Source organism: Bacillus sp. FDAARGOS_527 (assembly GCF_003812125.1).
In the GTDB taxonomy this organism is placed as follows: domain Bacteria; phylum Bacillota; class Bacilli; order Bacillales; family Bacillaceae_G; genus Bacillus_A; species Bacillus_A paranthracis.
The window spans coordinates 1-53042 of sequence record NZ_CP033790.1; the positions used below are offsets into that span (position 1 = coordinate 1).

Below are 53042 nucleotides of genomic sequence, written 5' to 3' on the forward strand. Positions count from 1 at the left end.
TAAAAAACATTGGATGCGTGCGGATGTCTTAGGATGTAATAATCAAATATGGATTAATGATAACAGCGGAGCGGTTTATCACAGTAAACGAGACAGCAAACGATGGATGTGGAGAAATAATATTATCAATGCAAATAGCGTGGATGACGCTGAAAATATTATGAGATTACTTGAGTTATGCCCCACAAATCAGAAAAGAATGTTTTTATGTTTGATGAAGAAGTAACTCTTCCTTAACTAAACAGCACACCCAATTGTACGGTCGAAGTTGGGAAGAGTTACAGGGGTAACAGGCAATATACATGTTATGAATCAAATACGAGATATAGAATTAAAAGCCCTAAACTGGGCTTTTTTCTTTGCAGGAATTCCCTAACCATCATGGAATATTGTCACTAGGAGGTGTTGTGACGTTATGACGGACGAAATTGTTTATTCTGCTAGTGAAGTGTATAAAAGGCTAGGAATAAGTGATAGCACCCTTAGAAAGTACATGGAAGTATTGTCGCGAGAAGGATTCGCAGTGAAGAAGAATAATCGTGGCAGACGCCAGTACACAGACAGTGACATTATGGTGATTGAGAAGCTAATTGAGCTTAGTAAGCATGACGGTATGACGCTAGAGAAGGCAGCGAAGATGATTGCGCAGCAAATAGAAAAGGTTAATCCGGATCTAATTAAAGAGGAATCTGAGGAAACGGACTTAGTGCCATTCCATATTAAACAGCAATTACAGGAACAGTACAGCGTTATGGCGCAAGAAATGAATCAGAGTATGTTAGCGATGGAGAAACGATTAAGTGAGCAGGCGAAGCAAAGTAACGAGGAAATCAAGGCGAGTGTAGAAGCGCATAATGAACGAGTGGAAAAACGATTGGAAGCACGGGATGAGACGCTTATGAAGACGCTACGTGAGATGCAGGAAACGAAGAGATTGATGCAGGAGTTTCGGGATGAGGTTGCTGCTGCGAAAGAGAAGAAAAAGCCTTGGTGGAAGTTCTGGTGAGAATCTAATTCCTTAAAATAGTAAAGCCCTACACAAAGTAGGGCCTATTTTCTTGCAGAAATAATTTTATAAACTCATACCTATTCTCGACTTTTCTTTACTTCAAGTACTTGTTTTACAGCATTTCTTACTAGATTTTGTTTTGGTGCAGGTAATGAGGCAACTTTTTCTTCGATTAACATATTAATAACTTCATAAATTTTCATATCTTCAATTGTAGCGAGTGTTGAAATTGCCGTATGTGTTTCTAATGAGACACGGAAAGATTTCGGCAACTCTTTCGTAGTAAGTTTTCTCTTAGGCTTTTCAAAGAGCTTGCCCTCTTCTGAGTAAGTTCTGTCTTGCTTTTCCTTTTCCATGTCAGTATGATCGCTTTGAATAGTTGAATCTGAACTTTCGGTAATAGGCGTCAAAGTCACTACAAAAGAATTACTCTTATTTTCCACAGGTACCACTCCTATTTAGTATTTGTAAATAATAGCGATTTTCAAAAAAGATACATGTATCTTTAGATACAAAGATAAAAAGATACATGAAGAAAAGCTATGAGGACGGGATTTCCTCATAACTACTTGTTATTAGAAGTTATATTTTTAAGTATACGTTGCTCGCGCTCGGTTAAATTATTAGCGATGTAAAACTCTAAAATTTCATCAATAAATTCGTAATTCTTCATACTCTTCATCGTACAAATAGTTTTAATTTTGCTAAATGACTCAGGAGTTACTTTTATGTTTTTTCTATCTTGTGCTGTCAAAACCTTCTTTTGGGGTGTAGTGTTGTTATTTGTACTCTGAACATTTCGCTCTGTATTAGCAGATTGCGTTATCTTCGGTTCTTGCGGTGTTTCCCTTTTGATTAAAGCCACTTATGTCAATCCCCTTCCCTAACTTAGTAAGTTTATTTTCTACGAAATACTTTTGTGTATATCTATATCCCGGTTCAATATCTCCCTCAGTTTCGAAAAGGTGAATTCTTTCTTCTAACTCACAGAAAATATCGCAGAATAAAGCTAGCATTCTCTTATCATGATGATCTTCAAATTGTAACCCGATTCGTGGATACCATTCTAAACGTGCATGGTTGTTAATAATCGTAGTAAACACATTTTCTTCACCAAAAGTAGCGATTGTACTTTTAACGATTTCCTTGTGTAAAGCACGCTTTTGTTGGAGTAATACAGGAAGTACTCCAGCAACTTGCATTTTTACGAGTGAACCAAAGTCATCAACTAATGTTTGGATGTATTCAAAGATTAAACGTTGGCTTCCTTCGTATGAAAATTGTTGAGTTTCTTGAACAACAATAATGTAGTCGCTTGCTACCATCGCATTATCCACTTTTAAATCTGTTGAAGGCGGAATATCGATGAATATGTAGTCGTAGTTATATTTAATTTTTTCTAGCAATCTAGAAAGGTAAAAAGTTCTGTCTTCAACTGTATTGAATGTTTCAATTAAGAAGTCAGCATATTTCCTCATGTCATATCCGCATGGAATCATGTCTAAGTTTTCATGCAGATGTACAATCCCTGATGATAAGTCTCCTTCTTCAAGACACTTCATTAAAGTCTTTTGCATTTCAGTAATGTTAAATGATTTCGCTAAAAATGTTGTACCGTTCCCTTGAAGGTCAGTATCAATAAATAAAACTTTCTTATTAAAGATTAAAGAAGCCACAAGAGATTCCATACACGAATCAGTTGTTTTTCCAACTCCACCTTTTTGTTGGGCGTTGATTATGACGTATCCTTTTTTCACAGGAATCGCTCCTTTTAAATTTGTAATATAATTGTAACAAAGGATAAATGTATCTTTTTATCTTTTTATTTTCGAATTGATAATAACACGTGCTTGTACAAAAAGTAAAAGGATAAATGTATCTTTTTTTATGTTTAATAGATTAACCTTATTTTTCGTGTACATAACTTTTAATAAAAATCCTATAATACCAATGATAATTGATGTATCTTTTTATCTTTCTATCTTTTTATCTTTGTATCTAAAGATACACAAAGGTATACAATGTATCTTTGTATCTAAGGATAAATGTATCTTTTTATCTTTGTATCCTTCGTTTAAGTTAACAAGATGGCATAAACCCACTTATAGAGGTATTTACAAACAAAAAAGCTTGTTGTAACGTAATAAACAACAAGCATCATTCTACAAATCTAAACAGAATTTGATATTTTACATAAATGAAGATCAAGAAGATCGATAAAACAAAATTTAAAACAATTGAATATGAACACAAAACAAAAAGCCACTCCCGTATGCTATTGGCGCCAACCGATAGCGGGAATGACTAGCTCTAGCAAGTGTACCACCACTTGACTAGAAATAAACTGTATTCAACCACAGTGTTAACGTTTAAGTAGTGTACCACCACTAACCTTAAACAACTATGCCTTTTCACGAGGCTTCTTTGATATACCCATTTTATCGATAGTTTGGATAAATATCAACTAGTAAATACTAGTTTTGATTATTTTGTAGTCCAAAAGATATATAACGGGCATCTCTAAACCTAGAAGTCTTGTGAATGTACAGGCTATTTAGGAATTGGAGATGCCTTTTTGTTTTTTGTTCGCGTGGAATTGCCTGAAACCACGTAAATAAAAACTGATAAGCCGTAATTCCGTGCTGCTATCCATATAGGAGGAACGTGTTACGTGCGTGGCTAGCTGTTGGTCGTGCAGGGGGTACAGAGTATGCGCCTACAAAAACAGCACCCCTCATTGGAATCCTGTTCTTCTGGTGAGGGAGGGCGAGAACTTGCCCAGGGACGATTCTCTAAAAGGTTCGGGTGGTTATCGTTAGCATTACGGTGCTAGGGAGTACATTCAGTTTGTCGTGTAGGGACGATATTACAAGGACAAGCCATAGAAAAAGGATGTATGCGGTGAAAATCGCTGAGTGAACAGGGTCTATACATACGGATACCTTATAAGTGACCGCATGGCGAAAACAAGACGCTTATCCATCTATTTTGATTGATTACTTTTTTCGTGATCTTTCAAAGTAGGGGATAAATCTGCCTTCCAGCCGTGTTCCTTAATCGTTCCCACATGATAAAAACCTTCAAAACTTCCAGTCAAGCTTAATTACGAAGAAAAGATGGAAAACATGAGATTGTTTAAGATCTAGGGGAATGACTTACTAAGATAGAGGAATAAATAAAGGATTTACTACTTGCTTGGTTAGAGGATAAGGGGACGTTTGGTAGAATAGGCCTTATTGTAGAATTTGGTTTTACACAACGGATATAGTACGTGAAATTTAATAAGCAATTTATCTGAAGTTTTTTATTGTAATTTGTATACTAAGGGTACAAGCGATACATGAATTGGTTTAAATGAAGAAATTTAAAAGTTTTTTCAGATAATGTAACATATCTATTCAGGTTTTAAGGGGTGTGTATGGTATAATGAAAACATCCCATCGTAGTTGTGTACGATGGGATGTGAAAGGTGGTGAGTATTATGGATACAACAACAATTATTGCGGTTTGCGCAATGGCTAACGTTGTACTAGGCATGATGTCATTGGTAGTGACTGTCCTAGCGGCCCACATAAACTCCAAAAAGTAAAAGTAATATTTTATCCAAAGTCTTTCAGTGTTGGTAGCACTGGAAGGCTTCTTTTTTATCTTTATCTTTATCTTTATCTTATCTAAAGTATATCATGCAATATAACATAACTTCAAGCGCAGGGGTGGTGTGCATTAATGAATAATTTATATTAGTTAAGTTTCATAAAGAAAAGACACTCTAAGGTGCCCTTATAATTTATTTTAATTTTGTATATACTTCAATGAATTCTTTTAAACGATCTGTAGTGTCTAACGCTTCTAATCTTCGTGCCCATCCCCATTCTTTTACTAAAAACGGTTCTCCATGCCATAAAATTTCTACATCACGACGATGACGAGAATCCCAACTATCCGAAGACTTTACATAGTATGCATCACTAGTTACTCGTACAATGGCAAATACATTAAATTTCGTCATTTGGCCAGTTCCGATAACTATAATATCATGCGGGATAACTTTATCATAAAATCGATCAAAGAATGTTTGGATTTGACCCCAACGACGTTTTTTTTCTGCATTTTCATCTAAATCTTTAAATAATTTACTTTTACCAGCACTACTTAATTTTCCATAATCAAGGTTAATTCCGTTTTCATCTAATGCTACAAAAGGTTTCTCGTTATTCATAAAACGTTCCGCCCATTCTTGATAAGTCTTCATTAAATAAACATTCATGATAATACCTCCATTAAGTAATTAGTAAAAATAAAAAAGTTACTTAGTAAACGCCTTTAAATCAATGTTTATAAGTAACTTGGATATTTGAGATTATTATAATAAACATTGATTTAAAAGTAAAGTAAGTATTTATCGACAAATTACTTAATGAACGCATAAAGAAAAGACACCCTAAGGTGCCTTCCTCCGACTTGAGCCACTTTAATTTTAATAATATGTATCTCGCAAATATAATTTTACCATATTTATGTATATCGTTTATTGAGAAAAAAAAAAGCACTCTTTCGAGTGCCTTCAACTATTCTACTTTTAACTTAATCTCTTTACCCATCATACCGCCACGAGCTTTTAATACTAAGCCTTGTGCGTCAGCAGGAACATCAAAAATGATTTTTCCTGTTTGAGTTAGTCCAGGGTTAAGTTGTTTTAAGAAGAAATCAGATTTACCGCCGTTACCTACATCGAAAGCCGTTTGAGCTTGTGTAGAATATTTAAATTCACGATCTTGATTATCAACTAATTTGAAGCTGTTAGCATCGACAGTGATAGCGTCTTTTTGGTTGTTAGTGATAGAGATTTCTACTACTTTAAACACACCTTGCGCTTTTTCACTTAAGTATTGGCCACCTACTGAATCTGTTGATTCAACAGAACCTACAGCGATTTTAACTTTAGAAGATTCACCCTCTTTAGAAAGTTCCTTTTTAGGCTCTTCTTTCTTTGGTTCCTCTTTTTTAGCTTCGTCTTTCTTAGGCTCATCCTTTTTTGTTTCCTGTTTAGCCTCTTGTTTTGGTTCAGTAGAAGCTGTTTTAGTATCTTCTGTATCCTTGCTGCTATTACCATAAGCTCCGAGTACTACGATAACAACGATAACCCAGAACCACCATTTTTTGTAGAACGGTTTTTTCATTTTTTCTTTCCTCCAATTATGTAAAATGTAAGATTTCCGAGCTTATCATAGCAAACAATCCATCATAATATTGTCATATTTTGTCGAACGTAAATAAAAAAAGAGAGCCGAAGCCCTCATTGGTTAATATGGTAAAATTATGTAAAATTTTACCTCTTTATTTTGGAAATGATTTCTTTTATTATGGATTCAAATACAATATCTTTAATTTGAAATATTGAGCGCTGCAACGCTCCGTATTTTGTTTTAGAATCTTCAATAGAGGATTCATATTACCTTGATGTTTAAAGGTGTTTATACGTTAAAATAAGGAGTGTGAGACCTACATAAAATACTTTTTCGCCAAGTATGTATATTCCACTAAGAGGTTTAGTGCTTTCTTTTGTGGTTCTGTGTCTAAATCGGAAATTTGGTCTAAAATAACCTCGACTTGTGGTGGAATTCGATATTCTCTGCCAACTAAGTTGTCCAAACTAATGTTATATAGATCAGCAATTTTGATTAGAGTGGAAATGTCAGGTTCTGATCTTCCCGCTTCCCAATTGGTATATGTAGAACGAACAACATTTAAATAGTGAGCAACATCATTTTGAGTTAATTTATTTTTCTTGCGAAAATATACTAGCCGTTCATTAAGCAATGACTATTCACCGCCCTTTTTTATCTGTGACAATTATAAGCGAACGAGGGAAGTGGATGGTATATATTTGGATAAAACGATTAATTTTGTGACATTAATTCAATTAAATGACTCATTTTGAGTCTGTGTAAAATTAATTAGAACAAAAGTTCGATTTTGTGGTAAAATATGCATGTGAGGTCTTCATACGTTATATGTATAATTGCATATTCTGTTTTTTAATCAATTGATAAACGTTGGTATATAACGGTTTTACAACTTTCTCAATAATTGTCTGATAACTGCATGACTGAAATTTGCCAAAAATGTGATATTATGAAAACAAATATAATAAACGGAACGAAAAAAAGACTCACAGCGTGTGTAAGTAGTGTTCGCACCACTCTTACACCGTTCGCCCGACTCACAAGGGGAACATCTGCCATAAGTCTCTTTTCGGTCACTACACGAGTAACACTTACATTATAACATGCCGATATTATTAAAGCATTACTATGGTATTAAATTCCTGTTTTAAAAGTTGAGAAAAGAGCGAAGCGTCTTTGTTCCAAAAGGGAGGAACAAGAAGTGTGGAAAGTTTTAAATGTTCTTGAAGGAGAGTTATATGTAGCTGGAATTAAGAAAAACAAGTTAGCTGATTATTGGGGAGTGAAGCCTGCTACAGTTACCAAAGTATTTAAAGGAGCTAACGATATTAGTTTCGGATATCTTTCGAAGACGCTTATCTTATTAAAAAAGAGTTTGATTTCACAGGCGAAAGTTGTTAATGACTATATAACGAACACAGACCCTAAACCTGAAAATTTAAGAGAAGCTATGGAAGATTTGGCTATTAGAGGTAAATTCGAATTATTGAAAGCAATTATAGATCAAGAGATTCATTCTGATGTTGCCGAAAATAGAGAATTTGCGGAAGTATACGAAATAATCTATCGAAGATACCAGTTTGGTTTAGATGCTTCAACTTATTTCAGGTTATTAAGACAAAAGAATAAAAACGTTAAAACAATTGAAATGGAAGTTTTGACAGAAATCTTATTATGCCAGGCACAATATCAGTCAGGGAATTACAAAACGCTATACGAGAGACTGAAGTCAGTTAGTGAAAAAATAAATGAAATAACAAATAAATTTATAAAAGAATGTTTGTTATTAAGATATAAAGAAGCAATAGCAGTAACTTCTTTACAAGGTGGCGAAATAGTTGAATCTCGTTCCGTATGTCGAGATATATTGGATGAATTAGAGTGGGATGACTTTTTCTCACTGCCAAAACTAAATGCATACTTGAAAATAGGCGAGTCATTAATATTCGAACCTGATAATTACGACAACGCTAAGTTTTATTTAGAGAAAACATTAGAGTTATTAGGTAATCCTAATTGCAAAGGATTAGAAAAGAAATGGAAACTTGTTCAGCAAACCTTATCTTTCTTGAAAATTCATCATCAAAGAGATTTGAATACCTTGGAGTTTGTACATCCAAGCGAAAAGGCATATTCAATGATACTTGAAGGGGATATTTTAGGCGCTAAAAAGATTTTATTAGACTTAAAGGAGAAAAACGGAGAATGGACGGATATCCAAACCGCATATTATGCTCTTACATGTGAAGGGGAAGAAAGGGAATCTCTACTGAGAAAGTCCTTACTGATGTGCCAAAAGTCTGGTAATATCCATTATTCGCAATTACCAAAAATATACTTGGGTTTAATTTAAAAAAATGGTATAATTATCTTCGAAAGAAGAGGTGGAAATATTGAAAAAAATATTAGCTTTATTGCCAATTTTATTAGTAGCGGGGTTATTCACTTTTTCTGCTGATAACCAACAAACAAATAATAAACAAGAAGCATCTGAGCCTGTTGTTCAACGCATGATGACGGATCCAGGTGGAGGTTGGTAGAAATTACCAGTTAGTTGCTTTTAATTAAATATAAATCTAAAATGACATCGTCTTAATTGGCGGTGTCATTCGTATTTTACGGAGAAATTTCCCTTTTAAGGGAAACGACAAAAAAGTAATTAATTCCAAAAATATACAAAAGAGGATGCAGGGGGAATTAGCGATGACGAAAGAAGAATTAGTGAGAATGGCTGCAAAATTAGGGTTAAAACAGGGGAATCCTAAAGCGGAGGATATTCTAAAGATTGTCCTTGATGAATCATATAAAGAAAAACCAAATACATAAAAAGAAGACTGCCGCATAAGGTAGTCTTCTTTGGTTAGTTATTCTTTTTATTTTGCATATAAGTAACGTACATCTCTAATTGCTCCCAAGCTTTCTTTCGCTCATCCTCTGGAAGACTCTCAATTAAAGACATTATATTCTTTCCTTCTTCAGATACAGCTTTATCTTCTTGTTCATTTAATTCAGGGTCTTCCGATCTCCCTAATAAATAGTCTGTAGTTACTCCGAAATAATCCGCTATCTTTTCTAATGATTCTCGCCCAGGTGATTTTTTACCTTTTTCAAAATAAGAAATAGCCATCTTGGATACACCAATAGCATTACCTAATTGCTCTTGTGTAATCTTACTATTCTTCCTGAGTTCTTTAATCTTTTCCCCGATCAACATTAACGTCCCCTTTATATAAGTGTTTATGATACCTAAAGTATAAAGTAAACATAGTGTTTACCACAAGATAAAATTTATTCGAGTTTTTTTTTAAAAAGCACTTGAAATAAACTTTAGGTTTACTTATAATGAAATCACAGGCAACGAAGGGAGGAAATAACTTGAAGCAGTTAAAACAAAAACGACTAGAAAAAGGGATGTCTTGCCAAGACATTGCCGATAAAGTCGGAATCACTAAAATGCACTACTGGTACATTGAAAATGAAAAAAGAACTTTAAAAATAGACTTAGCAGAGAAAATCGCAATTGCTCTTGAGGAAAATCCGAAAGACCTTTTTTTTAACAATTAAAGTAAACCTAGGATTTACAAAATGAAAGGAGTAAACCAAATGAACGAACTTAAAAAATTCTCACATAACATGTTCGGCAACTTAGAAATTCTTATTAAAGAGGGTAAGGAATACTTCCCGGCAACAGATGTCGCAACTGCATTAGGATACAAAAGGCCACAAGATGCAGTTAGACAACATTGCAAAGAAGATGGGTCGGTAAATCACCGAGTCGCTGATTCTCTTGGACGGATGCAAGAAAAGAAATACATTAACGAACCTAACTTATACCGCTTAATCGTAAAATCGAAACTTCCACAAGCGGAACAATTCGAAAAATGGGTATTCGAAGAAGTGCTTCCTTCTATTAGAAAACACGGAGCATACATGACAGATCAAGTCCTGGAACAAGCGGTAACAAATCCAGACTTCATGATTGGACTTCTTACAAACTTAAAAGAAGAGAAAGCAAAACGAGTTGAAGCGGAACGAACAATCTTACAACAACAGCCACTTGTAACATTCGCTGAAGCGGTGCAAGTATCAACAAACCTAATAACCGTCAAACAGTTAGCAAACTTAATGAGACAAAAAGGAATCGATACAGGTCAAAACAGACTCTTCGAATGGTTCAGAGAAAACGGATACCTTTGCAAGAAGAAAGGCAGTCTTTACAACACGCCAACACAGTATTCAATGGATTTAGAGTTATTTGAATCACAAGAATATGTAAGAACAAATAGCCAAGGCGAGTTTGTAACATCGTTTACCACAAAAGTCACGGGAAAAGGTCAACTTTACTTCATTAATAAGTTTCTTGGAAAGGAGGCGGTTTAAATGATGGAAGAAAGCACATTATCACATTTAATGATTCTGGTAATTGTCATTTTAACCGCAGGATTCATTCATCTGATGGATTGGATAGATAGAAAGTATATGAAGGAGGAAGAGAAATGACAAACAAAGTTGATGTAGCACAATCGTTAATAGAAAGAATCGGGGGATTTAGTATGGAATTTAACATCGCAAACCAAGTTTTAGAAACAACCAATTATGATGTTTTTATTTACAAGAGAGACAACAGAAAAATTAAAGAGAATTTAAAACTAGCAGAAGAAATAAAAGCAATTGGAATTTTAGTTCCGATTATTGTTAATGAGAAATATGAAGTTATTGATGGACAACATCGGTTAGAAATCGCAAGAAAACTTAAAATGAAAGTTCCATTTATTATCCTACAAGGTGCTGGTAAAAAAGAAATTATTTCAATCAATACTACAAGTGCAAAATGGACAATGGAAGACTTCATTAACAGTTTTGCGGAAGAAGGAATTGAGGAATACGAAAAAATGAAAAAGCTACTTAAAAACTACAGTGTAAAAGTTGGAACGCTTTGTTGTTTAGCTTTTAATACAACTAGCATTACACAAGCACAATCAAAAGTTAAGCATGGGCAGTTAGAATTTGTAAATTATGATTTTTTATTATCATTCTTGGAATTTTATGAAGAATTGATTCAAAGAACAACTCTTGAAAATAATGGGTCCCTAGCTAGATCTTTGTATACATTATATCGTTTGAAATCTTTTGATCCAAATAGAATATTTGATAAATCAGGTTTAATTGCTGAGAGATTAAGAGGAGTTTCAAAACACAGTACGACTACGCAAGTTATATTGGAATGTTACAACAAAAGGTTACGTGTCGGTTCAGACAACGAAATAAAATATCATAAAACCGCTAAAGGTGAAATTGAATTTTTTGAAGATATTAAGGAAGAAATCCAAACGCGGACAAATGTATAAAGCGATGGATAAACAGCAACGAGAAGTAGACGAACAAAAGAAACTCGCATGGATCATAAGGGATTTAAGAGCTAGAGGGATACATAACAGCGCAGATAAGGTTGAGGAAATGCATAAGGAGTTTATCACTTTGGCTAAATAGGACAAGCGTTGTGCTTGTCATCATGATCAGGAGCGGACACCTTTCTCCCTCCACCTCGTTTCTGGTCATGATGATGCGTACAGCATCAAGAAAGGGGGGAGGACGATGAATCCGCTAGCTAAAAACTAACATCAAAGCAAAATAAAAACCGCCGATTACCCCTAATCGACGGTTTGATGAAACGACGCAATATTTTCTACCTCTATTATATCAAGTCGTTTCTTCTAAGTAAATAAGGAGGAATGTGGAAATGAAAGATGGAGTAGTTTTAATGTATTGCAAGGATGGAGTGTTATATCCAGTAGCACTAACAAATGAACAAAATGAGATGTTACAAATGTCGTCAATGTTATTTCAACCATTAAAAGTAGTATTCGATAAGCCGCAAGGTCAAGCTATTAATTTAATAAAACAAATAAACTAAGGAGCAAAACCTATGTTAGATAAAAATCAATCGAAAGTCGTCCTTCCTTCATGGGTATGGGAGGGCGTAAGAAATGTAAAAGAAGCGAAATTGAAGGCATCCCAATATATTACTCCAGAACGCTATCCAGGCTACAAAATCATTGAAATTAAAGGCGACATAGCGGTATGCGAAAGAGAGAGTGTATAACATGTGCTGGAAAGAAGATATCAATAAACCGATTCTGCTGAAGGGACCGCATTTAGGAAAGTTATTAAAAAGAGTTAGGGATTTAGAAAAGCGTGGTTATGATCATGTTAGGCCATATCAAACTCGTAGAAGGGTTTGGAAAGATTATGAGTATGACATGAACAAGAATTTCGGAAAAGGAAAATACAGATTATCAGGTTATGAAATTGAAACGGAGTATTCGTTCTTAATGATAAAGAAGGTGGATTAAATGGCAACTTTTAGAGTAAACAAAGATAAAAACTATACAACTATTAATAATACAGGTCTCCGCGATGAACGATTAACTTGGAAAGCGAAAGGAATTTTAGCTTATATCTTATCATTGCCAGATGACTGGGTCTTTTATATGGAGGAAGTTGCTACACATGCAAAAGATAAATTGGATAGTTTGAAATCTGGAATGAAAGAATTAAAGGAACATGGATATATTAAGAGATTTCCTGTTAAAGATGAAAAAGGGAAAATCATTCGATGGGAAACGATTATATATGAAATCCCACAAGTGGAAAATCCACCAGTGGAAAACCCACTAGTGGGAAAACCACAAGTGGACGAGCCACCAGTGGAAAATCCAATGCTACTAAATACTAAAGAACTAAGTACTAATAAACAAAATACTAATTTACAAAGTAGTAGTAATAGCATCTTCGCATTCTATGAAAATAACTTTGGAGTTCTAAATCCGTTCATGGCAGACAACATAGAACAATGGGTTAAAGATACCAGCAAAGAACTTGTTATAGCTGCTATGGAACGTGCATTAAAGCAACAAAAGAAATGGAAGTATGCTGAGGGGATATTAAAACAGTGGGCTAACAATAACATTAAGACTTTAAATGATGTAAAAGCTTTAGAAACTGAATATAAAAACCGAAACAAAGGAGCGAAACATAATGATCCAGTTGCAAGCAACGGAAATGTTTACTACCAAAAAACTGAATTTGACTTCTAATCTGTGTGAAGTATGTCAGGCTAAGGGAATAAAACAAAGAACGATGATATTTCAAGGTGAGGAAGTTTGTCCAAAGTGTTATTTACAAAAAGACCATGACAGATTATTTGAAGAATGCAACCAGTATTACAAAGGTGAAGAGGAACGGAAAAGAAAAGCTTATTTTCATAATCATAGTTTAATTAGTGATCCAACGATTATGCGAGCGGCATTCGAGAATTTCATTCCAGAATGTGCTGAGGAAAGAACTAACAAGGAACAAGCCCAACTACATGCTCAAAATTTTATTAAGAATCTAAAATATACGGTAGTAGCTTCTGGAGACGCTGGAAGAGGGAAAAGTCATTTAATGCATGCCATCGCTGAAGAAGTTAATGAGAATGGCAAACAAACAGTTTTATTTATAAGTGAAAGTGTCCTGTTTAAAAAATTGAAATCCACATTTAGTAAAAAAGATATATCAGAGGATGATTACTTGCAGAAAATAATCGATGCTGATGTAGTAATATTTGATGATTTCGGCTCTACATTAGGAGATTACCGGGATATCAATTTAAAAGCATTAGAGTTTCATAATGCGCAAGGTGAAGGGGATATTACGAGTCTTCAAAGAGCAACTAAATATATGAACGATACGTACATGACCATATTCGATGGCAGACAAGGGAAAGCGAATGGAATTGCCACAAATTTAGTGGGAGCAGCTATTTCATATTGCTACGATCAACGAATTACATCTAGAATACTCGGTTGCAAGGCTGCTATGACATTTAAAAACACACCTGATAAACGTAAGAAACCGTTACCTTTCTAATTTAAAGGGGGATATAAGAATGCTATTTGACGATGTACAAGCTCCATCTAAACCATATTGTGATATATGCGGTGCAGCAATTGATAACATCGATATACACGAGGTACGTATTGAAGAGAAGGAAATGACAGCTTGCTCAATTTGCTATGGCGATCCAACTGTAAGAAGGATTGACTCAAAAACGTTGTTTGACTTAATAAAATCTGTTGGCAAGCGTTACGGGTACCGCAAGAGTATAAGGGAAGTGCAACAACAAATAGAAGTAGATATGAAAAGTATAGAAATAGATGTGCTCGAAAAAATGGAAGGGCATTTGTTACGACAACCAACAGGTAAAAAGATTGAATTTTCAGTCAAAGAATTACTATACATCTTTAATAAACTACGTTTACAAATAGCCGGTCACAATAACATCGCTTTTGCAGTAGCCCAAATATCAGAACGGGGAATTGAAGTCGTAATAAGAAAGGATGACGATTATGTGCGCGTGTAATGGTACTGGAGTAATTCAAAACGGAACTGGAATGGGTATGTATCAATTCGGACCATGCGTTTGCGAAGCGGCAAATCAAACACCTGAAGAAGTGGATAGAAAGCGTCATACCGTTATAGCGAGGCTGATGGAAATCCATCGTATGCAGCAGGAAGAGAAATCAGGGATTGCATCGTGAAAAGCGGTCAACTTTCGTTTGAAGATGTCATAGGAACTTTTGATTACGCAGCTACTAGTACTTCAGAAAAGTTTCTACACAGCAATAACCATAACGCTATAACGCCTACGTATGAAGTTCACTTCTATGATCAGGATGAGAAACAGAAAATTGATTGGTTTGAATCAAAGAGTGAAGAAGCTGCAAATAGCGATGCCAAAGCGAAGCATGGAAGGATTCACATTATAAAAACTGTTGTAAGTGCAAGGACTTTAACGGAGATTATGAATTTAGATTAGGGGGATTGCAATGAAAAAGGGGATTTTAAGTCAATCTGATTATCAACGAGCTGAAGAAAACGGAATAAATAAGAATACTTTAAGAAATCGTGTTTACAACTGCGCTTGGGATGTTGTAGAGGCCGTAACAACCCCACCAGGAAAGAAACGCGCTTCTAAAAAAAGCCAATCTGAAATCTGGCTAGAAATCGCAGTGAAAAACGGAATGAATCCCAACACATTTTATAGCCGAATTAATTTAGGGTTTACTCCAGAAGAAGCAGCCACGAAACCAGTTAAAAAGCCATCTGAATTTATTAAAGAAATGGCTAAGTTAGCTGAAGCAAATGGAATTAACTATCAAACATTTCACTCACGGATACGTAATTATAAGTGGGATATAGAATTGGCAGCTACTGTTCCACCAATAGAAACCGGGAGACGTTGTTGTAACTAATTTAAAGTGAGGAAGGTGAAAGTTTATGGAATATAGTCCCGTTCCTACTTGGGAAGAATATGAAATTGCAAAATGTAACGGAATAAAGAAGTGTACGGTAGATCAGCGGATTAATGTTTATGGTTGGACTGTAAAGGACGCAATTAGTAAGCCTTTATTCGTTAGTTTAAAAAAACTGTATGCAAAACAATGGGAATTGGCACAACAAAATGGTATCTCATATGATACGTTCTTCTCCAGGATTAAACGTTACAACTGGAATCCTGATGATGCGGCAACGACGCCAGTTTTATCGCCAATAGAATGCACGAAAAGAGCACACTCCAAAACAGATATCATAACGCCGTCACAATACCGCATAGCACTAAATAACGGCATTGGAAAACGAACAGTAAGAACTAGAGTCTTTGTACTTAAATGGGAGATAGAACGCGCTATAACGACTCCACCTAATATTAAACATAGAGCTAAGAAGGAGGCAATCTGAAAATGGATTTAGATCGGTGGTATGCCGAAGAAGAATATGCAAGCACGGAGAATAATTACCTTCCAGTTCCAACTTGGGAACAATATGAAATTGCTAAGAACAATGGTATTAGCAAATGCAACGTAGATCAGAGGATTATACGAGGTTGGAACATATTAAAAGCTATCACACGACCTGTGAATGAATCATTTATGAAAAAGTACAAGAAAGAACTAGCAATAGCGGAGGAAAACGGAATTGGATATCGGTTATTTCGCCAACGTATTAAAGAATCTTTTTGGGAACCAATTGAAGCTGCGACAGTCCCAAGATTGACTAAAAAAGAAGCAGCAGAAATATCGTCAAGGGTAAGGAAAAAGAAGGTGACAAGGAATGGAAAGTAAGGAGAAACCAACGGAAGTGCAATATAAAATAGCGGAACAGAATGGTATTAGTAGGCAGACTGTAAATCAACGAATTAAAAAAGGAAAGAAAACAGTTGAGCAGGCAATTACAGAACCATTGAGTGGCGAATTCGCAAGAAAGTATCGAAAGTACGTTGAGTTAGCAAAGAAGAATGGAATTGATTACAAAACATTCAGATCGAGGATTCTATATGGGAAACGTCGGAAATGGACACCAGAAGAGGCAGCAACAATCCCAGCGACTGTATATCGAAAAATAAACTATCAAAAACCATCCAAAGAGGAAATTAAACAAGCTGCTTCAATTGGAGTGAGTGAAAAGTTGCTTGACCAAAGATTACGTCATGGATGGACGATGGAACGCGCAATTACTTCACCAGTTGGTACGAGTTATGAAGGGAAAGAAAAGAATGTGAAAATGCTGAAATTAGCCAGAAGTAATGGGATAAGCGATTCGACATACTATCGCCGCCGAAAAGAAGGAATGACACCATACGAAGCAGCGACAAAGCCAAAGGGGTTTGAGAGATACATTCCTTTAGCAGAAGCGAACGGAATTAATAGTAAAGCGTTTTATCAAAGGGTAAAAAGGAAGATGGATCCGTACGAGGCAGCAACAAAACCACCAAGGAAGTACGAAAAAGAAACAAATCAGCTAGGAGGCAACATGGAGCAAGACGTTTTAATCAACAAATTAATTGATAATCACATATACAAGCTACCTGACGGGCGTGATTTATATGAAGGGTCATGCGAGGAACTGGCGGGGCTACTAAAAGGAGATGGAGAAAATGAGAGAAGCGATTGAAGAGTATATCGAACAGTTACAGCAATCAGCAGTGGAGAACAGAAAAGAAGCTGATAAGGCTTACGAAGCTGAAGATTTAGGACTCGCTGGTTTCTATAGAGGGAAATGGATTGCGAATGAAGGAACGGCAATAGCATTAACAACAATCTTATCTAAATACAAGGAGGAAGAACAATGAAATATACAGAGCATGGCACTTACGAAATTACTAAATTATTAGCAGAAGCGAAGGAGACTGAAGAGAATGGCAACTAAGATCGTTATGTACACAGGAAATTCTTGTCCAAAATGCAAAAGAGCAAAGGAAATGTTTGCGAGTCTTCCTTCAGAAGTTCATGTGACTCTAATTGAAAGAAACGTAGATCAGAACGAAGACCATATGGAAGTGCTAACTAAGAAATATAATTCCAATACGTTACCAACGTTTGTAATTGATGATGAAGTATACCGCGGGTTTGATGAAAATATAGGAAAGATTATGGGGCATTTAGGACTATAGGAGGGATTACGTGAAGAAAGAAACTGCGGTGCAGGTGCAAAGTGAACTCAATGTAGTAGAAAGCGAGATTCGCAAGATGGAATATCACTTGGTTGGATTGAATAACGAGAAACGGAAAACGCAACTTTCCTTGGAAGTGTTGAAGAAACAGAAAGAGAAATTGAAAAGTTACTTATAAGGAGTGAACGGAATGAATTTACGAGTGAAGATTAAGCGAGTGAAAGATGTGGAATTGCCGAAGTATGCGAAGCCAGGAGATTCGGGTTTTGATCTTGTAGCAGCAGAAGACACGATTATATGGCCGGGTGAGACAAAAGTTGTACCAACTGGATTGGCATTTGAGATTCCACCAGGATATGAGCTCCAAGTAAGGCCTAGAAGTGGGATATCACGTAAAACATTTTTAAGAGTAGTACTTGGCACGGTAGATAGCGGTTTTAGAGGTGAGGTAGGAGTTATAGTCAGCAATACATCATATATAGGAAACCACATTACATTAGGGATTAATGATGATAGTGGAATTTACGCAAATGTAAAATATGAGATTAAAAAAGGTGACAGGATTGCTCAGGGCGTTATAGCACCAGTTGAAACAGCTAATTTCGTTGAGGTGGACGAGCTATCGGATTCAGAAAGAGGAAATCAGGGCTTTGGATCTACAGGCGTGAAGTAAGACCAAATTTGAATTTTGTATAAAAGGGGAAATGATAAATGATTAAGTTTGATGGTCAAGATGTACAGGTTAATAAGGAAAAACAAAAGGAAGAAGGTATAAAGAGAATTGAGATTTTTTTAACGGAGGAAGGGGATATTCGCACTCTATCAATAGAGCGTTATGCGTTTGCTTTATCAGGGAATAAGAACCGTAAAAAGGAAGAAAATTTGGTTTATGAAAATTCTTTTGGAAATTATCTGAATATAGAAGGTGCAGTAGAGCATTTTTATGATAGTTTTCCTGATGATTGGGGACAAATGGTAGACGATTATGACGGAGATACTAGTTATCTTGATAAGTCTCATGAAAGTATCGTTGTTATGGAAAATGGACTGAAACTAAAAATAGAAATCAGTTTCGATGACAATGCAGAGGATAAAGAAGATGAATCATGGATTTGTAAGGCGTATAAAATTTCTTAATAAAAGCGTTATTTTATAAAAAATGGAGGTAAGTAAACATGAACAAATTAAAAAAATATTTAGATGCTTTATTAGTTGGTGAAGGAAAAGCGATTATTGAGAAAGAGGATGTACAAGAAGTATTGCCACGTTTAGAAGCGGTATTAGATGAAACGGGTTGTGTGTACTCTTGGAGTGAAAACATGGAAGGTAGAGTGCTAGTCATTATTAGTGAAGTGAAATAGAACAAAATAGTTATTTGAATGGAAAGGGAGAATGGATATGAAATACTTTGAGTTTAATAAGCATGAATATTGGGCATTAGTCGCGGCTGAAAACGTTATAAAAGCATGTGAAGTATATGCGGAAGAAGTTGCAGGCGAGTCAGTTGTAGAAGTGCAAAAAGAAGGTGCGGTTGATGAAGTTACAAAAGAAATCGCATTTGGAAAGTATTTAAGTGCAGTTGCTCAGTTAGAAGAAAATAAGGGTTTGAATTTACAAGACTATTTGAATGATTTCAATGGGCATGAAAACACAACTCTTTTGATCACATCGGAATTAGCATAAAGAACTAAACAAAATTCTTATTTTAAAAATAGAGAGCTCTTGCCAAAGAACTCTCTTACCAAAACTTATATTGAATGAATACACACCATAATGTATGCATGTTGTTTAGGTATGTGTAGTTGTACAATAAAATCTTTATTTGGAAAGAATTCAGCCCCTAACGGTGCGCTGTTAGGGGCTGAATCTCGAGAACTTTTATTAAAATTACATGAGGTTGATCAGTGAATGTAACTATCGATCTCTCGAATTATAGCACTAAGTAAATTAAATTTACAACTTAATATTTACATTTAGTGATAAAAGATATGGAGGGGAATGGAACGGATGAGACATACAAGAAATAGACAAATGACAAAAATAGGTGAAGAAAATTTTATGGGAATGAAGAATATCAAAATTTCAACGATACGAAAGTTTGATGGAGAGTTTAATAATAGATTAGATCCAACTTTCCGGTGGCACAGAGATTATCATGGTATGAATATTGTATCTTTTAACCGTAAGGGTGAAGCATTTAAAACTAATGTGATAAAAGTTAGAAATTAAACAAAATCGTTATTTGAAAGGATGAAAAAATATGGATCATACACTTAAAGATACTAAAAATGCTATTTTTTTCGTCGAGAAAGATGGAAAGCCAGTGAAGATTGCAGCAGTCAAGGACGTTGAGTTCAATTTCAACATCGAAAGCAAACAAAGTGTAGAAATCCCACGGGAAATTAGTATTAGTTGTAAATTCGAAATACCGGAGAACGTGAAGGAATTAATGGGCATGGGATTCACCCCACAGCAAGCATGGAATATTCATTTTCGTCAAAGTAGTAAATGGAAAGTACTTCATGATGATCTAACTAATGAGCAGGATATGATGCAATTGCTTGATAAGGCAATTAGTCGTGTGGAGGAATTGGAGTATCTATTAGAAGAAATTAAATGTTATGACGGATATAGCTGGCGGAATGACAGAGAATTTATTGATACAAGGATTAAACGAGCTTTTTCATAAAAACGCTATTTGAGTAGAAAAGGATGTGCAGTTTGAAATCTGAAGAAGTTAAACAGCTTATCACTGATTTAGAAAGAAGAGCATCCAATTTAAAACGGGTCCGAAATGGATTTTCAAAAATTCATAGTGAAGAATATCGTGATGGCGTCCATAAACAAATAGCTATTTTGGACCAGGTAGTAATGAGGTTGAATTGGATTATGAGAGATGAAGGTAATTAGTATAGAAATTTCATTTTGTAGAGAAATGAGGTGCTAGGATGAAAGGCTCTACAAAGTATCAATTATTAAAAGCTGATTTCGATCATGCTGTAAAGCAGCTTAAACAGAGGAATAAAGAAATTGAGCTTCTTAGAGCAAGTCGTGATTCATCTATACACGAATATCGCCAATTGTTTAACGAACGGATGAAACTTAAAGAGGAAATTGAGTTTTTAAAAGATGATGTTCAAATAAGGGATGAACATATTGAAAGACTCGAGAAGGAATTACAGGAATATAAAAGAGCAGCTAGCAAAGGCTAACTGCTCTACGAAAGAAACGTTAAGAAGGAAGTTCAATCATTAAGTGTTATTTATAGTATGGCCAAGATTTTGGGCTTTATTCAAGGAGGAATAAAGATTGGAAGATATAAAGTGGCATGAAGCAGAAGAGAATAATGATGGTATTAAGACAATTGCAATGATTGAACTTGATAAGAAATTAAAAGGTGTAACAATGTATGGATACAACAGGATAGTTGGTTATAACGGTATTTTAAAAGGTGAAAAAGTTCTCTATAAAGGAGAAGAATATACCGTGGTAATGGTATCGAGATTAGGGGACTTTGGTTTATCTAAAACAGGAGAATTGCCATACATTTTACGTGCTTGCCCAAAAGACGTTGTAAAAAAATAAAAGAGCGGCTAGCAAAAACTGACCGCTCCGTTTTGACAAAAGATTCCGGGCAGAAATCACTGCTAAGATAACTGCTTATGGTTAGTATGGTACAAAATCACGATTAGTATTCAAAAATAAAGAGCAGCTAGCAAAAGCTAACTGCTCAGGTAATGGAGAAAGATTACCATGTCATCTATAGTATTGACGGAATATTGAGTTTTATTCAGGGGAGGAAGAAAAATGGATAAGTATGATTTATATAGAAAACTGGACGAACATATAAATTTAGTTATTAATAAATCAGGAGCAACGGAAGAAGAAGTTGTTAACCAATGGTTGGAGTCAATTGAAGAAACAAATGAACAAATTAAAAAAATGTAGGAGGTAGAGAGAAATGCATGCATCAACTAGTTTCTTATTAGCATTATCTACAAAATTACAGGAGATCGCTGATAATACAGCAGACATGGAAACAGAATCGGAATTAAATGAGCTTATTGATAAAATCAATGAAAGTATCTAAAACTCAACAAAATAATCCTTTGGATAGAAAGTGAGGTTAAAAGAATGGAAGATAACGTAAAGCTATTAGGTGCAGATGGAATGTGTGGAATGGAGTTCACAGGAAATAAGGTTAATGTTTATAACGATACAGGATACGTGATGGAGAGTATGACGACGAGGGAGCATGTTCAGGAAGTTATTGATTTTCTTGAAGAGTGCAAAGAACAAATGGAGTAGAAAGTGGGGTAAGAAGAAATGGATATGGAAATCAAAATAGGAATTGATAAAGAAGCATGGGGCATTATGTTAGGTTATTATGCGCCAGAAAGAACGTTAGGAATTCACTTTTTGTGCTTTTATCTCAAAGCTAGTTTTTAATCTTCTAATAGAAAGTGAGGTTACCAGTTGATCAGAAAGAGAAAGGTAACAACCAAGAAAAAGAACGCACCACGTATTAAACAAAAGAAAGTAACTTATGACGGAATAGATTTTGATTCGCAATCAGAGATGAACTATTACAAGTACTTAAAGGGACGGGAGGATGTTACTCATGTTGAGTGCCATCCATCCTACACCTTAGTACCGTCTTTTGAGATTAAGAGCAGTATAACGAAGTCAGGGAAGTCGAAAAAGTCAGCTATGAAGTTTACTCCAGACTTTAAAATAACGTACTCAGATGGACGTGTAGAAGTTGTAGATGTGAAAGGAAGCAAGAAGGCAATTAACGAGGGATTTCCGTTACGTAAGAAGTTATGGGAGTACCTAAACAAACAGGAGTTAATCGTTGTGATATGGGACAAGAAGTTAGGTGAATGGACAAGATCATGAAGGGGTGAGTGTTATAAAAGGATACGAAGGTACAAGAGAGTATATGTTGTTCCGAAAAGAGTCAGGGTTTGGAGATAATCAATGCGTTACGATATTTGATGTATTTACGTATCAGGAGTTAACGGACCATTTAAATGATGGGTGGCGGTTTAGTAGTGGAATAACAGTTGGGAAAAAGACAGCTTAATGGATAACGGAACAATGCTTCACAGTGTGGTGGGGGCTGTATTGTAAGTATCGTTCCCTTATTCAACAAACAGATAGTAAAATTTCACGTACCTGATGTGAATGTAAAAAGACCAATTCAGAAATAGGGGGATTACAGATGGAGCAATTAGCATTCTTTCCAGAAATCGATGATAAGGAGTACAAATTAATTCAAAAAGCAGTAGTAAAGGTGTTACGTGATTATAAAGCTCTAGCTGTACGTATGGAGAATCAAACCGAGTGTGAGAGGGAAAGTATTCAATTGTTCCCTGAATTACGTGATACAAGGAAGCTGAATGATTATAAGTATCTGCAAATTAAGAGGGCGCTAGACCACTCATTAGATCTTGAACAAAGGGAAATTATTGAACGGAAGTATTTAAAAGGTGGAGTAATGAATGACACATTAATTAAAGCACAAATGATGTTAGAGCATAAGTGGTATTACTATCAAAAGAAAAGTGCGATCATGGCAATTGCAACAGCATTACGTATGATTTAAACAAAAAAAATCGGGAACAAAATGGGAACAAATACGGAAGAAAGTGAGGAACAAATGAATGCGATTTTCAAATTATCATTATCTTACAAGCTCATCAACGAGCTTTAGACAGCCCTTTGATAACGACATAACTAAGGGGATAGCGTATTTATTCTGTGATCACAATCCATTTCAGAATAACCCCCATTAACAAAACGTTACTGCAACAAAATGTATAGGTGCAGGCTGTCGGCGGTAAAAATCCGTGGTTAAGGGTGGTATGATTCCCTTTAAAGAAGAAAAGGATTGCTAAAACTAATTAAAACTAATTAAAACTAATTAAAACTAATTAAGACATATTCCAGTATGGCGGGTGTGAGATAACTCGCATTCGTCATACTGTTTCTATTATATTTACCATTCAGCCTAGAATGCGTCCTCTGGGTTGATAGTGAATATAAGTCTATTACTCTCTGTTATTTGTTTCTGGAAATGGAATGGGGTGGTTTATTTATGATTAAATGAACATCGCGTTTGTGGAAAGAAAACAAATATTAAAATAGGCTTCACTTCACCGGTACGGACGACATGCTTTACACTTTTAACGAATTACTCACATCTTTCGTTAGGCAAAGAGTTCCACTCTTTGTTTGAGCCAATACAGCGGAAACATTCCCCTTCCGTCCCTCTAGTGTATTGGTTCAAACAAGGCGTCGGAAGAAACACATACGTCTTGATATAAATCCTTTATAATTCGATATTGGCTTGCAAAGGCGGTAGCTGAAGTATTGGCCGACTCTACGGAGTATAAACGAGAAGATTCTTAGTCTTCTCCCAGTCACCGAACACAGGGTGTGTAGCCATACTAGTTGATGCGGTGGCTTGGAGAAGAGTATGAAAACTACTCTTAAATTGATTCATTTCGAAATTCCCCTTTCGTGAATGATTTCTCCCATCCCCTTAAAAAAGCCTGATTACTTCGAAGGCTCAAGTTTCACTTGGGTTATTAGTAGAAGTAATGGGGCTTTTTGTTTTGTAGGATATTTTAATTGTTTGTTGAATAGATACATTTGGGAGGGATTATTATGAATACAATTAAACCAGGTGGTTGAATGTAGTGACGGAAATTAAACCAGGTGGTTGAATACGAATATTTAAGAGAAAGCATCCATAACGGGTGCTTTTTTTCTTTGTTATATAGAAATTACACATTAAACGTAGATTTGAACAAAATGGACATTTGGTTAGGAGGATAAGGATGGAATTAACATTAGAAGGATTAGAACAATGTTTTAATGAAGCAGCAAGTGAAGAGGCTAACTATGTAGCTGTACAGATTGAAATGGATGGCTTCCCTAGTGATGAGGTAATTATTAATGATAAACATAATATCGTTTCTAAATTAGAGTATTACAAGAAAACTTACAATGAAGATTTAGAGCATAGATACGCTGCAGGTATTCGTATTGTAGGTTATGCATATGGATACTCGTTCTCTGGAGTTCAACGTGAATTAGGACTAGTGATTGAATAGTGATTAAACCAATAGCAATTAGGAGGATGAATGATGGAAGAGAGAACAATTAAGTTTGAAATTGTAATTGAAGGTGAGTGTACACCAGAAGAACAATCTAAAGTTAGAAAAATGTACGATTTCATTGAGCAATATGCTAAAGATCACGGATATAAAGCTACAAAAACGGCAGGAGTTAAGGAATTAATGGAAAACGATAAAAAGAATACTGTTGCTGTAAAAGTAGACGTTGATACAAAAGAAGCTAATGAAAATATTGCAGAGTTAACTGCTGCTGCTAATGAATGTGTGGCCGCATTGGAGAAGTTGGAGAGACTTACTAATAAGTTTTCTGGTTTCCCTCAAACTAAGATTTCAGTTCATGCTGATACAATTGCACAACGTATTAATAGTGCCGAATCAAATCTCAGGATTTAAATCATGACTAAAATAATAGCAATTATCGTAGGCGCTGCCGTGATCTGGGTGGCGTCTTGTTTGTTGTTAAGGAAAGATAAGGGGTGAAGATATATGTTCATTAGAAAGAAAAAGTTGTTGAATTTTCTTGATACCGAAATTCTAGATATGGAGAAACGTCTTGCAGAAGTTCGTAAAGCAGAGGAAGAAGCTGCTGCTGAAGGGAACGATATCGAGCGAGACTATCGTACGCAACGTATTGTATACGATACAGCTAGAAGCGAGTTAGTACGTTTATATATGATAATTAATGACGATCATCCGGTTAAATTGTAATAAAGTTTAACGAATATGTATTGTCAAGGAAAGATAAGCGCAAACGTGTTGCATTTTGCAAAACAAACGAACACAACGAACGAAAAAGAAAAGCAAGAATCAAATGATTCCTGCTAAATGAAGAGCTACGATCAATTGACCGATAGCTGTAGCGAACTCAGGCGAAACACTGATTTCGAAAGAACTATTCTTGAAGTTCATATATATCATTCCTTTCTTAACAGAGATAGTTTAAAAGATGAGGTAACCTGTATTCCTTAGATACCATATTCAATAGAAAAATACATGTTTTTTCCCAAGGATATAAAAAGTAACGAATGAAAATGCGGTTAGTTAACAAGGTGAAGTTTATGCAGGAAATAACGGTGATTAGGTGATGAAAATGGCGTAAAATCAACGATGCATAAAAGATATTGTGGGTAGAAGTACTCGAAAGTGCCACAAACGTTGATATGACGGCATATTTCCCGAAAACCTTGTTTACATAAGATACATTATCACCAGTCATTTGTATAAATATTTAATTCCCCTGCATAAATTAGTTTTCGTTATGGATTTTTAAAAATAAGATTCTTTTGAGGTGATTTGGTGAAAATTTATGTTGTTGAACAGATCAGATGTTTTATTAACTCGAAAGTAGTCTTAACGACAATCGATCAGGATGAAGCGTTACGAAAATTTAAATCTGATGTTGGTGCAAATACGTTGCAAGTTTGGGAAGAGGGCAAGAGACTTATTTACATTGAACCTTTTAGGTGTGGATATAGGGTAGAAGGTGAACTGAAAGAGATTGAAGAGAAATTGCAGTAGCGAATCCGCTGCTTTTTTATTTTATATAAGAGGATGTGAGCGAATGGCCCTTGCTGATTTTAGAAAAGCATTCAAGAAGCCTAAGTCAGTAATCCCTATAACAAAAGAACAAATGAAATTATTTACTGGTGAAGATCCTGAAATTAAATTGTATATGGTGGAAATGAAAGAGGATGGAACGCCAGGTAAAAAGATACCCATAAGACCTATTAAAGAAAAGGATTTATATGCGGATAATGATGATAAGGAGTTAGATGAATGAAACTAAATAAACAAGAACAAACAGTTGTTGTTGGTCAGTTAATCAACAATGTTATCGGATTAGAATTAGTTAAACAACATATTGATCCACAGAAACTAGAAAAGGCTGTAGATTTACACAATAAGATGAATGATGATATGACACCAAAACAGTGTCGAGAGGCTCTTATTAGTGTGTTGGATAAAACGATTGATGAGTTTTTAAAAGCATAACTTAAATAATAATTAGGTATTACCACGAGGAGGAGTTATGACAAGTTACTTCCTATTAAATCGAAGGTGGTGGGTGATGTGACGTGAGTAGACGAAGTATAGAAAGAGATAAAGCATTTGAGATGTATAAAGACTCAAAAGGAGAAAAGCCTATTGAGGAGATTGCAGAAGATTTAGGAAAGAGTATTTCTCTCATTAGAAAGTGGAAATCAAAAGATAAATGGGACGAAAATATTACCGGTAATATTACCACCGGTAAAAAGGTAATTACCAAAGTAGAAAATCCCAAAACGAAGAAAAAATTAAAAGAAATATTAGACGATGAGGAGCTATCCGAAAAGGAACGGCTCTTTTGTTTGTATTACGTGAAATACTTCAATGGTACGCAAGCTGCGTTAAAAGCTGGTTACTCCAAAGATGGTGCCCATGTGCAGGCAAGTCGATTACTAAGGCGCGAACGAGTTTCTTCCTATATAAAGGAGCTTAAAGGTGAGTTAGTTGAAAATGTATTTGTAGAAGCGATGGATGTGCTAAAGGAGTACATTAAGATCGCCTTTGCTGATATTACTAATTACCTTAATTTTGGACAGAGAGAGATTACTATTCAGGATGATGATGGTAATGAGGTGACGAGGTTAGTTAACTTTGTAGATTTGTATGAGGCTGATATGGTTGACGGATCTATTATAACTGAGGTTAAACAAGGGCGTGACGGAATATCAGTTAAGCTTGCTGACAAAATGAAGGCTCTGGATAAGTTATCTCAGTACTTCGACTTAGTACCAGATAACTTCAAGAAGCAGATTGAAGAAGAACGACACAAAATGCAGATGGAAGTGCAAAAGGTACACATCGAAAAGATGAGAGCTGAAATAAAAGAACTAACAGACGATCATGGTAATGGTGGTAAAGTTATCATTGTAAACGATAAGGAAGCCATGAGAAAGGCGATGGAAAATGACCAAGACAGTTAATATTATGGACTTGATGAATACCAATTTCTATTCGTTATGGCTTGCTGAACAGTCACATATCGTTGCAAAAGGCGGACGTTCTTCTATGAAGTCATCAGTTATCTCAATGAAACTTATAACGGACTTTCTTGAAGATGAGCAAGGTAATGTAGTTTGCTTGAGGAAAGTAGGCAAGTACCTTTCTACTTCTATATATGAGCAAATCAAATGGGCTATTTATATGCTTGGTGTAGAAAGTGAGTTTTATTTCGGCAAATCACCTTTAATAATCAGGCACAAGAAGACCAACACTGCATTTTATTTCTACGGATGCGATGATCCGTTAAAACTCAAATCAGCAAAGATTGCTAAAGGTTATGTAATGGCACTATGGTTTGAGGAAGCGGCAGAATTTGCTGGCGTAGAAGATATTGATATTGTTGAAGATACTTTCATTCGTCAAGAAATTGAAGGTAAGGAAGTAAAAGTATACTTCTCATATAACCCACCACGAAATCCATACAGTTGGATTAATGAGTGGCTAGATAGCAAAGCGGGAGATGAGGACTATTTTATTCATCATTCAACATACATGGATGATAAAAAAGGTTTCTTATCTCAGCAGATGATTAGGAAGATTGAGAAGTATAAGATACATGACTTGGATTATTGGCGTTGGATGTATGGTGGAGAAGTCATCGGTTTAGGTGATATGGTTTACAACATGAATAACTTTAAGAAGATTAATCAATTACCAGAAGACGATGATTTGATACTCATTGATATCGCCATAGATACAGGACATCAGGTGTCTGCTACGACTTATTTAGCCTTTGGATTAACGAAGAAAGGCAACGTCATACTGCTAGATACGTACTATTATTCACCTGAAAATAAGGTTGTTAAGAGAGCGCCAAGTGAGTTCTCGGCAGACCTAAATAAGTTTGTTACTGGTGTGACAAAGGAGTTTGGCAGATACATTGATATGCAAACAATCGATTCTGCTGAAGGTGGATTGCGAAATCAATATTTTAAGGATTATGGTATTCGACTACATCCTATAGCTAAAAAGAGAAAAGTTGAAATGATTGAAAACGTCTATGACTTATTGTCGCAAGGGCGTTTTTTTATTTTGGATACTGATAACAACAAGATATTTTATGAAGAACATAAGAAATACCAATGGGAAGCGAAGACGTTAAAAACTCCGAATCCCGAAGTAATTAAAGTAGATGATCATACATGCGATGCGTTTCAGTATTATGTGAATGATAATCTGCAAAAACTAAACCTTAAATATTAGTAAGGGGGTGATGCGTTGTTTAAAAGACTCATCTCCGGCATAAGGCAGGTGTTATATAAAATGGGCCTAATTAAAGGGATTAAAAAGATATCTGATAAAAAGGATATACCTGTTAATGAAGAATCATACAAACATATTGATATGTGGAAGGCGTTATATAGTGGTCATTATGATGATTGGCATAACGTTAAGTACCATACGATTGAGGGCCAGAAGAGTAGAAGAATGGCTTCGCTAAATATGGCTAAAGTTATATCGCAAGAAATGGCTGCTCTTATCTTTAATGAGAAGTGCTCAATCAATATATCGGATAAAACACTATCAGATAATATCAAGAATACCCTGGATGAAAATAACTTCATTAAAGAGTTTCAAAGGTATCTAGAGTATTCCTTTGCTTTAGGTGGAATGGTAATTAAAGTTTACTGGGATGAAGGAATAAAACTTTCCTATGTTACAGCAGACTGCTTCATTCCAATCGCATGGGACAATAAACATATCACTGAGGGATTATTCGTTAACGAAATCTCTAAGGGAGATAAAAAGTACACGCTTCTTGAGTGGCACCTGGTTGAAGGTAGCGAATACGTTATCAAGAATGAGTTATACGAGAGTAAGAACCAAGGTGATTTAGGTGTAAAAGTCTCCTTATCTACTTTATATCCTGACTTGGAAGAAGAAGTGCGGATCGAGAACTTATCTAAACCAATGTTTGTATACTTCAAACCGAATACAGCAAACAATTTGGATTTAACTTCACCGCTTGGAATCTCACTTTATGCTAATGCACTAGGCACGCTGAAATCACTTGATATTGCATTTGATAGCTTCCAAAGAGAGTTTGTTTTAGGTAAGAAACGTATCATGGTACCTACTTCAGCAATTAGAACTGTTATAGATCCACAAACAGGTATACCACAGAGATACTTTGATGCTACTGATGAAGTTTATGAAGCAATGAACTTTGATGATGGAGCAAAACAAATTCAAGATATATCGGTAGAATTGCGTGTTGAAGAGCACACGGCTGCTATTAATGCACTGTTAAACTATGTATCTACGCAAGTCGGTTTCTCTGCTGGAGCGTTTAGCTTTGATGGGCAAGGTGTTAAAACAGCAACAGAAGTTGTAAGTGAAAACTCTAAGACATTCAGAACTAAGCAGTCGCACGAAACGATTATTGAGGATGGTATTCGTGATTTAGTTGATATTATTATCGAAATCGCCGCTTTATATGATGAATTTGAAAGTACAGATAAATATGAGGTTACTGTTACGTTTGATGATTCTATAGCAGAAGATCAGACGGCAGAGATTAATAAACAAGTTACGCTTGTTATGAATGGATTAACTACTAAAAAGTTAGCCATTATGAAGATACATGGTGTTTCTGAAGAAGAGGCAGAGAGAATACTGAAAGAAATTCTAGAGGAAAATAAAATGATTATCCCTGAGAATATTGACTTCTTCGGCATGAACAACAAAAAACAGAATAATAGTCCAGGAGATGAAGGGTAATGGCACTCCCTCCTGAGAAGTTACAGCAACTCTCTATGTTTGTAGTAGATATCTACAATGCAATTGAAGAAGAGTTGCTTTTAAATATGGCCAGAATGCTCAAGTATGACAGGGAATTGCTACTTACTGCTGAGAACTTCGAACAATACCAACATTGGCGAATAGTTCAGTTAAATAAGCTAGGTAAGTTGAACCAACAACAAATGGGTACTATTGCTAGTCATAGTGGTAAAACGGCTGAAGAAGTGCGGAAGATGTTAGAAACCGCTGGATTTACAGCGGTAGAACAACATGAACCGTTATACCGGGAAGCAGTACAAGCGGGAAGTATAGTTGCTGCTCCTGCGATGTATACAAGTGCCGCGTTAATCGGCATACTTAACGCTTATGAGCAACAAGCTTTAGATACGCTGAATCTTGTAAATACAACGATGTTGAAACAGTCGCAACAGGTTTATCTTGATGTTTTAAACAAGACAGTAGGTAAACTACTTGGTGGTGTTATAACTCCACAACAAGCACTTAGGCAGACTATTTCCGAATGGGCACAGCGAGGGATTCCGGCTTTAATTGATAAAGGTGGTAAACGTTGGAGTGCTGAAGCATATGTGAATATGATTACTCGTTCTGTTAGTCAGAATGTAGCAAATGAGATGCAGATGACTCGCATGGACGAATACGACGTAGATCTAATTGAAACAAGCTCACACCTTGGAGCAAGACCACGCTGTGCTCCGTATCAAGGACGTATCTACTCTAAAAGTGGAAAGAGCAAGAGATACCCTCCGTTCTCCAGCACATCGTATGGTGAAGCGGCAGGGTTACTAGGCGTGAATTGTCGTCATATCATCTATCCTTATATCCAAGGGAAATCGACTAAGCGTTATGAACCGTACGACAATGATGAGAACTTAGAAGCATATAAGGAAAGCCAACAACAAAGAAGCTTAGAACGACAAATTAGGAAAGCGAAAAAGGAAGTAAAGGTTATGGAAGCGTTAGGAGATGCAGAGGGTGCGAAGGAAGCGAAGAACAAAGTTTCGCAACGCCAAGCTAATATGAGAGAGTTCATTAATCAAACGAAGCGTAAACGCCAATATAACCGCGAACAAATTGTTTAGGAGGAATTACGATGCTAAAACCATATAGATTACGATTAAATGAAATGCAGTTCTTCTCTGAAGGGGGAGAAAATCAACCAGTTGCACCGGAAGGAGGTGAGCCTAATGTAGCGACACCAGAAACTGTACCACCAACAAACCCAGAACCACCTGCAGAACCGCCAGTTACTTTTACCCAAGAACAATTGGAAGAAGCTAAACAGCAACAAGAAGCAGCTTTGCTGAAGAAACTTGGTGTAGAGAACTTAGATCAGCTAAAACAATCATTAAAAGGTTGGAATGAGTATCAGGAATCGCAGAAAACAGAGCAAGAAAAAACAAATGAAAAATTAACAGCATTTGAGACTCAGTTGCAAGAAAAGAATGAGTCTCTTTTTAATTTGCAAGCAGAAAACGCTGCGATTAAGTCAGGTATTACAGAAGAAAAGAACTTAAATGCAGTTATTACTCTAGCAAAAACAAAGGTTAGTGATGATATAGACATTACAAAGGCTATCGAAATGGTAGTTGAAGAGTTTCCTCATTTTAAAGGTGTAGTGGAAGAACCACAAGGAACTCCAAAGCCTACATTTACAACTGGTCAACATCAGAAACAAACGTTGACTGAAGCTGATAAATGGAAAGCAGCTTTCGCGAATTACTAAAATTAGATAATAGGAGATGTTAAATATATGGGAACTGTTAATTATGCTTCATTATACGCTGAGGGTCTTCAGCAAAAATTCACACAAGGTTTAAGCTTTGCAGCGTTATACAATTCACCAAACAATAGCATCATTAAATGGACTGGAGCGAAAACGATCCAAATTCCACGTATTGCTGTTGGAGGTTATACTGATGTTGACCGCGATGTTGTAGGTGGCTACACACGACGCGCTGATAACTCGTGGGAACCTAAAACACTTACACATGATCGCGAATATAAAACACTTGTTGATCCGCAGGACATTGACCAATCAAATATGGCTTTATCTATTGCCAATATTACAAAAGTTTTCAATACAGAAGAAGCGATTCCTGAGCATGACAAATACATGGCTTCTAAACTGTACTCTGAATACACTTCATATGGTAAGGTTGCTACTACAGTCGCATTAACAGCGACGAATGTACTTGAAACTTTTGATACGATGATGGAAAAAATGGATGAAGCAGAAGTGCCACAAGAAGGACGTATTCTTTACACTCTCCCTTCTGTTAAAAAGCTACTAAAAGAAGCAGAAGGCTTACAACGACAATTAGATGTAGGTACCAATAATGGAACTGTAAAACGTTCTATTTACTCGCTTGATGATGTAACGATTGTAACTGTTCCTTCGTCTCGTATGAAAACAGCTTACAACTTTACGAATGGTGCTGTTCCTGATGGATCTGCTAAAACAATGGATATGATACTTATTCACCCCGCTGCAGTTATTTCGCCACAACAATATGAGTTTGTTGATTTAGATGAACCAAGCGCTGCGACTTCTGGTAAATACCTGTACTATGAGCGTAAATACTGGGATGTATTTTTACTCCAGAAAAAAGTTGACGGCGTACAGATCAACATCCAAACACCTGTAACTCCTTAAAAGAGAGAGCTTAAAGCTTTCTCTTTTTTTAATACGAAAGGAATGATGTAAATGAGTAACTTAGTAAAAGTAAAACGATTGAATAAAACACTGAATATTGATGAGGGTCGCTTAGATAGTTACCTATTAGATGGATATGATCAAATCGACGAAGAAGGTAACGTTATTACTCGTGCCACAGGTGGACGAAATGTTTCGTTGGCTGAGTACAATAAGGCATTGGACGAAAAAGATGAGCTGGAGAAGGAAAATAAAAAGCTAAAATCAGAAGTAGCCAAGCTGAAGAAGGAAGCAGCTGCTAAGTAGGTGATTGTATGGCGTATATAGATGCTGATTATTATACGAACATATACAAAGGAATGCCTGTTGAGGACCCAGATATGTTGAATCGTATGATTGCAAGAGCTTCCGATGTAGTTGATCAGGTTATTAACTATAAATTGAGTGGTGTTGATTTTGATAAATTAGCACCATTTATCAAGGAGCAAGTAATGAAAGCTACTGCTGCTCAAACAGAGTACATCGCCTTATACGGCGAAACCTCTGCAAATACCATGATTGATACGCCTGTAATGCAGGTTGGTAAGTTCCGATATGGATTGTTGCGAGGCGGAAAGTCAGAAGGTGCAGGTAAAGATGCTCGTATAGCACAGGGTACAATCGCCTTTCTAAGGCCTGCAGGTTTGCTTTATTCGGGGGTGTCAGTTCATGATTAATGTCATTCCTATCCCATTGCATATGCTTATCCATACAGTTGAGTATCATGAGTACATTGGTGAAGACGATACATGGGGAGGTTCTTCTTCCTCATACGCTCCGCCAGTCGTGCTAAAAAGGGTGCGGGTGCAGCCTAATGAAAGGTTATATAACACTTCAACTGGTGATAGCGTAACGTTTGAAGCGACACTCTTTCACGATTCGGTTAACTCTTCTCCTGCTAATCAAGTGTTTAAAGAAAAATCTAAGATCGTGTGGAATGGGAAGGAAATGTTCATTAAAGAAGTTGAGCCTCTTTATACAACGAACCCTAATAGGCCACACCATACAGAGATTTATCTGCAATGATTAGAATTAATGTACGAGTTGATACTGCACAGATGGAAGCTAAGGCAGAGGAAGCGATAAACAAGGCTCAATTCGCATTAGATCAGCAAGTGTTAAAGGATAGTAATTTTTACATTCCAAAAGATACTGGCGAATTAGAACGTTCTTCAATACGTTTCAGTAGACCAGGTGAAGGTCATATTGAATGGAATACCCCATATGCGAGAAGGTTGTACTACAACCCGCAATATAACTTCTCAAAAGACGTTAACCCTAATGCCAGAGGAATCTGGTTTGAAGAGGCGAAAGCACGTCATGCAAGCGATTGGGCTAGATTAACAGAAAACGAAATACGACGGAATTTATAGGGGGGTTAAACATGAAATGGTTAATTGAATCGGTGAAGAACCACTTAACTACTGTTCTATCTAAAGACATCATGTTTGCTCCAGTAAAAGTCGATGTATTAGATATAGGTTTGAGTAATGCTCCACGAAAAAGTATTGCAATTAGGATCATCCCATCAGCTCCTGGCGAGCAATATTTCGAGGGAGAGATTATAAATAAACAATTTCAGATTCTCTTAAAAAGTGAAAACCAATTAGAAGCTAATATTTCTATGGAAGCAATAGCAAGAGAATTAAACAATGTGCATAGAAGAGAGTTTCACGCAGTGGACAACTCTTACACATTGAGAAGGCTCAACATTTATGTAGAGCCTAATTTCGTAGATAAAATAGCGTCTAACGAGTATATATACACTGCTCTTTTTGTAGTGGAATTAGAATTAGGAGGTAATTAATTTGGGCGGATTTTTAATGAACCACGGATATAAATTTGAGTTAAATGTTTCGGAAACGAGTACAGCTAAGTATGCTGTTATTGCGAAAGGGATTACTTCGGTAGATCCAGATAACAATGAAGAATCAGAAGAAACGTATTATTACGATGGTGGCGGAGCTGCAGAACGTGATATTACTGGTTTCATGATGTCTTATGGATTCGAAGGGCATCGATACTACGGTGACGAAGCGCAAGATTTTATTTTTAAACGTGTTAACCAAGTAGGTAATGCTCGTAAAAGTGATTTTCGTGTGACGGAGCCTAACGGGGATAAGTGGGAAGGTCGTTGTACTATCTCAGAAATTAAAAATCCCGGCGGTGACGCTAACGCAAAAGGTGAAATTGAGTTCACAATCAGTTTTGATGGCGTGCCAACATTCACTAAAGCAACACCAACGTTGTAAAAACAAAGAGTCGTTAATGCGGCTCTTTTTTCTTTGAATAAAATATAAAACTATAAAAAACGGAGTGTGGATTATATGTCACAAGTATTTCAATTTAATTTCGAGAAAACGTATAAAGAGGTAGATGTAGCAGGTAAGGTTTATCAAGTGGAATTTAACGATGACGCAATTAATAAATACCAGAAATCATTAAAAAGCTTTGGTAAGAAAACTAAAGAAGTACAAGGTTTAATACCAGATTACGAAAAAGCAACGGATGAAGAAATCGATAATCTAATGAATAAACAAAAAGAACTAGTAAAACACGTTGTAGAAACCTTCTTAGGTGAAGGTACATTTGAGGATCTTTATGAGAAAGCAGGTAAGTCTGTAGGAAATTTAATGACGTTAGTTGACTACTTAAATAATCTTTATCTAGAAGAAGCTAAAGAGAAAGCTGAAAAAGTACAGGCAAAATACTTAGCTAACGTCAAAAAGTAAGGTGATCAGTAATGTTCAAACTTACTGACAGAAATAGAGATATTTACAATTGGGCAGGTGTTGCAATTGAACTCAACCTGTCCTTTGACAATATCTTAAAGCTAATGGAACTTTTCGATGATGAAAGTGTTCCGGGGCATATAAAACCTAACATAGCTTTGAATATGCTCATTGTCGATAACGCACTTCTAACGCAATTATCTCCAACTGAAAAAGAAACCCTTATTATCAACGTGTTCAGAGATAAATTAAATATCGATTTATTATCAACAAATAAGAAAAATGAAATGACAGAATCGCATCATGAAGAAGATGACGATTATCCGGATATACCTGTCGTAAACTTTACCATTGATGCAGAAAGAATATATGCGTCGTTTCTATATGATTATGGAATTAATCTCTTTGAACAGCAGGGGAAATTACAATGGGATGAATTTCTCGCTTTATTTAATAACTTGTCAGAGAAAACCCCTATGCGTACAGCTATATACTATCGTACCTGCGACATACCTAAAAAAGATAAGTACAACGGCGACGAGCGTAAACGCATAAAGAAAATGAAAGCTATATATGAGTTACCAGAGGCCAAGGTGATTAGAGAAGCAAAAGAACTTCAAGATTTCCAGAAACGTATGGAAGCACAAAAGAGGCAGGTGACTTCAAATGGCTGACGGACGGGTTGAGATAGATGCGCGGATTAATAACAATAACGTTAGACGAGATGTGCAAAACATTAACAGGGAGTTAAACCGAATCGGTGGAGGGATGAACCGCACAGCTCGTGATATGCGTAATACTGTGGGCAGAGAAATGCAAGGAATGGTGGGCGACTCTGAGTATTATGCTAGGCAGTACCGTAGAGCATACGGTGACGAAATAGGCGGGTTAATGCATGATGTAGGCGGAAACTATCGCTACATGTCCCAGGAAGCAAGAAATATGATGATGGAAATGCAACAAGGTTTTTACGCTCAAAAGTTAGCGATGATTCCTTTCATGGAAGATCAGATTAAAGCAACGTACGGTTACTACAAAATGGCCCAAGGATCTAAGGACTTCCAAGGAACTAACAAAGATTTCATTAACCAAGCTAATGATATTGGTAAAGCTATGAAAGCTTCTCAAGATGCTCAAATTAATGCTAACAGGCTTGCTATGATGGGGATGCTTCAAACTATTGGGGCTATGAATGCTATGAGTTCTCTTGCGTCTAAGACTACGAAAAACTTAGATCAGATGAAAAACCCATTGTACAATACCGCAAGACCTGCGCTTGCGTTAGTTGACAATCTAGATAGAATTGCGCGAAGTGGTTCAGCTGCACAAATAGCTTTAGAGCTGCACGGACCTCAGGCGAGCATGAAAACTTTAACTGATGAAGCTATGAGGCTTAATTCAGTAATGATGGGAATGCCTATCCTAGCTATGGGCGTCGGGCTGAGTATGCTTTTCATGTATGGTTCTCTGCATAAAGCTAATATGGAAATGGAACCTAAATATGCTGAGGCATTTACTAATATGATGGAGAAGCTTACGAAGGCGCTAGAACCGATGAGACAAGCTTTCACTGCAGTAATGGTACCTATTTATAATTTTGTGGCTAAGATGGCGGAGTTAACAATAGCATTCAATGAAGCGCACCCGGTTATGGCCAGATTTATTCAAGGTACTATTATGCTAGTTCCTGCCTTAATGGGATTGCTACTACCTTTAGGATTAGGTGTAGGTTACTTTAGAGGATTAAGAGCAATTCTATTCGCATTACGCCCACTAATGATGCCTATTATAACTGCATTCGCTACTATGTCCACTCCTGTATGGATCGTAGCGGCTGCTATAACCGGTGCAACCGTAGCCTTTACTCATTTTTACAAAACTAACGAGAAATTTAAAGGTTTTGTAGACGGTACTATTAAGTCAATCAAAGATTTCAGTTCTAATCTTGTAAAGAACGGGAAAGAGCTACTTAATAACGCCTATAAATCTGATATGGTACAAAACTCTATTAAAGCTATGCAGAAGGGGTTAAATGTAGCGGGTCAGAAGTCAAAAGAGTTTGGCCTTAATATGGTCAATATGGGGAAATACTTGTATGAGACTGCTAAGTCAGGGGATGCAATGAATGAGTGGGTTGGGCATCTTCCTGAGCCATTCCAAGCTTCTGCGGAGAAAGTAGGACAATCGGTAGCGAACATCAGGACTTCTATACTATCGTCAATACCTGTAATTCAATCATTCGGGCAAAACATGGCAAGCATGGGTAAGTATCTTTTCTATACGGCTCTTGACGGTGATTATTTGAATGACTGGATAACTCATTTACCAGAGGGGTTCCAGGGTGCGGCACTTAAGATTGGCCTAACAATGAGTAGCGTGAGAGAGAGCATCATAGGTACGTTTCCTGCCATTCAACAATTCGGACAGAACGTAATGAGTATGGGCAAATACTTAATGTATACCGCTATCGATGGCGATTACTTTAATGATTGGGTAACTCACCTTCCTGAACCATTCCAGAATACTGCCTTGCAAATCGGTATGAGCGTAGCTAATATTCGCCAAACAATAATTGACTGGGTATCTAGCACAGTCGCTGAAGGTGCACGAATGGGCGTTACCTTGAAAGACATGGGGATGTACTTCCTAGAGGTAGCGAGAACGGGTGACTTCGCTAATGAGTCGCTAATGAAACTGCCTGTAAATATGATAATGGGTGTCAAGCAGATGGGGATTGCTCTTGCTGAATTTAGAGCGGACTTTATCGCTACCTTCCCAGTAATAGGGGAATTTGGTCAGAATCTATTGAATTTGGGGCAATACATCTTACAAGTGGTACTTACAGGAGATATCATGAACAGTTGGTTATCGTCAATGAGTGGTGGTTTCCAGAACGTCGCCATCTTGATTGGTACTGCTATAGAACAAATTAAGACTAGTATTGGTTACTTTGTTGAAGCTATCAGGCTTGCTATGGGTGGAGATACTTCCCAACTAGGACAGATATTCACAACAATTCTTCCTACATTGATTACTATATTGATTGGTGGTTTACCAGGATTGCTACTTACTGCATTGAGATTCCTCCCTACGATTGTAGAAGGTATCAATCAGATGTTACCTGGTTTCTTAGAAACAGCAGGATCTATCATTCTACGTTTCATTGAGACAATTGTAGGAATGATTCCTACAATATTACAGGTTGGTATTGATATCATAAGTACAATCATTACAGGTATCACGACTTCACTCCCTATAATTGTACAAGCAGCTATAGATATTATTGTGAATACATCTAATGCGTTCTTCTCTGCTGTAACTGCAGTTGCTCCTTCATTGATAAACGCAGGACTCGATATGATACTAAAAATACAAAAAGGTTTAACTGATAACCTTCCTAAGATATTAGAGATGGGACTTACTATTATTGAAAATCTTCTGGAAGGGATTAGCAACATGTTACCAAAGATAATTGAATCAGGCATTACAATTATTACTAAGCTTTTAGAAGGTATTGTACAGCGTTTCCCTCAATGGATACAGAATGCTTATGATATGATGAATAAGTTTTTAGATTCTATCATCAAACATCTTCCTACTATCCTACAGACAGGTATTGATATCCTTATGAAACTTATTGACGGTATCGTTAAAGTCCTTCCTAGATTGCTAGACGCTGGGCTTAAAATGATTATCCAATTAGCAAAAGGATTAGTGGATAATTTCCCTACGATCCTAGAAAAAGGTATTCAAATAGTAGAGTCTATCATTAGAGGTATCATACGAGCTCTTCCTGGTCTTCTAAAGAAAGCATGGGAACTAACATGGGAGTTCATTAAAGTAATTGTAGCTAACTTGCCACAAATCCTAGAGACAGGCGTTAAGTTACTTATCGCTTTAATTAATGGTATCGTGAAGACTGTAGGTCGTTTATCTTCTACGATTATCACTGAAGTTATTGGAGCTATCCTTAAATGCTTCAGTAACGCAGGTACAATGCTTAAAAGCATCGGCAAAGACATTATCCAAGGTCTGATTAACGGTATTTCTAGCATGGTCGGAAAAGCTGTATCAGCTGTTAAGAGCGTAGCAAGTAACATCAAAGATGGAATCGCCGACTTCTTCGATATACACTCTCCTTCTCGTCTAATGTATGGAATGGGTGAATTTGTGACGGAAGGTCTGGCTAATGGTATTGTTTCGCTAACGAATTTAGCAGTTAATAAAGCTAAAACGATGGCTGAAGCTGTAGCTGATGGATTTTCATCTCTTCAAGAAGATATAGTTATGGGTGATATCATTGGTGGTGGTATTGATAACGCAGCTCTGAATTCCGCATTTTCAAGCTCTAAGAGATTTGTTAACGATATGGTTAACGTTAATCCTACAGCACAACAAGCCGCTTATATAGCACCTAAACAAGAGAGACAAGTTAAAACAACGCCTCAAGATAGTAATCAGAGCGATCAAAATAACACGTACATCGTAATGGATAAAAAGGTTGTTGGAGAAGTGTTAGCACAACCTGTAGAAACTACAAATAACAGACGAAAACAACGTCTGGCACAATTTAAACCAACTGTAACACCTTCCTTTTAACTAAGGGAGGTGTTTTTTATAGATAAAAATACCGGAAGGAGGTAGTCGAATGCCATCAGGTAGTTTTTCATTTAACGGGATACGTAAAGACTACATCTTTATCTTAATGGGATTTAACCGACCTGCATGGTCTCCTGTTGAGAGAGATATCTTAAAGGTTCCTTCTAAAGCAGGAGGGTATCTCCTACAAACGAATACAAATGTAAGAACAATAGAAGTTCCTGTCATTATCAGGGCGGGTAGCCAAAGTGAAATGCAAAAGAAGAAAGAAGATTTAGCGGATTGGCTTGTGACAGATCAACCTTGCGAATTGATTTTTGATGATGAACCAGATCGCACTTACATGGCTGTAATTGATGGTGAAGCAGACATAGATGAATTAATTTTCAGAGGAAAAGGAAAGATTACATTTGTCTGCCCTATGCCTTATAAATTAGGGGCTGTTAAAACAGAAGTTATGCTGGTGCAGAATCAGGAATTAAAAGTGTCCTTTGAAAATAATGGGACAGTAGAAACAAATCCTATCATCGATATTGAAGTGACAAATCCTAGCCCGTTCTTGGATGTATGGAATGATGACGAATATTTTAGGCTTGGTTATCCTACTGGAGTTAAAACCCGTGTGGTAAAACAAGATGAGCGCCTAATATGGGATGAAATGAATAGTTTAACTCCTTGGACGGCTGTAACGGGTCAAATAGGGATCTATAAAAGTTCAGGAGCAATGAAGGTATGGCAAGGATACGCTTTTACACCTGAATCATACGGAATAGGAACTGCTACTGAGTGGCATGGTCCCTTTATGAAACGAACTATCCCCAATACGAGTGGTGTTATTCAAGACTTTAGACTTGATGTGCAAATGTATTTTCAGTCAGGTTATTGGAGCAGGATGGGGAAAACAGTGGTCATGCTTTTAGACGCTAATGACAATGTAATAGTTGAATTATCAATGGCTGATGAATACATGAGTCATGAAATGACAACCGCACAAGCAATTATTGATTCAGGCGGTTCTAGAAAGTGGATTGCTGACGAAATGGGCATGTCTTCTGATACCTTTAATAATTTCAGGGGTCATGTTTCAGTAGCACGCAGAGGTAAAGAGTGGAGTTTCTATTTTGCTAAGTATCGCAAAAATACCGAAATAGATGATGCTAGTTTTGTCCGCACCTGGAGAGACGAGTCCGATAGTAACCCCATGACTTCTAGACCAGTAGCAAAGGTAGCTGTAGGCTGTATCGCTTATGGTCCACATCCGCCTGCTGAAATAGCATTTATTGAAGATGTGAAGTTTTGGAAGATTAATACTTTAACACTTGATGAAACTCCTTATATTTTTGATGTAGGGGATAAAGTTCAGATAGATACAGAGAGATCACTAGTAACAATAAATGGAACAAATGCAATTGGATTAAAAGACATCTTTAGTAGATTCCCTACTGTAAAAAGAGGTTGGAACGATATTATTATACGTCCATCTAACATAGGGACAGCGCGAATTGTTTACAGGGAGAGGTACAAATAATGAAGAAGGTAAGCGGAGATTTACACATTGTAGATTTTAAAACAAAACAAATTATCGCTACTATTCAGCCGGCGGATTATTTCGATGATCTAAGACACTGGGAAATCAAAGATAACGTCGACATACTGGACTTCAAACTATTAGAAGATTCTCCGTTTCTAGATTATATCCAACAAAAGAATTTGATATTAAAAGAAACGAATCCAGGTGTTATTACTCCCTATGTAATCACTTCTATCGAAAAAGACTCTGAAAATCATAATGTTACTATCTATGCATCAGGTGAGTGGATTTTACTTGATAAAGAGGTTCCTTTAACACCGCAAGAGATTAAAAGTTGGAGTGCTGAACAGTATTTAAAGTTTGCTACTAGTCATACTGATTGGGAAGTTGGCTTTATCGAAGCGATAGGGAAACGCTCTTTTAAAATAGAAAAACCCATGAGCCCTTTGCAATTCATTCAGCAAATCGCAACTCTCTTCGACAACATCGAGATCCAATACAGGATAGAGATCGGAACCGGCAAGCCGAGAAGATTCATTGACCTTGTTAAGAAACGCGGCAGAGAAACGAATAAAGAGGTTACTCTCGGTAAGGATTTAGTAGGAATCAAGCGCATAGAGAACTCTGAAAACATTATTACTGCATTATTTCCGTATTATATAGGCCAAGATGCGGACGGTAACGACAAGTTAATCACTATCGAATCTGTGAATAATGGATCTCAATATATTGTCGATGACGCAGCGTTTCAACGTTGGAATGTGAACGGAAAGCATCTATTTGGATTCTACACTCCGGAATCTGAAAAAGATGAACTTACTCCGTCCAGATTGTTAACATTAGCCAAAATGGAGCTAAAAAAGCGTGTTTCCGCAATCGTTACTTACGAAGTGAATTCTGTTGACATATCTAGCGTATTTGGATATGAGCATGAGGATGTTAGAGAAGGTGACACAATCCGTATTATCGACGAAGGTATGACACCGACTCTTTACCTAGAAGCAAGAGCTATTGTAGGAGACAATTCCTATAAGGATAAGCATCAAAACAAGCACAAATTTGGAAACTATGTAGAAATAGTCAACCAAGATGAAGCGTTGCGAAGACTGTATCAAAAGATGCTTTCCATGATTAATGACAAAGTATCGAAAGAATGGTTTGCTGCATTAGAAGAAAAAGCAAATGATACAGCTAAAAAGGCGAATGAAGCTGTTGAAGAATCGAAAACAGCTAAAGATTTAGCTACTGCTACAAAAGATTATATGGATCAAAACATGGTCGATATTATAGAAAGTGTTTCTCCTCCTATCGCGGGTCTTAAACCAAATAAAACGCTATGGCGTGATATTAGTGGTGGCAAGCCTGGTATTTTGAAAATATGGACAGGTACAGTGTGGGATGTTGTCGTTCCGGATGTCGAGGAAGTTAAAAGGGATCTTGAACTCACTAATGAATCTATGAAGTCGAAAATCTCTGAAAAACAAATGCAAGATTATTTAGGTGGTTTAGGCAGTACAAATATTCTATTCAATTCTGCATTTGAAGATAGAGAAATTAACCCAAGTTCTGGTGTGATTATCTCTAGAACCCCAAGCCTTAGTAAGTGGAGTGTGACAGCTACTGCAGGAACAGCGGTTACACCTACAACATCCAAAAGACATGACGGGTATAATTCTGTTCAGATTCAAGCTACAGGGTTAACAGGAAACGTTTTGACAGGAATAAGCCAGATGACTCCTGTTACATCTAACTCAGGGAAAGTAGTGTTATCTGCATGGATATTTACGAATAGTAAAGATGGCTTAGATCAAGATGGATATTTGGAAATTAAGTTTCGGAATGGGTTAACTGTAGTTGCAACTACGAATGTAACTTTAAAAGATAAGTTAACTGATGGCGTATGGACATTTATTTCCGTTACTGCTGATGTACCTTCAAGCGCTGTTACTCATGCTGAAGCTTGTATAGGAATAAATAAAAACGGCCTTATTTGGGCTTCTCAACCACAATTTCAACAAGGTGAGAATCCTTCGAGTTTCATGGAAAATCCTAAAGATTATGCTAACTACGACCAACTTGTTGGAGAGATTGCAAAAAAAGTGGCTACTTCTGAATTCGACTCTAAGGTATCTACTATTGAAACCAGTATAAATCAACAATCTGACCGCATTAATCTCAAAGCAGAGAAAAATGATGTTTACAATAAAACAGATTCTGACGGGCGTTTTGGGAGTAAAGCTATAGTAGATAATCATACTTCACAATTATCTTTAATGAGTGATGAGATTAACTTACGAGTTAAAAATAACGAAATTGCTTCCACAATCAACCAAACAGCTCAATCTGTATTAATTCAAGCGAGTAAAATTTATCTTGATGGTTACATTGAAGCAAAACATCTTAAAGCGCAGACTTTGCAAGGGGTAACAATTCAAACTGCTCCTGCAGGTTCAGGCGCCAATCATATTCGTTTAAATGCACAGAATTTAACTGTATACGGTGGTGGACGTAGTAGAGGTTATTTAGGATTCATTGAGCGTACAGACGGGAACATTCAGTCCGCTTTAATTCTTGGTAATGATTATGAGACAACAGGGACGTTAAACGGATCATTAGTAATTGACCAAACTACAATAAATTCAAACGTATTCACTAACTCAGTGGCTTCGATTGGGATTGCTACAGGTCGTAATGGAAATGACGTCATTAAATCTTCCTATATCAATTTCTACAGATATGATGGAGCAATGCAAATTAACTCTGTAGGCGATATGAGTTTAACTAATACGAACGGCAACATCTCTCTTACTGCTAGTTCTACAGGTGGTACTACAGGTTTTATCACCTTGAGTTCTTCTAAAGATATCAATTTGACCGCTAAGCGTGGCTACTTTAATTTTTATACAAGTGATAACAAGTCATTCCCTGCAATGACAATTAAAGACTTAGCTCCAACTGCTCAAGGAGATGTAGATTTTACTTTTGCAAATCAGATCATGTTTAGAATGGCAAGGCATCCTGACTATGTAGGTGAAGGATTACAGATTAAAAGTGCGACAGGTGACGCTTTCCGAGACATTAAACTTAGAACACTACGAGCTACTGAAAATATATCTGCTACAGGGCGTATGTGGGCGCAAGAATTTATCCCTAATTCTTCTCGTGCGCTTAAAACGGACATAGAAGACCTTCCATTCTCTGCTTTAGATAAAATCAACTCTGTAAACATCAAACAGTATCACTTTATAAGAGATGTTGAACGCTTCGAGTCAGGGGAGTCTATTACACTTCCAATTAATTACGGTATGATTGCGCAGGACACTGACGATGTATTCACCACACCACAGAAAGACGCTATAAAACTTTATAGCTCTGTTGCAATTTCTATTCAAGCAATACAAGAAGTTGACTTTAAAGTTGAAAATCTTCAATTTGACCACGGTATGTTGAAGCAGGAAGTTGACAATCTTAAAGAACAACTTGAAGCAGAAAAACTTGAGAAAATTTCAATGAAAGCTGAAATTGATGAATTAAAGGTATTAGTGCAACAATTACTAAACAAATAAACCGAAACAACAATTAATAAATGAGAAACCAGAGCAGCCATAAGCTGGTCTTTTTTTAATTTACAAAAGGAGTGATCCATTTGGCAGAACTATTAAAAGTAAGAGAAATAACAATTGACACAATGCAACATAAAGATTTCGCCACAAAAGAAGAAGAACTAAAGGTAATGCGGTTTTATCAGAATGATTTAAACTCTGCCAAGCTATTAATCAATGTAACTCATGACAAAGTAGTTACGGATTTCTCGACAGCTACAAAGGTACAAATTGCATTTTTAAAGCCTGATGGCAAGAGAGTGTTCCAAGATGTACAGAATGTAAATCAAATGCAAGGTAAGTATTATGTAGTATTAAGCACACAAACACTTATTGCCTACGGAAACGTAGTTGCGCAATTAAGGTTAACCTTCCCTGATAATAAAGTAATTGAAACATGCAAATTTGTTTTTGCTGTTGATGAATCGATAATGTCTGATGAAGCAATGAAATCTACAAATGAATTTCCAGTTATTCAAAAAGCAATTGAAGCAGGGGAGAAACTTGAAGGTGTAGATATTAACGGGATTATTGCAGCCGGCGTAAAAGCAGATACGGCGTTACCAAAAACAGGTGGTACCATGTCGGGTAATGTAGACATGGATATTTCAGTCGGATCTAAGAGTAAAGGTTATCGTTGGAGAGATGCTACTGGAGCTTTATTCGGTTTAGAATCCGCTACAGATGGGGCACTTATCTTATATGACTACAAAAACCTTGCGAGGGTGTGGCAATATGACCCAGTGGCTAAACGATTTACAGTCTTGTCAGATACAAACCTGTTAAAAACTACAGGTGGAACGATAACAGGAACGACGATATTTGAAGCGGGTGACCTCAGATTTAAAAATACCGCTAACGATATTTTATTTCGGAACAATACATCAGGAATATTTTCATTTTATGATATTGCACAAAATCAAGTCGTATGGTCGTACAATCCTGCCACTAAAGAATTCACAGTAAACTCTGCATCCAATCTTCTAAAGAAAACAGGCGACACTTTAACGGGTACTTTGAATTTTGACGTAAAAAGTGGAGCGTCAAAAGCGGTTCGAGGAATTATTGACGGGCAGGTTCAGAGTGGATTACTACTAGAACAGAGCGGATTCCAAGCGTATGACTGGAAGAATAATAAACAAGTATTCCAGTACCTTGAAGCAACTAACACGTTTAATGTAACCGCCCCAAACACAAACTTAGTAACGAAAACGAAAGACAGCCAAGTTGACTTGGTTGTAACGGCTAATGGTGAAGCATTCGATACTGGTACACCTAATGTGGCAAGAAGAAGAGGGAACACGGTCACTATTAGAATTGCACTTAAAAGAAAAGCAGGTTCTACAGATAATATAGTTGCTACTATCCCACCTGAAATGAGACCTTCAACATTCATGGTGACTAATGCGCTAGCTACTGATGGAACTGTCGTTAGGGTGACAGTAGAAGCGGCAGGGAATATCAAGTTTAGCGCTACCGATAAGAGTGTATACGATACGATTACTTATGTAGTAGATTAAGGAGGAAAACGCATGACTAGACAATATGGGTATTTTTATGACGAAAACGGAAAATTTACTGATTATAGACTTTTAGACGAGAAACCGATTTACGAGAAGAGAACTTTTGAACGCGAAGAACAAAAAGAAATCGTAACAGAAGAAAAGTTATGCGCGCTTCACCAATCCATTGAAGATGGCACGTACAAGCCTAAGATTGACGAAGAGACAGGTGAAGAGTTACCAGTAATCAGTAAATACGAATGTCCTGACTGTGTAATGGCAAGTGTAGATTATGAAACTATTAAAGTGCCATATGAAGAAGATGTCATTGTAGGCTATGAGCCTGACATCCCTCCTAACTGTACTTTAGAAGTTTGTCCTTGGTTAGCTTACGAGCCTGTATTCAAGGAAGGTAAATGGGTGAAAACGGTTGAACCGAAGCCAGAAGAACCACAACCAAAGGAACCGTCAGAATTAGAATTACTTAAAAAACAGTTAGAACTAACACAGCAAGCTCTGGATGATGTATTACTTGGAGGTATGTAAAATGGCAAATTATTTAGCGCAAAGAGTTATTGATGAAATATACACATACACTTATGTTGTTTCAAGGCGTCCAGACTTAAAAACCGGTATCGACTCATATTTAATTAAAAATGAAAGAGAAGATTTAATTACAAATAGTTCAGTGATGGGTTATTCATTATAAACAAAATACGGCTTTTACAACAAACCGAAGCGTGCTTATAGCAGGCTTTTTTATTTTGAAATGAGGTGGTCAAAGTGGAAGGGTTACAAGAAGTAAGAAGTGATGTTCAAGAAATAAAGCAAGATATTAAGGACATTCGCTTGGAAATTAAAAGTTTAGAAATGCGGACAACAGGTAACGAGAAAGACATTATCAATATCAACAAACAGTTAGATAAAATCAGCGCCAATACCACATGGATTTTGCGACTTATTGTCGGTGGAATTGTCGGCGGCATTCTCACTTTCTTAATGAAAGGAGGTGGTATGTAATGGTGAGTTTAGCTGTAATGATTGGAATTGTAGTTGGTCTTTCACAAATCGTAAAAACAATTGGATTACAAACAAAATATATTCCGTTATTGAATTTAACGCTTGGCATTGTGCTAGGCGTTTTATTTTTGGACGGAGATATCAAAACAAATGTATTTCAAGGAATCATCATTGGTCTATCAGCAAGTGGATTATTTGACCACACAAAAATTATGAAAAAGGATGCTGATATAAAATGAAAAAAACATTAAAACATATTTCTTCTGTACTCTTTGCTGTTATTTTAGTTTTATCCATTGCAACAAGTGCTTTTGCGGATAGAACACTGATTATTCCTGATTTACCGAAACAACCATACCGTAATGGTGTAGGTGCTTATGAGGGCGTTGTAGCACATTCTACAGCAACTCCTGAAGCGCCAGCTATTAATATTCAAAAGTATGAGTCTCGTACGTGGCGTTCAGCATTCGTGCATTATGCAGTTGATTGGAATGAAACAATCCAAATTGCTGATACGAAATACATTGCCTATGGCGCAGGACCAGGAGCAAATAAACGATTTGTTCACGTAGAATTATGCGAAACAAGTGATTATGAGAAATTCAAACGAAGCTATGATAAGTACGTTAAGTTATTGGCTAAAATCCTTCGTGATCGTGGATTATCTGTAGAAAAAGGATTATGGACTCACTATGATGTTACAAAATATCTTGGTGGAACTGATCATGAAGACCCACTTGATTACTTAAAGTCTCATGGTGTATCAGAAGCTCAATTCCGCGCTGATGTACAACGAGCATACAATAATTCTAGTGTGGAAGTTTCCGTTCCTGATAAGCCATCTAAACCAGCAGAAGTTCCAACGGCTGTAACAGATGGTATTGCTTATATTGAAGGTTACAACGTAAATTTACGTAAAGGACCTGGTACAAGCTATTCTAAGATTCGCCAGTTAAATAAACCGGAATCGTATGTTGTATGGGGTGAAAAGGATGGCTGGTTAAATCTTGGTGGAGAACAATGGATTAAGAACGATCCATCTTATGTGAAGTTTAGTAAGAAGAGCACAGTAGATTCATCAATTGTAGGTAAGCGTGTTATTTCTAAAGTTAATAATTTACGATTCTATGATGCTCCATCTTGGCAGGATAAAGATGTTGCTGGTTCTGTAGATGGAGGTTTAGGTTTTACAATTGATGCAAAAATAAACGTCAATGGATACCCGCAATATAAAGTGCACAATAGTAAAGGTAAAACGTACTATATTACTGCAAATGAAGCCTATGTGTATGTGAAGTAAAAAAATAAGAGCCGTCCTGTTGGGCGGCTCTTTTTTTATTTGAATTCAACATAATATTTATTATTAATAATTCCAAACGCCACTTTTCTTGGGAAGGGTTTGTATCCTTCTAACACTGCGTTCATACAGTGCTGAACCCATTTTTCTAATTCTATTGGTAAGCGATACGCTTTAACGCTCCCATCACTATTTTTAATTGTTGCTACTTGTATGACGGTCCTTGACATTGTAATTCTATCCATTGAAACCGCTGCAACGTCGTCCTTTCCGGCAGTACCAACACTAAGAACTTCATATACTGGCGCGTCTTCTTCTTTAAGAATCATAGGTATGTTCAAATACTCAAAATCATTGATATTATCATAAATAATAGCTCCAGCTTGATTTCTTCTTACTATATCCTTCGTCATATTCATCTCTCCTTTTTCTAATCATATCGGAATGCATTTGTTAATGCTATTCCGTTTTTTTGTTCTTATCACACAGAATATACGTTCTTTTAAAAGAATAAAAATAGCTCCGTTTTTCACGAAGCTACATCCAAAAATCATTTTCATTTATGTTTTTTCCTAACTTCTTTAATCCCCTTGTTATTTGGGATACAGTTGAAAACTTAGGTCTGTACTTTTTATCATTACACACTTTCGAAATAGTGCCCCTACTTAACTCAGCAGCCTTCTCCAATTCCCCTTGTGTGATCCCTTGTTTGTCTAGCCATTTACCAAATTTGCTCCGTTTTTTACCTAATCCAAACACCTTTACCACCTCATGAATAGCTTGCCCTTTCCGTCATTTTTTTAAACGCGAGAAAAAAACTGACATAAAGGCCAAACAGTACTCAATACCTTTTACCATACCAAACAAATTACGATTCTCAGTTCCAAATTGATAGCCTTTTAAAAATTCGTTTTCTCTATTCCAAATAGAATTCGCTCACAGAATATTGCTTTAGACATTACAAAATTAGTATTTTCAATGGTTCATAGCTGTTTTTATCTCTTCTAATCTTCAGGGACTATTCTTGCAGAATACATCTAGATAGGTGGTGTCACGCTTTGATATTCGAGTTATTAAGTTCTGCTGCTGTTGGTAGTGTAATTCTTTTTGCGAAAATGCATCAAAAAGGAGCAACTAACGATGCCTCCAAGATTCAAAGGATTTGCGCGAACTGCGGATTAAAAGTAAAAGAAGGAAAAGAGACCAGGACTATACAACTGCTTCGCAAAACGAGAAATGATTGGGGAGTTGAATATGCGTATAGGATTCCGCTTGGTCTTAGCTTCTCCGATTTTGAACACAAGATTCAGCATTTAGAGGATGGATTAAATCATAAGAGCAAAGTTTACGATTTTAAACTACAAGACTTCAAATCTCTTCGTTTGCGAAAAGATATCTTAAAACAAATACAAAACATCATAAACAAGAAAAAACTCGTTAGAAAGGAAATTGAGCTGTCTTACGATGGTTTGCTGAAAATACGAGTTTATGAGAAAGGGATTCCTGATTTTGTGAAGTTTGAGGAAGACATGATGAGGCAGTGTAGAGGATGGGAAGTCCCTATCGGTTATACAAGGGATGGGTTAGTAAAACATGACTTTGATCAGCTATCTCATATGATTTCTGCCGGTATGACGGATATGGGGAAATCAAATGTACTAAAGCTTATCATTACATCTCTGGTACGCAACCAATCAGAAAATATAAATCTATTCCTAATCGATTTGAAGGGTGGTCTCTCTTTCAACCGATACAGATTCTTAAATCAGGTCGAATCAATTGCGAAGAATCCAGAGGAAGCCCTAGAGACTCTAAGGGAATTGCAAGATAAACTGAATGCTAGAAACGAATACTTACTAGAAAAAGGATACGAAGATATAAAAGAAGCCGGGGATCCAGTGCGATACTTTGTAATTGTCGATGAAGCAGCCGACATAGCCCCATATCAGGAGTGCAGGGACATCATTGTAGATATAGGTCGTCGTGGCAGGGCAGCGGGATTTCGCTTGGTATATGCGACGCAATACCCAACAAATGAAGCTTTGCCATCACAGTTACGACAAAATATAGGCGCTCGTATTTGCTTTAGATTGCAGACAGAAGCGGGAAGTCGAGCTGTACTTGATGAGGGCGGTGCAGAGAGTCTTCCTAACATAAAAGGGAGAGCAATATACCAAACAAATGAGAAGAAGGTCCTACAGACGGTTTATATCGATAATAAACAAATTGATAATATCATAAAGCCACATATCAACATAAGAGCGAGGAAGGAGCATGAAGATGCAAAAACTAGCCATGAAGGAACAACGCTTAGAAAACATACTCTTGAGCTTGAAGAAGTTGGGATTTTTAAGTAGAAAGCAAATCCAGGTACTTCATGATCTTGGCGGTGACAGGAATGCTTCGCGTGTGATGAAAAGTCTTGAAGAATATGTGTCTAGCTTTAGGGATGGGGAGAAGGTGTACTATCTCAATAAAGAAGGGCGCGAACGTATCGGGAGTAAGAAAATACTCAAGCGTTCGAATCAATTTCGCCACTATATAATGCGAAATGACATCTACATCGCTTATGAATGCCCGAAAACGTGGAAGCAGGAAGTTAAAATGAACGTGAAAGGTATCGTTTCCATAATTGCAGATGCACTATTTACGGATAATGGCCGTTATCACATCGTGGAGGTGGATCACGAGCAAAAGATGAGTGCGAACCGTATCAAGATGCAGAAATATCGCAAATTAATTGAATGCAACGTATTTGAGAAGGCGCCTAAATTTATTTGGTACACCACGACGGAATACCGCAGAAAACAGCTAGAGAAGCTTTGCGAGGGATTGGATTGCAACATATTTACAGTTACTGATTTCCATTAAAAATAGGGAGATGGTCCATATGGCAACAGAGACAATGAGCATCAAAGATTTTATGGATGGTAACTACGGGGCAAAGAAAAAGTGGAGCTTGTTCAAAAAGAAAGCAAAAAAATACGCACCTGTCGCAGTGCGAGTAAGTATAGTAATCGGTAGTGCTATTATATTCAGCAACATTATAGATATTCCTCACGTATTTGCTGATGGAAATAATCCAGATGTGAATGAAGTATTTAAAGATGTGCAGTCCAACGATGGGAAGATAAAAAATTATATAGATGGCCAACTGTACAATCGTATTGTAAATGCGTTTGAGCCGGTTATTTTCTTGATTAAAGCAGTTTCCTATCCAATTGCATCCGTTGTAGCGTTATGCGGCGGGCTGTTCATTATGGTTGGTAGCCAGGAACGAGGCTTCTCGTTAATAAGTCGTGCAGGGATTGGCTATATAGTTGTTCAAATGATTCCGCTGTTCATGAGATTACTTGTTGAAATAGCAAAAGCAATTTAATGCAACTCCATATCGCTTAATACAAGGGGAGGATTAAAATAATTAA

81 protein-coding genes are annotated in these 53042 nt (G+C 36.6%); 72 read left to right on the forward strand and 9 right to left on the reverse strand.

Annotated features, from left to right (window positions below; genetic code table 11):
- The first annotated feature begins 13 nt into the window (after nucleotides 1–13).
- Nucleotides 14–226 (forward strand): hypothetical protein, encoded by a 213-nt coding sequence (locus EGX95_RS01425; RefSeq protein WP_192957634.1) that lies wholly within the window; start codon nucleotides 14–16, stop codon nucleotides 224–226.
- Between the two features lie 189 nt (nucleotides 227–415).
- The gene (locus EGX95_RS01430) at nucleotides 416–1006 is read left to right on the forward strand and encodes a DUF3967 domain-containing protein (RefSeq protein ID WP_123805328.1); all 591 of its coding nucleotides are present in this window, start codon (nucleotides 416–418) and stop codon (nucleotides 1004–1006) included.
- Nucleotides 1007–1086: 80 nt separating this feature from the next.
- Here EGX95_RS01430 and EGX95_RS01435 read toward each other — a convergent pair whose 3' ends face one another.
- The 6 genes from EGX95_RS01435 to EGX95_RS01460 form a co-directional block, all read right to left on the reverse strand.
- Nucleotides 1087–1419 (reverse strand): hypothetical protein, encoded by a 333-nt coding sequence (locus EGX95_RS01435; protein ID WP_226812322.1) that lies wholly within the window; start codon nucleotides 1417–1419, stop codon nucleotides 1087–1089.
- Between the two features lie 155 nt (nucleotides 1420–1574).
- Nucleotides 1575–1874: a hypothetical protein gene (locus tag EGX95_RS01440; RefSeq protein WP_065107705.1), complete on the reverse strand. Its 300-nt coding sequence runs from the start codon at nucleotides 1872–1874 to the stop codon at nucleotides 1575–1577.
- A complete protein-coding gene (gene prgP / locus EGX95_RS01445; protein ID WP_086401174.1) occupies nucleotides 1819–2766 on the reverse strand; it encodes a ParA superfamily DNA segregation protein PrgP in 948 nt (315 codons plus the stop codon). Before prgP ends, EGX95_RS01440 begins: the two co-directional genes overlap by 56 nt.
- A gap of 2030 nt (nucleotides 2767–4796) precedes the next feature.
- Entirely contained in the window at nucleotides 4797–5276 is a 480-nt protein-coding gene (locus EGX95_RS01450) for a hypothetical protein (protein WP_048532701.1), read from the reverse strand.
- Between the two features lie 301 nt (nucleotides 5277–5577).
- A complete protein-coding gene (locus EGX95_RS01455) occupies nucleotides 5578–6189 on the reverse strand; it encodes a DUF4352 domain-containing protein (protein ID WP_100635090.1) in 612 nt (203 codons plus the stop codon).
- Between the two features lie 322 nt (nucleotides 6190–6511).
- On the reverse strand, nucleotides 6512–6829 hold the full coding sequence (locus tag EGX95_RS01460) for a helix-turn-helix domain-containing protein (RefSeq protein ID WP_100635089.1): 318 nt from the start codon (nucleotides 6827–6829) through the stop codon (nucleotides 6512–6514).
- Between the two features lie 567 nt (nucleotides 6830–7396).
- Here EGX95_RS01460 and EGX95_RS01465 point away from each other — a divergent pair.
- From EGX95_RS01465 to EGX95_RS30875, 3 genes are all read left to right on the forward strand, one after another.
- Nucleotides 7397–8548 (forward strand): AimR family lysis-lysogeny pheromone receptor, encoded by a 1152-nt coding sequence (locus EGX95_RS01465; protein ID WP_100635088.1) that lies wholly within the window; start codon nucleotides 7397–7399, stop codon nucleotides 8546–8548.
- Between the two features lie 40 nt (nucleotides 8549–8588).
- The gene (locus EGX95_RS01470) at nucleotides 8589–8735 is read left to right on the forward strand and encodes a complement C1q protein (protein WP_100635087.1); all 147 of its coding nucleotides are present in this window, start codon (nucleotides 8589–8591) and stop codon (nucleotides 8733–8735) included.
- A 163-nt stretch (nucleotides 8736–8898) separates the two neighbouring features.
- Complete coding sequence (locus EGX95_RS30875; protein WP_264295261.1) at nucleotides 8899–9021, forward strand: hypothetical protein; 123 nt, start codon at nucleotides 8899–8901, stop codon at nucleotides 9019–9021.
- Between the two features lie 34 nt (nucleotides 9022–9055).
- Here the strand turns inward: EGX95_RS30875 and EGX95_RS01475 are convergent, their stop codons facing one another.
- On the reverse strand, nucleotides 9056–9406 hold the full coding sequence (locus EGX95_RS01475) for a helix-turn-helix domain-containing protein (protein WP_100635091.1): 351 nt from the start codon (nucleotides 9404–9406) through the stop codon (nucleotides 9056–9058).
- A gap of 131 nt (nucleotides 9407–9537) precedes the next feature.
- Between EGX95_RS01475 and EGX95_RS01480 the strand changes: the two genes are divergently transcribed.
- The 64 genes from EGX95_RS01480 (at nucleotide 9538) to EGX95_RS01760 (ending at nucleotide 49620) form a co-directional block, all read left to right on the forward strand.
- On the forward strand, nucleotides 9538–9759 hold the full coding sequence (locus tag EGX95_RS01480; protein WP_100635086.1) for a helix-turn-helix transcriptional regulator: 222 nt from the start codon (nucleotides 9538–9540) through the stop codon (nucleotides 9757–9759).
- Between the two features lie 39 nt (nucleotides 9760–9798).
- Entirely contained in the window at nucleotides 9799–10575 is a 777-nt protein-coding gene (locus EGX95_RS01485) for a phage antirepressor (protein WP_100635085.1), read from the forward strand.
- A gap of 116 nt (nucleotides 10576–10691) precedes the next feature.
- Entirely contained in the window at nucleotides 10692–11543 is an 852-nt protein-coding gene (locus tag EGX95_RS01490) for a ParB N-terminal domain-containing protein (RefSeq protein ID WP_100635084.1), read from the forward strand.
- Between the two features lie 4 nt (nucleotides 11544–11547).
- The gene (locus EGX95_RS30105) at nucleotides 11548–11685 is read left to right on the forward strand and encodes a hypothetical protein (protein WP_192957635.1); all 138 of its coding nucleotides are present in this window, start codon (nucleotides 11548–11550) and stop codon (nucleotides 11683–11685) included.
- Nucleotides 11686–11935: 250 nt separating this feature from the next.
- A complete protein-coding gene (locus EGX95_RS30110) occupies nucleotides 11936–12109 on the forward strand; it encodes a hypothetical protein (RefSeq protein ID WP_192957636.1) in 174 nt (57 codons plus the stop codon).
- Nucleotides 12110–12121: 12 nt separating this feature from the next.
- Nucleotides 12122–12298 (forward strand): hypothetical protein, encoded by a 177-nt coding sequence (locus EGX95_RS30115; RefSeq protein ID WP_192957637.1) that lies wholly within the window; start codon nucleotides 12122–12124, stop codon nucleotides 12296–12298.
- A 1-nt stretch (nucleotide 12299) separates the two neighbouring features.
- Nucleotides 12300–12548: a hypothetical protein gene (locus EGX95_RS01500; protein WP_100635083.1), complete on the forward strand. Its 249-nt coding sequence runs from the start codon at nucleotides 12300–12302 to the stop codon at nucleotides 12546–12548.
- Nucleotides 12549–13292 carry a DnaD domain protein gene (locus EGX95_RS01505; RefSeq protein WP_100635082.1) on the forward strand — a complete coding sequence of 248 codons (744 nt, stop codon included), beginning with the start codon at nucleotides 12549–12551 and terminating at the stop codon, nucleotides 13290–13292. It begins immediately after the preceding gene.
- Complete coding sequence (locus EGX95_RS01510) at nucleotides 13234–14106, forward strand: ATP-binding protein (protein WP_100635081.1); 873 nt, start codon at nucleotides 13234–13236, stop codon at nucleotides 14104–14106. The genes EGX95_RS01505 and EGX95_RS01510 overlap by 59 nt, the downstream gene beginning before the upstream one ends.
- Before the next feature lie 19 nt (nucleotides 14107–14125).
- Nucleotides 14126–14599 (forward strand): hypothetical protein, encoded by a 474-nt coding sequence (locus EGX95_RS01515; protein ID WP_123805334.1) that lies wholly within the window; start codon nucleotides 14126–14128, stop codon nucleotides 14597–14599.
- A complete protein-coding gene (locus EGX95_RS01520; protein WP_123805336.1) occupies nucleotides 14586–14777 on the forward strand; it encodes a hypothetical protein in 192 nt (63 codons plus the stop codon). The genes EGX95_RS01515 and EGX95_RS01520 overlap by 14 nt, the downstream gene beginning before the upstream one ends.
- Entirely contained in the window at nucleotides 14774–15055 is a 282-nt protein-coding gene (locus tag EGX95_RS01525) for a hypothetical protein (protein ID WP_000835007.1), read from the forward strand. The genes EGX95_RS01520 and EGX95_RS01525 overlap by 4 nt, the downstream gene beginning before the upstream one ends.
- 10 nt (nucleotides 15056–15065) lie before the next feature.
- A complete protein-coding gene (locus tag EGX95_RS01530) occupies nucleotides 15066–15491 on the forward strand; it encodes a hypothetical protein (protein ID WP_000715307.1) in 426 nt (141 codons plus the stop codon).
- Nucleotides 15492–15516: 25 nt separating this feature from the next.
- Nucleotides 15517–15978 (forward strand): hypothetical protein, encoded by a 462-nt coding sequence (locus tag EGX95_RS01535; RefSeq protein WP_100635080.1) that lies wholly within the window; start codon nucleotides 15517–15519, stop codon nucleotides 15976–15978.
- A 2-nt stretch (nucleotides 15979–15980) separates the two neighbouring features.
- The gene (locus EGX95_RS01540) at nucleotides 15981–16361 is read left to right on the forward strand and encodes a hypothetical protein (RefSeq protein ID WP_100635079.1); all 381 of its coding nucleotides are present in this window, start codon (nucleotides 15981–15983) and stop codon (nucleotides 16359–16361) included.
- A gap of 688 nt (nucleotides 16362–17049) precedes the next feature.
- Entirely contained in the window at nucleotides 17050–17190 is a 141-nt protein-coding gene (locus EGX95_RS01550) for a Fur-regulated basic protein FbpA (RefSeq protein ID WP_123805358.1), read from the forward strand.
- Nucleotides 17174–17368: a hypothetical protein gene (locus tag EGX95_RS01555; RefSeq protein WP_046944918.1), complete on the forward strand. Its 195-nt coding sequence runs from the start codon at nucleotides 17174–17176 to the stop codon at nucleotides 17366–17368. The genes EGX95_RS01550 and EGX95_RS01555 overlap by 17 nt, the downstream gene beginning before the upstream one ends.
- A 66-nt stretch (nucleotides 17369–17434) precedes the next feature.
- Nucleotides 17435–17689 (forward strand): glutaredoxin family protein, encoded by a 255-nt coding sequence (locus EGX95_RS01560; protein WP_192957638.1) that lies wholly within the window; start codon nucleotides 17435–17437, stop codon nucleotides 17687–17689.
- 10 nt (nucleotides 17690–17699) lie between these two features.
- A complete protein-coding gene (locus EGX95_RS30120) occupies nucleotides 17700–17867 on the forward strand; it encodes a hypothetical protein (protein WP_192957639.1) in 168 nt (55 codons plus the stop codon).
- Nucleotides 17868–17879: 12 nt separating this feature from the next.
- Complete coding sequence (locus EGX95_RS01565) at nucleotides 17880–18362, forward strand: dUTP diphosphatase (RefSeq protein ID WP_123805337.1); 483 nt, start codon at nucleotides 17880–17882, stop codon at nucleotides 18360–18362.
- A gap of 38 nt (nucleotides 18363–18400) precedes the next feature.
- Nucleotides 18401–18826, forward strand: a complete 426-nt coding sequence (locus tag EGX95_RS30625) for a hypothetical protein (RefSeq protein ID WP_048548673.1) — start codon at nucleotides 18401–18403, stop codon at nucleotides 18824–18826.
- Nucleotides 18827–18864: 38 nt separating this feature from the next.
- Nucleotides 18865–19050, forward strand: a complete 186-nt coding sequence (locus EGX95_RS01575; RefSeq protein WP_001037529.1) for a hypothetical protein — start codon at nucleotides 18865–18867, stop codon at nucleotides 19048–19050.
- 37 nt (nucleotides 19051–19087) lie between these two features.
- Complete coding sequence (locus EGX95_RS01580; protein ID WP_123805339.1) at nucleotides 19088–19372, forward strand: hypothetical protein; 285 nt, start codon at nucleotides 19088–19090, stop codon at nucleotides 19370–19372.
- A 348-nt stretch (nucleotides 19373–19720) separates the two neighbouring features.
- Nucleotides 19721–19918: a hypothetical protein gene (locus EGX95_RS01585; protein WP_226812321.1), complete on the forward strand. Its 198-nt coding sequence runs from the start codon at nucleotides 19721–19723 to the stop codon at nucleotides 19916–19918.
- Nucleotides 19919–19949: 31 nt separating this feature from the next.
- Nucleotides 19950–20378 carry a hypothetical protein gene (locus EGX95_RS01590; protein ID WP_046941870.1) on the forward strand — a complete coding sequence of 143 codons (429 nt, stop codon included), beginning with the start codon at nucleotides 19950–19952 and terminating at the stop codon, nucleotides 20376–20378.
- A 23-nt stretch (nucleotides 20379–20401) separates the two neighbouring features.
- Entirely contained in the window at nucleotides 20402–20599 is a 198-nt protein-coding gene (locus EGX95_RS01595) for a hypothetical protein (RefSeq protein WP_002081811.1), read from the forward strand.
- Between the two features lie 38 nt (nucleotides 20600–20637).
- Nucleotides 20638–20901, forward strand: a complete 264-nt coding sequence (locus EGX95_RS01600) for a hypothetical protein (RefSeq protein ID WP_000678893.1) — start codon at nucleotides 20638–20640, stop codon at nucleotides 20899–20901.
- Nucleotides 20902–20998: 97 nt separating this feature from the next.
- Nucleotides 20999–21274 carry a hypothetical protein gene (locus EGX95_RS01605; protein WP_000389465.1) on the forward strand — a complete coding sequence of 92 codons (276 nt, stop codon included), beginning with the start codon at nucleotides 20999–21001 and terminating at the stop codon, nucleotides 21272–21274.
- Nucleotides 21275–21496: 222 nt separating this feature from the next.
- Complete coding sequence (locus tag EGX95_RS30125; RefSeq protein WP_154642398.1) at nucleotides 21497–21637, forward strand: hypothetical protein; 141 nt, start codon at nucleotides 21497–21499, stop codon at nucleotides 21635–21637.
- Between the two features lie 13 nt (nucleotides 21638–21650).
- Nucleotides 21651–21779 (forward strand): hypothetical protein, encoded by a 129-nt coding sequence (locus EGX95_RS30880; protein WP_258109217.1) that lies wholly within the window; start codon nucleotides 21651–21653, stop codon nucleotides 21777–21779.
- Nucleotides 21780–21823: 44 nt separating this feature from the next.
- Nucleotides 21824–21997: a hypothetical protein gene (locus tag EGX95_RS30130; protein ID WP_192957640.1), complete on the forward strand. Its 174-nt coding sequence runs from the start codon at nucleotides 21824–21826 to the stop codon at nucleotides 21995–21997.
- Between the two features lie 18 nt (nucleotides 21998–22015).
- Nucleotides 22016–22138, forward strand: coding sequence for a hypothetical protein (locus EGX95_RS30885; protein ID WP_002029176.1), 123 nt, complete (start codon nucleotides 22016–22018; stop codon nucleotides 22136–22138).
- 27 nt (nucleotides 22139–22165) lie between these two features.
- Nucleotides 22166–22588 (forward strand): DUF1064 domain-containing protein, encoded by a 423-nt coding sequence (locus tag EGX95_RS01610; protein WP_000619834.1) that lies wholly within the window; start codon nucleotides 22166–22168, stop codon nucleotides 22586–22588.
- A gap of 4 nt (nucleotides 22589–22592) precedes the next feature.
- Nucleotides 22593–22775: a hypothetical protein gene (locus EGX95_RS01615; RefSeq protein WP_002029178.1), complete on the forward strand. Its 183-nt coding sequence runs from the start codon at nucleotides 22593–22595 to the stop codon at nucleotides 22773–22775.
- Between the two features lie 138 nt (nucleotides 22776–22913).
- Nucleotides 22914–23297, forward strand: a complete 384-nt coding sequence (locus tag EGX95_RS01620) for an ArpU family phage packaging/lysis transcriptional regulator (RefSeq protein WP_000436121.1) — start codon at nucleotides 22914–22916, stop codon at nucleotides 23295–23297.
- 1237 nt (nucleotides 23298–24534) lie between these two features.
- Complete coding sequence (locus EGX95_RS01625; protein WP_000424058.1) at nucleotides 24535–24810, forward strand: hypothetical protein; 276 nt, start codon at nucleotides 24535–24537, stop codon at nucleotides 24808–24810.
- Between the two features lie 33 nt (nucleotides 24811–24843).
- Nucleotides 24844–25227 (forward strand): hypothetical protein, encoded by a 384-nt coding sequence (locus EGX95_RS01630; RefSeq protein WP_000392742.1) that lies wholly within the window; start codon nucleotides 24844–24846, stop codon nucleotides 25225–25227.
- 93 nt (nucleotides 25228–25320) lie between these two features.
- The gene (locus tag EGX95_RS01635; RefSeq protein WP_000470653.1) at nucleotides 25321–25542 is read left to right on the forward strand and encodes a hypothetical protein; all 222 of its coding nucleotides are present in this window, start codon (nucleotides 25321–25323) and stop codon (nucleotides 25540–25542) included.
- A 588-nt stretch (nucleotides 25543–26130) separates the two neighbouring features.
- Nucleotides 26131–26352, forward strand: coding sequence for a hypothetical protein (locus EGX95_RS01640; protein ID WP_000708792.1), 222 nt, complete (start codon nucleotides 26131–26133; stop codon nucleotides 26350–26352).
- A gap of 43 nt (nucleotides 26353–26395) precedes the next feature.
- Nucleotides 26396–26614, forward strand: a complete 219-nt coding sequence (locus EGX95_RS01645) for a hypothetical protein (RefSeq protein ID WP_001152025.1) — start codon at nucleotides 26396–26398, stop codon at nucleotides 26612–26614.
- Nucleotides 26611–26826 carry a hypothetical protein gene (locus EGX95_RS01650; protein WP_000773609.1) on the forward strand — a complete coding sequence of 72 codons (216 nt, stop codon included), beginning with the start codon at nucleotides 26611–26613 and terminating at the stop codon, nucleotides 26824–26826. The genes EGX95_RS01645 and EGX95_RS01650 overlap by 4 nt, the downstream gene beginning before the upstream one ends.
- Nucleotides 26827–26909: 83 nt before the next feature.
- A complete protein-coding gene (locus EGX95_RS01655) occupies nucleotides 26910–27800 on the forward strand; it encodes a terminase small subunit (RefSeq protein WP_123805341.1) in 891 nt (296 codons plus the stop codon).
- Complete coding sequence (locus tag EGX95_RS01660) at nucleotides 27784–29082, forward strand: PBSX family phage terminase large subunit (protein ID WP_000169483.1); 1299 nt, start codon at nucleotides 27784–27786, stop codon at nucleotides 29080–29082. Before EGX95_RS01655 ends, EGX95_RS01660 begins: the two co-directional genes overlap by 17 nt.
- A gap of 15 nt (nucleotides 29083–29097) precedes the next feature.
- A complete protein-coding gene (locus tag EGX95_RS01665) occupies nucleotides 29098–30600 on the forward strand; it encodes a phage portal protein (protein WP_000476465.1) in 1503 nt (500 codons plus the stop codon).
- Nucleotides 30600–31721, forward strand: coding sequence for a phage minor capsid protein (locus EGX95_RS01670; protein WP_123805342.1), 1122 nt, complete (start codon nucleotides 30600–30602; stop codon nucleotides 31719–31721). Before EGX95_RS01665 ends, EGX95_RS01670 begins: the two co-directional genes overlap by 1 nt.
- Nucleotides 31722–31732: 11 nt before the next feature.
- Nucleotides 31733–32365 (forward strand): hypothetical protein, encoded by a 633-nt coding sequence (locus EGX95_RS01675; protein ID WP_000917551.1) that lies wholly within the window; start codon nucleotides 31733–31735, stop codon nucleotides 32363–32365.
- A 27-nt stretch (nucleotides 32366–32392) separates the two neighbouring features.
- Entirely contained in the window at nucleotides 32393–33295 is a 903-nt protein-coding gene (locus EGX95_RS01680) for a hypothetical protein (RefSeq protein WP_000537603.1), read from the forward strand.
- Nucleotides 33296–33346: 51 nt separating this feature from the next.
- The gene (locus EGX95_RS01685; RefSeq protein WP_000067991.1) at nucleotides 33347–33601 is read left to right on the forward strand and encodes a hypothetical protein; all 255 of its coding nucleotides are present in this window, start codon (nucleotides 33347–33349) and stop codon (nucleotides 33599–33601) included.
- Between the two features lie 8 nt (nucleotides 33602–33609).
- Nucleotides 33610–34011 carry a head-tail connector protein gene (locus EGX95_RS01690; protein WP_000323337.1) on the forward strand — a complete coding sequence of 134 codons (402 nt, stop codon included), beginning with the start codon at nucleotides 33610–33612 and terminating at the stop codon, nucleotides 34009–34011.
- On the forward strand, nucleotides 34004–34360 hold the full coding sequence (locus EGX95_RS01695) for a putative minor capsid protein (protein ID WP_000611250.1): 357 nt from the start codon (nucleotides 34004–34006) through the stop codon (nucleotides 34358–34360). Before EGX95_RS01690 ends, EGX95_RS01695 begins: the two co-directional genes overlap by 8 nt.
- Nucleotides 34357–34707: a minor capsid protein gene (locus EGX95_RS01700; RefSeq protein ID WP_000619350.1), complete on the forward strand. Its 351-nt coding sequence runs from the start codon at nucleotides 34357–34359 to the stop codon at nucleotides 34705–34707. The genes EGX95_RS01695 and EGX95_RS01700 overlap by 4 nt, the downstream gene beginning before the upstream one ends.
- Nucleotides 34708–34718: 11 nt before the next feature.
- Nucleotides 34719–35141 carry a phage tail terminator protein gene (locus tag EGX95_RS01705; RefSeq protein ID WP_000871572.1) on the forward strand — a complete coding sequence of 141 codons (423 nt, stop codon included), beginning with the start codon at nucleotides 34719–34721 and terminating at the stop codon, nucleotides 35139–35141.
- Nucleotides 35142–35157: 16 nt separating this feature from the next.
- Nucleotides 35158–35586 (forward strand): phage tail tube protein, encoded by a 429-nt coding sequence (locus tag EGX95_RS01710; RefSeq protein ID WP_002081831.1) that lies wholly within the window; start codon nucleotides 35158–35160, stop codon nucleotides 35584–35586.
- Nucleotides 35587–35661: 75 nt separating this feature from the next.
- On the forward strand, nucleotides 35662–36066 hold the full coding sequence (locus tag EGX95_RS01715) for a hypothetical protein (RefSeq protein ID WP_000084444.1): 405 nt from the start codon (nucleotides 35662–35664) through the stop codon (nucleotides 36064–36066).
- A gap of 11 nt (nucleotides 36067–36077) precedes the next feature.
- Nucleotides 36078–36740, forward strand: a complete 663-nt coding sequence (locus tag EGX95_RS01720; protein ID WP_000475601.1) for a Gp15 family bacteriophage protein — start codon at nucleotides 36078–36080, stop codon at nucleotides 36738–36740.
- The gene (locus EGX95_RS01725) at nucleotides 36733–40665 is read left to right on the forward strand and encodes a phage tail protein (RefSeq protein WP_000763194.1); all 3933 of its coding nucleotides are present in this window, start codon (nucleotides 36733–36735) and stop codon (nucleotides 40663–40665) included. The genes EGX95_RS01720 and EGX95_RS01725 overlap by 8 nt, the downstream gene beginning before the upstream one ends.
- Before the next feature lie 49 nt (nucleotides 40666–40714).
- Nucleotides 40715–42193 carry a distal tail protein Dit gene (locus EGX95_RS01730; RefSeq protein WP_001139089.1) on the forward strand — a complete coding sequence of 493 codons (1479 nt, stop codon included), beginning with the start codon at nucleotides 40715–40717 and terminating at the stop codon, nucleotides 42191–42193.
- Complete coding sequence (locus EGX95_RS01735; RefSeq protein ID WP_123805344.1) at nucleotides 42193–45762, forward strand: phage tail spike protein; 3570 nt, start codon at nucleotides 42193–42195, stop codon at nucleotides 45760–45762. The genes EGX95_RS01730 and EGX95_RS01735 overlap by 1 nt, the downstream gene beginning before the upstream one ends.
- Nucleotides 45763–45842: 80 nt before the next feature.
- Nucleotides 45843–47318 (forward strand): BppU family phage baseplate upper protein, encoded by a 1476-nt coding sequence (locus tag EGX95_RS30630; RefSeq protein ID WP_413463793.1) that lies wholly within the window; start codon nucleotides 45843–45845, stop codon nucleotides 47316–47318.
- Between the two features lie 12 nt (nucleotides 47319–47330).
- Nucleotides 47331–47846 (forward strand): hypothetical protein, encoded by a 516-nt coding sequence (locus EGX95_RS01745; protein WP_123805346.1) that lies wholly within the window; start codon nucleotides 47331–47333, stop codon nucleotides 47844–47846.
- A 1-nt stretch (nucleotide 47847) separates the two neighbouring features.
- Nucleotides 47848–48009: a hypothetical protein gene (locus EGX95_RS30135; protein WP_175556109.1), complete on the forward strand. Its 162-nt coding sequence runs from the start codon at nucleotides 47848–47850 to the stop codon at nucleotides 48007–48009.
- Between the two features lie 74 nt (nucleotides 48010–48083).
- Nucleotides 48084–48320, forward strand: a complete 237-nt coding sequence (locus EGX95_RS01750; protein WP_000398738.1) for a hemolysin XhlA family protein — start codon at nucleotides 48084–48086, stop codon at nucleotides 48318–48320.
- A complete protein-coding gene (locus EGX95_RS01755; protein WP_123805348.1) occupies nucleotides 48320–48559 on the forward strand; it encodes a holin in 240 nt (79 codons plus the stop codon). The genes EGX95_RS01750 and EGX95_RS01755 overlap by 1 nt, the downstream gene beginning before the upstream one ends.
- Nucleotides 48556–49620, forward strand: coding sequence for an N-acetylmuramoyl-L-alanine amidase (locus EGX95_RS01760; protein ID WP_123805350.1), 1065 nt, complete (start codon nucleotides 48556–48558; stop codon nucleotides 49618–49620). The genes EGX95_RS01755 and EGX95_RS01760 overlap by 4 nt, the downstream gene beginning before the upstream one ends.
- 35 nt (nucleotides 49621–49655) lie before the next feature.
- On the opposite strand, the gene EGX95_RS01765 is transcribed toward EGX95_RS01760, so the two are convergent.
- Together EGX95_RS01765 and EGX95_RS01770 are read right to left on the reverse strand one after the other, a co-directional pair.
- On the reverse strand, nucleotides 49656–50030 hold the full coding sequence (locus EGX95_RS01765; RefSeq protein WP_123805352.1) for a hypothetical protein: 375 nt from the start codon (nucleotides 50028–50030) through the stop codon (nucleotides 49656–49658).
- A gap of 124 nt (nucleotides 50031–50154) precedes the next feature.
- On the reverse strand, nucleotides 50155–50376 hold the full coding sequence (locus tag EGX95_RS01770; RefSeq protein WP_123805354.1) for a helix-turn-helix domain-containing protein: 222 nt from the start codon (nucleotides 50374–50376) through the stop codon (nucleotides 50155–50157).
- Nucleotides 50377–50675: 299 nt separating this feature from the next.
- Here EGX95_RS01770 and EGX95_RS01775 point away from each other — a divergent pair, with 299 nt between their 5' ends.
- Genes EGX95_RS01775 through EGX95_RS01785 form a run of 3 tightly spaced genes read left to right on the forward strand, consistent with a single transcriptional unit; the run spans nucleotide 50676 to nucleotide 52996 of the window.
- Complete coding sequence (locus tag EGX95_RS01775; RefSeq protein ID WP_123805355.1) at nucleotides 50676–51974, forward strand: FtsK/SpoIIIE domain-containing protein; 1299 nt, start codon at nucleotides 50676–50678, stop codon at nucleotides 51972–51974.
- Nucleotides 51943–52488, forward strand: coding sequence for a replication-relaxation family protein (locus EGX95_RS01780; RefSeq protein WP_250649730.1), 546 nt, complete (start codon nucleotides 51943–51945; stop codon nucleotides 52486–52488). Before EGX95_RS01775 ends, EGX95_RS01780 begins: the two co-directional genes overlap by 32 nt.
- A 19-nt stretch (nucleotides 52489–52507) precedes the next feature.
- Complete coding sequence (locus EGX95_RS01785) at nucleotides 52508–52996, forward strand: hypothetical protein (RefSeq protein WP_033693623.1); 489 nt, start codon at nucleotides 52508–52510, stop codon at nucleotides 52994–52996.
- Nucleotides 52997–53042: the final 46 nt, after the last annotated feature.

What these genes read in the sequence shown, in the direction of transcription:
- EGX95_RS01590 (WP_046941870.1), top strand. Translation starts at nt 19,950, where the DNA reads ATGGATCATACACTTAAAGATACTAAAAATGCTATTTTTTTCGTCGAG.
- EGX95_RS30110 (WP_192957636.1), top strand. Translation starts at nt 11,936, where the DNA reads ATGAAAGATGGAGTAGTTTTAATGTATTGCAAGGATGGAGTGTTATAT.
- EGX95_RS01670 (WP_123805342.1), top strand. Translation starts at nt 30,600, where the DNA reads ATGGCACTCCCTCCTGAGAAGTTACAGCAACTCTCTATGTTTGTAGTA.
- EGX95_RS01585 (WP_226812321.1), top strand. Translation starts at nt 19,721, where the DNA reads ATGACAAAAATAGGTGAAGAAAATTTTATGGGAATGAAGAATATCAAA.
- EGX95_RS01550 (WP_123805358.1), top strand. Translation starts at nt 17,050, where the DNA reads ATGGAGCAAGACGTTTTAATCAACAAATTAATTGATAATCACATATAC.
- EGX95_RS30115 (WP_192957637.1), top strand. Translation starts at nt 12,122, where the DNA reads ATGTTAGATAAAAATCAATCGAAAGTCGTCCTTCCTTCATGGGTATGG.
- EGX95_RS30880 (WP_258109217.1), top strand. Translation starts at nt 21,651, where the DNA reads ATGCATGCATCAACTAGTTTCTTATTAGCATTATCTACAAAATTACAG.
- EGX95_RS01500 (WP_100635083.1), top strand. Translation starts at nt 12,300, where the DNA reads ATGTGCTGGAAAGAAGATATCAATAAACCGATTCTGCTGAAGGGACCG.
- EGX95_RS01455 (WP_100635090.1), bottom strand. Translation starts at nt 6,189, where the DNA reads ATGAAAAAACCGTTCTACAAAAAATGGTGGTTCTGGGTTATCGTTGTT.
- EGX95_RS30130 (WP_192957640.1), top strand. Translation starts at nt 21,824, where the DNA reads ATGGAAGATAACGTAAAGCTATTAGGTGCAGATGGAATGTGTGGAATG.
- EGX95_RS01580 (WP_123805339.1), top strand. Translation starts at nt 19,088, where the DNA reads ATGAAATACTTTGAGTTTAATAAGCATGAATATTGGGCATTAGTCGCG.
- EGX95_RS01480 (WP_100635086.1), top strand. Translation starts at nt 9,538, where the DNA reads ATGAAATCACAGGCAACGAAGGGAGGAAATAACTTGAAGCAGTTAAAA.
- EGX95_RS01785 (WP_033693623.1), top strand. Translation starts at nt 52,508, where the DNA reads ATGGCAACAGAGACAATGAGCATCAAAGATTTTATGGATGGTAACTAC.
- EGX95_RS01650 (WP_000773609.1), top strand. Translation starts at nt 26,611, where the DNA reads ATGAAACTAAATAAACAAGAACAAACAGTTGTTGTTGGTCAGTTAATC.
- EGX95_RS01635 (WP_000470653.1), top strand. Translation starts at nt 25,321, where the DNA reads ATGTTCATTAGAAAGAAAAAGTTGTTGAATTTTCTTGATACCGAAATT.
- EGX95_RS01450 (WP_048532701.1), bottom strand. Translation starts at nt 5,276, where the DNA reads ATGAATGTTTATTTAATGAAGACTTATCAAGAATGGGCGGAACGTTTT.
- EGX95_RS01755 (WP_123805348.1), top strand. Translation starts at nt 48,320, where the DNA reads ATGGTGAGTTTAGCTGTAATGATTGGAATTGTAGTTGGTCTTTCACAA.
- EGX95_RS01560 (WP_192957638.1), top strand. Translation starts at nt 17,435, where the DNA reads ATGGCAACTAAGATCGTTATGTACACAGGAAATTCTTGTCCAAAATGC.
- EGX95_RS01660 (WP_000169483.1), top strand. Translation starts at nt 27,784, where the DNA reads ATGACCAAGACAGTTAATATTATGGACTTGATGAATACCAATTTCTAT.
- EGX95_RS01575 (WP_001037529.1), top strand. Translation starts at nt 18,865, where the DNA reads ATGAACAAATTAAAAAAATATTTAGATGCTTTATTAGTTGGTGAAGGA.
- EGX95_RS01645 (WP_001152025.1), top strand. Translation starts at nt 26,396, where the DNA reads ATGGCCCTTGCTGATTTTAGAAAAGCATTCAAGAAGCCTAAGTCAGTA.
- EGX95_RS01425 (WP_192957634.1), top strand. Translation starts at nt 14, where the DNA reads ATGCGTGCGGATGTCTTAGGATGTAATAATCAAATATGGATTAATGAT.
- EGX95_RS01535 (WP_100635080.1), top strand. Translation starts at nt 15,517, where the DNA reads ATGGAATATAGTCCCGTTCCTACTTGGGAAGAATATGAAATTGCAAAA.
- EGX95_RS01725 (WP_000763194.1), top strand. Translation starts at nt 36,733, where the DNA reads ATGGCTGACGGACGGGTTGAGATAGATGCGCGGATTAATAACAATAAC.
- EGX95_RS01630 (WP_000392742.1), top strand. Translation starts at nt 24,844, where the DNA reads ATGGAAGAGAGAACAATTAAGTTTGAAATTGTAATTGAAGGTGAGTGT.
- EGX95_RS01515 (WP_123805334.1), top strand. Translation starts at nt 14,126, where the DNA reads ATGCTATTTGACGATGTACAAGCTCCATCTAAACCATATTGTGATATA.
- EGX95_RS01540 (WP_100635079.1), top strand. Translation starts at nt 15,981, where the DNA reads ATGGATTTAGATCGGTGGTATGCCGAAGAAGAATATGCAAGCACGGAG.
- EGX95_RS01765 (WP_123805352.1), bottom strand. Translation starts at nt 50,030, where the DNA reads ATGACGAAGGATATAGTAAGAAGAAATCAAGCTGGAGCTATTATTTAT.
- EGX95_RS01530 (WP_000715307.1), top strand. Translation starts at nt 15,066, where the DNA reads ATGAAAAAGGGGATTTTAAGTCAATCTGATTATCAACGAGCTGAAGAA.
- EGX95_RS01555 (WP_046944918.1), top strand. Translation starts at nt 17,174, where the DNA reads ATGAGAGAAGCGATTGAAGAGTATATCGAACAGTTACAGCAATCAGCA.
- EGX95_RS01600 (WP_000678893.1), top strand. Translation starts at nt 20,638, where the DNA reads ATGAAAGGCTCTACAAAGTATCAATTATTAAAAGCTGATTTCGATCAT.
- EGX95_RS30875 (WP_264295261.1), top strand. Translation starts at nt 8,899, where the DNA reads ATGACGAAAGAAGAATTAGTGAGAATGGCTGCAAAATTAGGGTTAAAA.
- EGX95_RS01620 (WP_000436121.1), top strand. Translation starts at nt 22,914, where the DNA reads ATGGAGCAATTAGCATTCTTTCCAGAAATCGATGATAAGGAGTACAAA.
- EGX95_RS01565 (WP_123805337.1), top strand. Translation starts at nt 17,880, where the DNA reads ATGAATTTACGAGTGAAGATTAAGCGAGTGAAAGATGTGGAATTGCCG.
- EGX95_RS30885 (WP_002029176.1), top strand. Translation starts at nt 22,016, where the DNA reads ATGGATATGGAAATCAAAATAGGAATTGATAAAGAAGCATGGGGCATT.
- EGX95_RS01720 (WP_000475601.1), top strand. Translation starts at nt 36,078, where the DNA reads ATGTTCAAACTTACTGACAGAAATAGAGATATTTACAATTGGGCAGGT.
- EGX95_RS01485 (WP_100635085.1), top strand. Translation starts at nt 9,799, where the DNA reads ATGAACGAACTTAAAAAATTCTCACATAACATGTTCGGCAACTTAGAA.
- EGX95_RS01730 (WP_001139089.1), top strand. Translation starts at nt 40,715, where the DNA reads ATGCCATCAGGTAGTTTTTCATTTAACGGGATACGTAAAGACTACATC.
- EGX95_RS30105 (WP_192957635.1), top strand. Translation starts at nt 11,548, where the DNA reads ATGGATAAACAGCAACGAGAAGTAGACGAACAAAAGAAACTCGCATGG.
- EGX95_RS30625 (WP_048548673.1), top strand. Translation starts at nt 18,401, where the DNA reads ATGATTAAGTTTGATGGTCAAGATGTACAGGTTAATAAGGAAAAACAA.
- EGX95_RS01710 (WP_002081831.1), top strand. Translation starts at nt 35,158, where the DNA reads ATGAACCACGGATATAAATTTGAGTTAAATGTTTCGGAAACGAGTACA.
- EGX95_RS01490 (WP_100635084.1), top strand. Translation starts at nt 10,692, where the DNA reads ATGACAAACAAAGTTGATGTAGCACAATCGTTAATAGAAAGAATCGGG.
- EGX95_RS30125 (WP_154642398.1), top strand. Translation starts at nt 21,497, where the DNA reads ATGGATAAGTATGATTTATATAGAAAACTGGACGAACATATAAATTTA.
- EGX95_RS01745 (WP_123805346.1), top strand. Translation starts at nt 47,331, where the DNA reads ATGACTAGACAATATGGGTATTTTTATGACGAAAACGGAAAATTTACT.
- EGX95_RS01695 (WP_000611250.1), top strand. Translation starts at nt 34,004, where the DNA reads ATGATTAATGTCATTCCTATCCCATTGCATATGCTTATCCATACAGTT.
- EGX95_RS01430 (WP_123805328.1), top strand. Translation starts at nt 416, where the DNA reads ATGACGGACGAAATTGTTTATTCTGCTAGTGAAGTGTATAAAAGGCTA.
- EGX95_RS01680 (WP_000537603.1), top strand. Translation starts at nt 32,393, where the DNA reads ATGGGAACTGTTAATTATGCTTCATTATACGCTGAGGGTCTTCAGCAA.
- EGX95_RS01700 (WP_000619350.1), top strand. Translation starts at nt 34,357, where the DNA reads ATGATTAGAATTAATGTACGAGTTGATACTGCACAGATGGAAGCTAAG.
- EGX95_RS01520 (WP_123805336.1), top strand. Translation starts at nt 14,586, where the DNA reads ATGTGCGCGTGTAATGGTACTGGAGTAATTCAAAACGGAACTGGAATG.
- EGX95_RS01760 (WP_123805350.1), top strand. Translation starts at nt 48,556, where the DNA reads ATGAAAAAAACATTAAAACATATTTCTTCTGTACTCTTTGCTGTTATT.
- EGX95_RS01675 (WP_000917551.1), top strand. Translation starts at nt 31,733, where the DNA reads ATGCTAAAACCATATAGATTACGATTAAATGAAATGCAGTTCTTCTCT.
- EGX95_RS01690 (WP_000323337.1), top strand. Translation starts at nt 33,610, where the DNA reads ATGGCGTATATAGATGCTGATTATTATACGAACATATACAAAGGAATG.
- EGX95_RS01625 (WP_000424058.1), top strand. Translation starts at nt 24,535, where the DNA reads ATGGAATTAACATTAGAAGGATTAGAACAATGTTTTAATGAAGCAGCA.
- EGX95_RS01595 (WP_002081811.1), top strand. Translation starts at nt 20,402, where the DNA reads ATGTGCAGTTTGAAATCTGAAGAAGTTAAACAGCTTATCACTGATTTA.
- EGX95_RS01705 (WP_000871572.1), top strand. Translation starts at nt 34,719, where the DNA reads ATGAAATGGTTAATTGAATCGGTGAAGAACCACTTAACTACTGTTCTA.
- EGX95_RS01685 (WP_000067991.1), top strand. Translation starts at nt 33,347, where the DNA reads ATGAGTAACTTAGTAAAAGTAAAACGATTGAATAAAACACTGAATATT.
- EGX95_RS01715 (WP_000084444.1), top strand. Translation starts at nt 35,662, where the DNA reads ATGTCACAAGTATTTCAATTTAATTTCGAGAAAACGTATAAAGAGGTA.
- EGX95_RS01510 (WP_100635081.1), top strand. Translation starts at nt 13,234, where the DNA reads ATGATCCAGTTGCAAGCAACGGAAATGTTTACTACCAAAAAACTGAAT.
- EGX95_RS01735 (WP_123805344.1), top strand. Translation starts at nt 42,193, where the DNA reads ATGAAGAAGGTAAGCGGAGATTTACACATTGTAGATTTTAAAACAAAA.
- EGX95_RS30135 (WP_175556109.1), top strand. Translation starts at nt 47,848, where the DNA reads ATGGCAAATTATTTAGCGCAAAGAGTTATTGATGAAATATACACATAC.
- EGX95_RS01505 (WP_100635082.1), top strand. Translation starts at nt 12,549, where the DNA reads ATGGCAACTTTTAGAGTAAACAAAGATAAAAACTATACAACTATTAAT.